42 protein-coding genes and 2 pseudogenes (2 of these 44 only partly in view) are annotated in these 57,671 nt (G+C 46.0%); 42 read left to right on the top strand and 2 right to left on the bottom strand.

Going from position 1 to position 57,671, the window contains the following annotated elements; genetic code table 11:
• The 36 genes and pseudogenes from ADU23_RS26690 to ADU23_RS26520 form a co-directional block, all read left to right on the top strand.
• A protein-coding gene (locus ADU23_RS26690; RefSeq protein ID WP_157265980.1) for a fibronectin type III domain-containing protein crosses the window boundary here: on the top strand, nt 1-844 show its 3' portion. 5,423 nt of this gene lie to the left of the window's left edge; only the last 844 of its 6,267 coding nucleotides appear in the window; its start codon lies beyond the left edge, outside the window; the stop codon is at nt 842-844.
• A 116-nt stretch (nt 845-960) separates the two neighbouring features.
• Nucleotides 961-2,766 carry a cache domain-containing sensor histidine kinase gene (locus ADU23_RS26685; protein ID WP_053376535.1) on the top strand — a complete coding sequence of 602 codons (1,806 nt, stop codon included), beginning with the start codon at nt 961-963 and terminating at the stop codon, nt 2,764-2,766.
• Complete coding sequence (locus ADU23_RS26680; RefSeq protein WP_053376534.1) at nt 2,763-3,851, top strand: response regulator transcription factor; 1,089 nt, start codon at nt 2,763-2,765, stop codon at nt 3,849-3,851. The genes ADU23_RS26685 and ADU23_RS26680 overlap by 4 nt, the downstream gene beginning before the upstream one ends.
• 300 nt (nt 3,852-4,151) lie before the next feature.
• A complete protein-coding gene (locus tag ADU23_RS26675) occupies nt 4,152-5,447 on the top strand; it encodes a glycoside hydrolase family 125 protein (RefSeq protein ID WP_053376533.1) in 1,296 nt (431 codons plus the stop codon).
• A gap of 82 nt (nt 5,448-5,529) precedes the next feature.
• Nucleotides 5,530-7,044, top strand: a complete 1,515-nt coding sequence (locus ADU23_RS26670) for an ABC transporter substrate-binding protein (protein WP_053376532.1) — start codon at nt 5,530-5,532, stop codon at nt 7,042-7,044.
• Nucleotides 7,045-7,213: 169 nt separating this feature from the next.
• Nucleotides 7,214-10,033: an extracellular solute-binding protein gene (locus ADU23_RS26665; protein WP_053376531.1), complete on the top strand. Its 2,820-nt coding sequence runs from the start codon at nt 7,214-7,216 to the stop codon at nt 10,031-10,033.
• 40 nt (nt 10,034-10,073) lie between these two features.
• On the top strand, nt 10,074-11,036 hold the full coding sequence (locus ADU23_RS26660; RefSeq protein ID WP_053376530.1) for a carbohydrate ABC transporter permease: 963 nt from the start codon (nt 10,074-10,076) through the stop codon (nt 11,034-11,036).
• Between the two features lies 1 nt (nt 11,037).
• A complete protein-coding gene (locus tag ADU23_RS26655; RefSeq protein ID WP_442950629.1) occupies nt 11,038-11,910 on the top strand; it encodes a carbohydrate ABC transporter permease in 873 nt (290 codons plus the stop codon).
• A gap of 21 nt (nt 11,911-11,931) precedes the next feature.
• Nucleotides 11,932-14,058, top strand: a complete 2,127-nt coding sequence (locus tag ADU23_RS26650; protein ID WP_053376528.1) for a YIP1 family protein — start codon at nt 11,932-11,934, stop codon at nt 14,056-14,058.
• Nucleotides 14,059-14,087: 29 nt separating this feature from the next.
• Nucleotides 14,088-16,673 carry a DUF5696 domain-containing protein gene (locus ADU23_RS26645; protein ID WP_053376527.1) on the top strand — a complete coding sequence of 862 codons (2,586 nt, stop codon included), beginning with the start codon at nt 14,088-14,090 and terminating at the stop codon, nt 16,671-16,673.
• Nucleotides 16,674-16,697: 24 nt separating this feature from the next.
• A complete protein-coding gene (locus tag ADU23_RS26640; RefSeq protein ID WP_053376526.1) occupies nt 16,698-17,663 on the top strand; it encodes a carbohydrate ABC transporter permease in 966 nt (321 codons plus the stop codon).
• A gap of 5 nt (nt 17,664-17,668) precedes the next feature.
• On the top strand, nt 17,669-18,610 hold the full coding sequence (locus tag ADU23_RS26635) for a carbohydrate ABC transporter permease (RefSeq protein WP_053376525.1): 942 nt from the start codon (nt 17,669-17,671) through the stop codon (nt 18,608-18,610).
• Between the two features lie 44 nt (nt 18,611-18,654).
• The gene (locus ADU23_RS26630) at nt 18,655-19,764 is read left to right on the top strand and encodes a glycoside hydrolase family 76 protein (protein WP_231637647.1); all 1,110 of its coding nucleotides are present in this window, start codon (nt 18,655-18,657) and stop codon (nt 19,762-19,764) included.
• Between the two features lie 125 nt (nt 19,765-19,889).
• Entirely contained in the window at nt 19,890-21,032 is a 1,143-nt protein-coding gene (locus tag ADU23_RS26625; protein ID WP_053376523.1) for a GntR family transcriptional regulator, read from the top strand.
• A 371-nt stretch (nt 21,033-21,403) separates the two neighbouring features.
• A complete protein-coding gene (locus ADU23_RS26620; RefSeq protein WP_082311215.1) occupies nt 21,404-22,288 on the top strand; it encodes a carbohydrate ABC transporter permease in 885 nt (294 codons plus the stop codon).
• Between the two features lie 2 nt (nt 22,289-22,290).
• Nucleotides 22,291-23,136, top strand: a complete 846-nt coding sequence (locus ADU23_RS26615; protein WP_231637539.1) for a carbohydrate ABC transporter permease — start codon at nt 22,291-22,293, stop codon at nt 23,134-23,136.
• Nucleotides 23,137-23,312: 176 nt separating this feature from the next.
• Nucleotides 23,313-25,076, top strand: coding sequence for a cache domain-containing sensor histidine kinase (locus ADU23_RS26610; protein WP_053376521.1), 1,764 nt, complete (start codon nt 23,313-23,315; stop codon nt 25,074-25,076).
• 27 nt (nt 25,077-25,103) lie between these two features.
• The gene (locus tag ADU23_RS26605; protein ID WP_053376520.1) at nt 25,104-26,807 is read left to right on the top strand and encodes a response regulator; all 1,704 of its coding nucleotides are present in this window, start codon (nt 25,104-25,106) and stop codon (nt 26,805-26,807) included.
• A 55-nt stretch (nt 26,808-26,862) separates the two neighbouring features.
• Entirely contained in the window at nt 26,863-28,152 is a 1,290-nt protein-coding gene (locus ADU23_RS26600; RefSeq protein ID WP_053376519.1) for an ABC transporter substrate-binding protein, read from the top strand.
• Between the two features lie 16 nt (nt 28,153-28,168).
• Nucleotides 28,169-28,465, top strand: a pseudogene (locus tag ADU23_RS32415) (glycoside hydrolase family 125 protein); the annotation flags it as partial.
• 15 nt (nt 28,466-28,480) lie between these two features.
• A pseudogene (locus ADU23_RS32410) lies at nt 28,481-28,666 on the top strand (glycoside hydrolase family 125 protein); the annotation flags it as partial.
• A gap of 15 nt (nt 28,667-28,681) precedes the next feature.
• Nucleotides 28,682-30,286 carry a hypothetical protein gene (locus ADU23_RS26590; protein WP_157265977.1) on the top strand — a complete coding sequence of 535 codons (1,605 nt, stop codon included), beginning with the start codon at nt 28,682-28,684 and terminating at the stop codon, nt 30,284-30,286.
• A 33-nt stretch (nt 30,287-30,319) separates the two neighbouring features.
• Nucleotides 30,320-31,174, top strand: a complete 855-nt coding sequence (locus ADU23_RS26585; RefSeq protein ID WP_053376517.1) for an AraC family transcriptional regulator — start codon at nt 30,320-30,322, stop codon at nt 31,172-31,174.
• A gap of 83 nt (nt 31,175-31,257) precedes the next feature.
• Nucleotides 31,258-33,447, top strand: coding sequence for a glycoside hydrolase family 88/105 protein (locus ADU23_RS26580; protein ID WP_053376516.1), 2,190 nt, complete (start codon nt 31,258-31,260; stop codon nt 33,445-33,447).
• A gap of 200 nt (nt 33,448-33,647) precedes the next feature.
• On the top strand, nt 33,648-34,217 hold the full coding sequence (locus ADU23_RS26575) for a TetR/AcrR family transcriptional regulator (RefSeq protein WP_053376515.1): 570 nt from the start codon (nt 33,648-33,650) through the stop codon (nt 34,215-34,217).
• 315 nt (nt 34,218-34,532) lie between these two features.
• Nucleotides 34,533-35,276, top strand: coding sequence for an SDR family NAD(P)-dependent oxidoreductase (locus ADU23_RS26570; RefSeq protein WP_053376514.1), 744 nt, complete (start codon nt 34,533-34,535; stop codon nt 35,274-35,276).
• Nucleotides 35,277-35,337: 61 nt separating this feature from the next.
• Nucleotides 35,338-35,661 carry an NIPSNAP family protein gene (locus ADU23_RS26565; protein WP_053376513.1) on the top strand — a complete coding sequence of 108 codons (324 nt, stop codon included), beginning with the start codon at nt 35,338-35,340 and terminating at the stop codon, nt 35,659-35,661.
• 33 nt (nt 35,662-35,694) lie between these two features.
• Nucleotides 35,695-36,018 (top strand): NIPSNAP family protein, encoded by a 324-nt coding sequence (locus tag ADU23_RS26560; protein ID WP_053376512.1) that lies wholly within the window; start codon nt 35,695-35,697, stop codon nt 36,016-36,018.
• Between the two features lie 53 nt (nt 36,019-36,071).
• Nucleotides 36,072-36,611 (top strand): NAD(P)H-dependent oxidoreductase, encoded by a 540-nt coding sequence (locus tag ADU23_RS26555; RefSeq protein ID WP_053376511.1) that lies wholly within the window; start codon nt 36,072-36,074, stop codon nt 36,609-36,611.
• Nucleotides 36,611-37,264, top strand: a complete 654-nt coding sequence (locus ADU23_RS26550; protein ID WP_082198027.1) for a DsbA family oxidoreductase — start codon at nt 36,611-36,613, stop codon at nt 37,262-37,264. The genes ADU23_RS26555 and ADU23_RS26550 overlap by 1 nt, the downstream gene beginning before the upstream one ends.
• Nucleotides 37,265-37,366: 102 nt before the next feature.
• Nucleotides 37,367-38,026 (top strand): NAD(P)H:quinone oxidoreductase, encoded by a 660-nt coding sequence (gene wrbA, locus ADU23_RS26545; RefSeq protein ID WP_053376509.1) that lies wholly within the window; start codon nt 37,367-37,369, stop codon nt 38,024-38,026.
• A gap of 22 nt (nt 38,027-38,048) precedes the next feature.
• Nucleotides 38,049-38,786 (top strand): SDR family NAD(P)-dependent oxidoreductase, encoded by a 738-nt coding sequence (locus ADU23_RS26540; RefSeq protein WP_053376508.1) that lies wholly within the window; start codon nt 38,049-38,051, stop codon nt 38,784-38,786.
• A gap of 61 nt (nt 38,787-38,847) precedes the next feature.
• Nucleotides 38,848-39,090: a tautomerase family protein gene (locus tag ADU23_RS26535; RefSeq protein WP_053376507.1), complete on the top strand. Its 243-nt coding sequence runs from the start codon at nt 38,848-38,850 to the stop codon at nt 39,088-39,090.
• 230 nt (nt 39,091-39,320) lie between these two features.
• Entirely contained in the window at nt 39,321-40,850 is a 1,530-nt protein-coding gene (locus ADU23_RS26530) for a spore germination protein (protein ID WP_053376506.1), read from the top strand.
• 53 nt (nt 40,851-40,903) lie between these two features.
• Entirely contained in the window at nt 40,904-42,064 is a 1,161-nt protein-coding gene (locus tag ADU23_RS26525) for a Ger(x)C family spore germination protein (RefSeq protein WP_053376505.1), read from the top strand.
• Complete coding sequence (locus ADU23_RS26520) at nt 42,061-42,291, top strand: hypothetical protein (protein WP_053376504.1); 231 nt, start codon at nt 42,061-42,063, stop codon at nt 42,289-42,291. Before ADU23_RS26525 ends, ADU23_RS26520 begins: the two co-directional genes overlap by 4 nt.
• Nucleotides 42,292-42,294: 3 nt before the next feature.
• Here the strand turns inward: ADU23_RS26520 and ADU23_RS26515 are convergent, their stop codons facing one another.
• Nucleotides 42,295-43,395 carry a GerAB/ArcD/ProY family transporter gene (locus ADU23_RS26515; protein ID WP_053376503.1) on the bottom strand — a complete coding sequence of 367 codons (1,101 nt, stop codon included), beginning with the start codon at nt 43,393-43,395 and terminating at the stop codon, nt 42,295-42,297.
• 516 nt (nt 43,396-43,911) lie between these two features.
• On the opposite strand from ADU23_RS26515, the gene ADU23_RS26510 reads away from it, so the two are divergent.
• The 4 genes from ADU23_RS26510 (at nt 43,912) to ADU23_RS26495 (ending at nt 55,049) form a co-directional block, all read left to right on the top strand.
• Nucleotides 43,912-44,397, top strand: a complete 486-nt coding sequence (locus ADU23_RS26510) for a MarR family winged helix-turn-helix transcriptional regulator (RefSeq protein ID WP_053376502.1) — start codon at nt 43,912-43,914, stop codon at nt 44,395-44,397.
• Between the two features lie 44 nt (nt 44,398-44,441).
• The gene (locus tag ADU23_RS26505; RefSeq protein ID WP_053376501.1) at nt 44,442-45,500 is read left to right on the top strand and encodes an LLM class flavin-dependent oxidoreductase; all 1,059 of its coding nucleotides are present in this window, start codon (nt 44,442-44,444) and stop codon (nt 45,498-45,500) included.
• 547 nt (nt 45,501-46,047) lie between these two features.
• Nucleotides 46,048-51,312 carry an S-layer homology domain-containing protein gene (locus tag ADU23_RS32405; RefSeq protein ID WP_082311214.1) on the top strand — a complete coding sequence of 1,755 codons (5,265 nt, stop codon included), beginning with the start codon at nt 46,048-46,050 and terminating at the stop codon, nt 51,310-51,312.
• Nucleotides 51,313-51,314: 2 nt separating this feature from the next.
• Nucleotides 51,315-55,049, top strand: coding sequence for an NPCBM/NEW2 domain-containing protein (locus tag ADU23_RS26495; protein ID WP_053376500.1), 3,735 nt, complete (start codon nt 51,315-51,317; stop codon nt 55,047-55,049).
• Between the two features lie 131 nt (nt 55,050-55,180).
• Here the strand turns inward: ADU23_RS26495 and ADU23_RS26490 are convergent, their stop codons facing one another.
• On the bottom strand, nt 55,181-56,050 hold the full coding sequence (locus ADU23_RS26490) for a LysR family transcriptional regulator (RefSeq protein WP_053376499.1): 870 nt from the start codon (nt 56,048-56,050) through the stop codon (nt 55,181-55,183).
• Between the two features lie 111 nt (nt 56,051-56,161).
• Here ADU23_RS26490 and ADU23_RS26485 point away from each other — a divergent pair, with 111 nt between their 5' ends.
• Together ADU23_RS26485 and ADU23_RS26480 are read left to right on the top strand one after the other, a co-directional pair.
• Nucleotides 56,162-57,376: a YbfB/YjiJ family MFS transporter gene (locus ADU23_RS26485; protein ID WP_053376498.1), complete on the top strand. Its 1,215-nt coding sequence runs from the start codon at nt 56,162-56,164 to the stop codon at nt 57,374-57,376.
• A gap of 86 nt (nt 57,377-57,462) precedes the next feature.
• Nucleotides 57,463-57,671, top strand: the beginning of a protein-coding gene (locus tag ADU23_RS26480) for an alpha/beta fold hydrolase (RefSeq protein WP_053376497.1). Its footprint extends 646 nt past the window's final position; 209 of the gene's 855 nt are visible here — the first part of the coding sequence; its start codon is at nt 57,463-57,465; the stop codon falls past the right edge of the window.

Raw genomic sequence — 57,671 nt, 5'->3', positions numbered from 1 at the left:
GCTGCCTGCAGGAACGGAGCTGGAAGGTAAAGCTCGCCTCGTATTGGATTTGTCGGTGTCAACGAAAGAAACCAAGCTGCATTACAACAATAAGGAAGCGCCGGTCGAGGTTAGCTTTCCTTACAGCGCCGCAGACGGAGAACGGCAGCAAGCACATCGTCTGAGTATCTGGCATGCCGGCGATGCTGGGGAGGCACAAGGGGTGCCATCCGGCCGTTATGTGGATACAACGGGAGAGATGCGCTTCACAACGGACCACTTTAGCACATACGCCATTGTGTATAACGACAAGGCTTTTGATGACCTTGCTACCGTGCCATGGGCGCGCGAAGCTATCGAAGCCCTTGCGGCAAGAGGCATTGTTAACGGCATGTCCGAGGTGGCGTTCAACCCTGGCGCTCCGGTGACGCGAGCTGACTTCCTGAAGCTTCTACTTCAGACGCTAGGCTTGACTGCCGGTGTGTCGACCTCTTCCTTCGGAGACGTTGAAGAGACCGATTACTTCTACGAGGCGGTGGAAACGGCACATGTGCTTGGCATTGCCAGCGGCAAGGCAGACGGCCTTTTCCACCCGAGAGCTGCGATAACCCGCCAAGAGATGTTCGCGCTGATTGCTAGGGCGCAGCCGCTTGCGGGCAAGCCGCTGCCAAAAGCATCTTCAGAGAAGCTCATATCGTTCAAGGATCGCAGTACGATCGCTCCTTACGCGGAAGCAGCTATTGCTTCAATGGTGCAGGAAGGACTCGTACAGGGCAGCGCCTCGAAGCTGAACCCAACGAGCCATTCCACTCGTGCCGAAGCTGCTGTAATGATGTACAAATTGTTAGGCTACAAATTTGATTAAATGCTCATTTGGCCGTGGCGAACGCTGTCGTTCTCCGCGGTCTACTCTTGTGAAATGGTGATAGAATCATTAGAGTAGGGTAGAATCCCATTTGTTATGGCCTGGAGGATACGACATTGTTGAAATCAATCATCAAGCATATGAAAAGATCGCTGAAGTGGAAGCTGGTCGCGTTAATTGTCACAATCCTTGTCTTTACCGTTTCTGCTATCGGCTATTTCAGTTATGCCCAGACGCTGCATTCCGTCAGCAAAGATATCGATAAACTGACGAATCAAGTGCTTATACAAGCGAATATGAACTTGAACCGTTTCTATACGGAATACGAAATGATCTTTCTGCTGCTTGGAAGCAGCTTGGAATATCGGGAATGGCTTCATGCTTCGAATAATACGGAGCTTTCCTCCGATCTTGTTCGTTATTATGAGCGGATTAAGGTCAATTATTTGAATCGCGTTTTTTTGCAGTATCCAGAGCTGATGTCGGTCACGATGTACAATCCGAACGGGCAGGAGCAAACCTTCGCCAACGGCTACGTGCTTTCGCTCGATTACACCGTTCGGGACGAGCCGTTCCTTGCCGATTCGGGCAACTACGACAAGGTGAAATTTATTCCGCGGATCGCGGACTATTATTTGGATTACGGCAACCGCAAGACGGATAAGCCGGTGCTTACACTTTTCAAAAAATTCAATAACGGCTATGTCAAAATGGACATCTCACTTACGCCCTCACAAAATGTAATGGACGAAATCAGCATCGCTGATTCGAGCGAAGCCGCCGTCATAACTGAGGACGGGACGGTCATTCACCATTCCAATCCCGGGAATGTGATGAAAAGAACGGATGAACGAATCGTTGGTCTGCTGGCAGGCAAAAGCGAAGGCTCGATCAATGACCGCGCAAGAGAGGAGCTTATCGTATTCCAGTCGATCGAACGGACCCATTGGAAAATTTTTGCCGTTATCCCTTACGAAAAAATTGCCGGAAGCATTGATTATGTTCGAAATATGACGATATTTATATCAGTCACGGCGTTAATTATAGCGGTTGTGCTTACGTATTGGGCTGCCTCCTCCATCGTGAAGCGAATTGCCAAGCTCAGGCAGGCGATGGTTATGACGCAAATCAAAAACGATTTCAAGTTCCGCGCGCAAATCGACGGGCATGATGAGGTGACGGATCTAAGCTTATCGTTCAATAACCTGCTCGGCCATTTGGAGCAATCGGTGAGCGATCTTGCCGAGACGCGCGTCCAGCAGCATAAGGCGGTCGTATCTGCGCTGCAATCCCAAATTAACTCGCACTTTCTATACAATACGCTGGAATCGATCAATTCGATGGCGGTAATCTACAGGCAGCCTGATATCGGCAACGTGGCGGTCGCGCTGTCCCATATGCTCAGGTATACATCGGACTACAAGGAATGGGAGGTCAGCTTGGCGGACGAGGTTCGTTATACGGAGCAATATTTGGCGATTATGAAAATCCGTTACGGTGACGATCTGTCGTATACGATCGATATTCCGAAGGAGATTAGGCATGTTTGCTGCTCCAAGGCACTCCTCCAGCCGATCGTGGAGAACAGTATTAAGCATACGCGGGAGACAACAGCCGAGTCAGTCGATATTCATATTTCAGCGGCAATCGTTAACGCATCAACGCTTATTCTTTCCGTGCGCGACAACGGCAAAGGGTTCTCAGCAGACGTCTTGTCGAGGCTAAGAGGTGAACTAGCAAGCGATCACCGACATCCTCGTTATGACTATACGGGCATCGGCATTTCGAATTTAATCTACCGTTTGCATACGTTTTATGCAGGCGATGCACAAATCATGTTTGACAACGATAAAGGCACGGGCGGAGCCGTCGTGGAAGTCAGGTTGCCCATGCGAACGAAAAGAAGGGAGTGGGAGATATGAATCGAATCGTAATCGTCGATGACGAGGAGCTCATCCGAAGGAGCTTGTCGATCAGGCTTTCCGAGATGGAAGGCGTTGCCGTGTCTGCAGCGATGGCGAATGGACAGAGGGCGCTCGACTGGATGGCAGGACATTTTGCCGATATATGCATTACCGATGTTCGAATGCCTCTCGTTGACGGCCTTCAACTCATAGAAGAGGTCAACCACAAATATCCCTGGATGACTTGCATCGTTATTTCCAGCTATGACGACTTCGAATATGCCAAGCGAAGCCTTCAATTAGGAGCTGTCGATTATATGTTGAAGCCGATAGATTCGGACGTATTAACCAAGGTTGTAGGCAAGGCGTGTGCGAGAATTCGGACACAGCGGCGTTATGAAGCAAATCAGCTCCTGCTGCGCAAGCTTCCAAGCTACAAGGCGCTGCTCGAACAATGGGTCGAGATGATCACGTCGGTTTACTTACACGGTCAGCCGCTTCTGATCGTCGATACGCTGGCTGCGCTGGAGCTGTGGCTCGAAGGAAGGCTTGAAATATGGAACGAGCTGACAATGGCGTGGGTGCAGCTTGTCATCGAGGAGCTGAAGAAGCGGGATATCGAGGTTCAATACGAGGAGGGTGAAGACACCGGACTTGGTGAAGTAACTTTGGCTTTGTCACGGGTGCGACCATACTTCCGGTTATGCGCGGTCAGACGGCTCGAGGAGGCGGCGAATGTTCTAATGGAAGGTGCAAGGAGAAGCAAAAACCTGCAGAAGCAAAGCGCGGTCGATCAAGTCAAACGCTATATCGAGGAGTATTATGCCCAGAAGTGGGGGCTGCAGGACGTGGCTGACCATGTCGCAATGAGCCGATCGCATCTAGCCATACTTTTCAAAGAAGAAACGGGCATGACGATCTGGACGTATTGCATCAGCGTTCGAATGCGCAAGGCGAGAGACCTTCTGCTCACGACGTCGCTGCGCAGCTATGAGATTGCCAACCGGGTTGGCTACGAGAACAGCGTGCACTTCTCTAGAATATTCAAGGAGTATCACGGCATTAATCCGATGGAATACAAGAACAGGCTAAATAACGATTGATCGTAGCATAGCTTTTCAAGATTTATTTCGTACATTCAATCAAATGGACTGTCCGATTCTTCGGATGGTCTTTTTTGTCCATTAGAAATGGGTATACGAGGCGATTGTGCTTTTGCAGCCGGTAAATTTGTATATCAATGCGATTCCAGCCTATAGTGTTTATTTAGAAAAATACAAAGGAAAATATTAGTTGGTATATTGACATGTTGACATATTGATTATAATATACTATTTGTAAGCGCTTAACACGAGGGTTTACCCAATGTGCTGAAGATCATCATTAGGAGGGATTGTTTTCGAATGAATCTATCTATTACCGATATGAAAAAGAGTGACGCCTTGGTTTTAGCTCTAGCAGAGTGGCCTGAAATCGTTAAGTTTTATAAGAACTGCTTTTACAATACGCTAGAGACCACAACGGAATGGCTTGAGGATGGAACTACTTTTGTTTTTACGGGTGATATACCAGCCATGTGGCTGCGTGATTCCTCTGCTCAGGTTCGACATTACATTCCGCTGGCTGCATCAGACAACCACTATCAGAAAATGATAGAGGGACTTATAAAAAGGCAAATGCAATACATCCAAATTGATCCTTATGCAAACGCATTCAATAAAGGGCCGGATAACAGCGGACATACTGGAGATGTAACCGAAGGGAATCCCTGGGTATGGGAAAGGAAATATGAAATCGACTCCCTATGTTATCCGATACAGCTCGCTTATCTGTACTGGAAGGCAACAAAAAGAACGGAAATGTTTGATGGCGCCTTTAAAGAAGCGGTTAACAAAATTATCGCGCTCTGGTCTGCAGAACAGAAACATGCTGAACAATCGAGCTACAGCTTCCAAAGGTTTAATTGTCCAGAGTCGGATACGTTAAGCAACGATGGAAAAGGAAGTCCAGTTGGATACACAGGCATGACATGGTCGGGATTCAGGCCGAGTGACGATTCCTGCAAGTACCATTACCTCATTCCCGCGAATATGTTCGCAGTTGTTGTTCTGAGATACGTGGAAGAAATCGCCCAAGACATATACGGAGACGAAGCGTTGAAACTCGCTTCAAAAAAGCTAGGCGGCGAAATCGATGCTGGCATAAAAGCTTTTGGCATCTATAAACACGAAACGTTTGGCGAAATGTACGCCTATGAAACAGATGGTCTAGGGAATTACAACCTAATGGATGATGCTAATGTGCCTAGCTTGTTGTCGATTCCTTATCTTGGATATTCAAGCAAAGAGGATATTGTCTATCAGAACACAAGAAGATTTATTTTGAGTGAAGAGAATCCGTATTATTTTGCAGGAAAAGCAGCTAAAGGAATTGGAAGCCCTCATACCCCCACGAATTACATATGGCATATAAGCCTTGTCATGCAAGCACTAACTTCAGACAACGACACGGAAATACAAGAACTCCTAAAAACGATAATCAGATCAGACGGCGGAACCGGTTTTATGCATGAGGGTTTTCACGCAGACAATCCTAATGAATTCACGAGACCGTGGTTTGCATGGGCTAACAGCTTACTCGGTGAACTTATTTATAAGCTCGTAGAAGAAAAGAAACAGCATCTCTTTGAATCGGTTTGACCTTCATTTGTGTTCGTGCGGGACTGACATTGTTGCTGGCAGGACCCGTATAACAAATAAAAGCTTTGAAAGGGGCAGAAAAATGAAACAAAAGAGAATGTTTTTGTTAGTCGTATGCGTCCTGATTATTTCCATCTTTGCGAGCGCTTGCACAAGTAATAATGGCGGAGGTAAAAACAAGGAGAATGCTGAAGCTACAAACAAGGTAGAAGAGGCAGGAAACACAACTTCACCAAGCCCGGAAGCAACAGCAGTTGACGGTGCTCCTCCTGTGAAAGATCTAGGCGGCTATAAATTCATCGTTGCGGATAACAATGCCAACAGATGGTTTCCGCAAGAAGGAAGCTCTGATCTTGCCAATGCCGTTATTGACAGAATCAAGTGGGTAGAAGAAACATACAACGTGAAAATTGAAGTGAGAAAACATTCCGAGGAAGAGTTTGGCGCGGCGGTCTTGGCAGGCGACAAATACGCTGATATCATCGTTGCTCCTACCTGGGAGCTGGGAAGACATATTAACGGCAAGCGTATTGTGGACATGAATACGATTCCTAACCTTCGATTAGATCAGGACTATTGGAAAGAATACAACACTTCATTCTTACTTACTTATGACAATAGAACGTATGGAACAGCAGCGCCATTCGCTAACCAAGGCGATGAAGTATGGGTTCTGGCATTCAATAAAAGCATTATTGATGAGCTTGGGCTCGAAGATCCTTATGAGCTTGTGAAAAACAAACAATGGACGTTCCAGAAAATGCTCGAAATGGAGCAAGCGGCAAAACGAGATTTAAATGGTGATGGCGTGATGGACAATAATGACCGTTATGGACTTGCAACAGGACATGACTGGGATATTTCTGTCGCGTTATATCTAGCATCAGGCAACAAAATCATTGATATTGCTAGTGATGGCAGCATGAAGTATGCGGTGAATACGCCAAAAGCATACGAGACGATTGAAATGATTAAGAAGTTGGCAAAAAAAGGAGATACGTTCTTCCCTAAAAAAGATGGCGAGGATATGGACGCCTATGTGAAGGCTTTTGCAGAAGGGAAATCGCTGTTTTTAGCTTATTCCAGAGGCCGTGGCGTTATTGATCCGATTTATGAAATGGAAAGTGATTTTGGCTTCATCCCCTTGCCGATGGGCAACAATACGGACGATTACCGCACTTGGGTAAGTCATGACGCACCTTCGATTGCTGTTCCGGTTACGAACAAAGAGCTTGATAAAACGGGATTGATTTTGGAAGCGCTAGCATGGAAAGCGCAAAGCGAAGAGAAAATTTGGATGGATGAAGTGGCTTTAACGCAACTTCGTGATGAGCAATCGCTTGAGACGCTATTGCAATTGAAAAATTACGGTGTTTCGGATATGGCGTTTATCGGTCAGCAAATGCAAGGTAACGTCCACAGCGGCTTGTCTCTAATTCCTGATGTCGGCTTCTACGATCAGAACCTTGAACCTGCGTCCAAGGTAGCGGAAATCGAGGATGCTGTAAATATTGGTCTTGAGGAGCTTGCTCTAAGGCTGAAGGGTGAATTCGTCGAGCCTGAACCTAAGCCTGAGGAAAAGAAAAAGGCAGAATAGCAGCATCTAAATAGATAAAGGGGCTATATGACAGATGTCGATTGACGCCAGCGCAGCGGCCCCTTTTCTTTTTTTTGAAAAAAGATGCTGTTTTCCCTTTTGTTCGCTGAAGACAATGAATCTCTGTCCATTTGGAGGAAACAAATATGACGGTGCGAGTTGAACGTGTATGAACAATAAAATAGCGAAACGATTAGTGGCAGCAATTGCATTATGTTTGTTGGTGATTATATGGCCGCACGCGGCCTTCGCAAGCAAGGATGATAACTTAATTAAGCTGCAAAGCTACCGCGCCTATCTCGAGCAACATGCCGATAAAAAAGCTGGAAAAGCAGATATTGCGATTATGGCGAATACGTATTCGAATGCTGAGGGAGACTTGAAAACCCTCGATAATTTTGAAGGAATGGTAGGTAAATCTGTTCTGACGGGTGAAAGCGGGAAGATCGAATGGGAAATAAACGTTCCAGAGAGCGGGATGTACAATATCGAATTGCTTTATTACCCGATAGATGGAAAAGGCAATTCAATTGAAAGAATGATATCGATTGATGGTAAAGTTCCATATAACGAAGCGAAATACATAAATTTATCTCGGGTTTGGAAGGACAAGAGTGCGATCACTCAGGACAAAAAGGGAAATGACATTAGGCCGAAACAGACGGAAGCGCCTAGATGGAGAACGGTGCTATTACAGGATTTACTTGGCTATTATAACGATCCATTAATGTTTTATTTGGAAAAAGGCAAGCATACCATTGGATTCGAATCGGTGAGGGAATCAGTGGTTTTAAATACCGTCCGTATTTATAAAGCGGAGGAGCTTCAAACCTATGATGAGGTAAAAGCGGGTTATGAAGCGAAAGGCTACAAGGAAGCGGACGCTAAAACGATTAAGGTTCAAGCGGAAAATAGCTATGAGAAATCGGATAATACGCTGTACCCCGTTTCAGATCGGTCATCGGCTATTACGGAACCGCAGGATCCATCCAAGCTCCGCTTGAACAGCATAGGCGGCGATAAATGGAAAATGCCAGGACAGTGGATCAGCTACCGGTTCACGGTAGAGGAAGCTGGCTTATACAAGATTGCGACTAGATTCAAGCAAAACAAATTAGCCGGCATGTATGTCAACCGTAAAATTTTGCTGGATGGGGCCGTACCGTTTCAAGAAGCGAAAGCTGTGAAATTTAAGTACGGAAACAATTGGCAAGTAAAAGCTTTTGGGGATGACGATCAGCCATTTTCTTTTTACCTTGAACCGGGTGAGCATGAGCTTGCGATGGAAGTCACGCTAGGCGACTTGGCAGATGTGCTGAACAGGGTCGATGACAGCTTGTTTGAACTGAATGCCGTATATCGGCAAATTCTTATGATAACCGGTGCTGAGCCGGATTTGTATCGTGATTACGGTTTTGAAAAATTAATACCGGAAGCGATAGCTGCAATGAAGAAGCATGCTGCGATACTTAGAGAGGTATCGGCTGATATGGAGGCGCTGGTCGGTCAAAAAGGCGAAAACATGGTTCTGCTTGATAAAGTCGCCTTCCAGCTGGAGCAAATGGTTAAAAATCCGGAAGCTAATATTGCGAAGACGTTCACACCGTTTAAGGAAAATGTGGGCGCGCTTGGAACTTGGATTTTGACTGTAGGCGAGCAGCCTTTAACGGTAGATTATTTTAGCGTAATGCCTGTATCCAAGAAGCTGCCAAAGGCAGATGCATCCTTTTTCAAAAAAATGATTTTTGAAACGAAGTCTTTTTCGATCTCCTTCTTTGTGGATTACAATGCCTTGAATACGGAAGGCGAGACAAAAGGAGAGCCGCTGGAAGTATGGCTGACGTCCGGACGGGATCAATCGCAAATCATCAGAGAAATGATTAATGATACGTTTACGCCGGAATCTAACATTAACGTAAAGCTAAAGCTGGTAACGGAAGGAACGCTTTTGCCATCGGTTTTGGCAGGTACGGGTCCGGATGTTGCGATGGGAAATCTGGCAGCCGATCCGATCCAATATGCACTAAGAAACGCAGTGGAGAACATCAAAGACATGCCGAACTATGGAGACACTGCCTCCAGATTCCATCCCAGTGCACTAGTTCCCTTTGAATTAGATGGGAAAGCGTACGCTTTGCCGGAAACGCAATCGTTCCCTATGATGTTTTACCGAAAAGATATTTTGCATGATATGGGGCTTAAGGCTCCCGAGACGTGGGATGAATTTTATCGATTGATACCTGAGATACAGAAACAAAATATGCAAATCGGTTTTCCGGCGGATATTACGGGATTGCAAATCTTTTTGTATCAAAAAAATGGCGAGCTGTACAACAAGGAACGAAGCCGCTCGACGCTGGAAGAGGATTTGACCATCGAGGCTTTCCAGAAGCAGACGGAGCTGTTTACGACCTATAAGTTTCCGAGGGACTATGATTTCAGCAACCGCTTTCGGACGGGTGAAATGCCGATCGGCATCGCAGATTTTACGACATATAACCAATTAATCGCGTTTGCTCCTGAAATAAAAGGGCTGTGGGAGTTTGCTCCGCTTCCGGGAACTGTTATGGAGGACGGACAGTTGAATCGGGCGACGCCTGCTACGGGAACAGCGATCATGATGCTTAAGGGCGCTAAGAAGAAAGACGACGCGTGGCGCTTTATGGAGTGGTGGACGAGTGTGGAGACGCAGTCCAGATTCGGAATGGAAATGGAGGCTATTCTCGGCAAGGCAGCCAAACAAGCGACCGCAAATATGGAGGCGCTTGCAAATATGCCTTGGACAAAAACCGAGTATGACCATTTGATGACGCAGTGGTCATTTGCTACAGGTACGCCGGAGGTTCCGGGAGGCTACTATGTGACTCGCAACATCGGATTCGCCGCCGCTGCAGCTTATAACAATGGAGATCCTGAATCTCTTCTGGACTATGTGAAAGAAGTTAATAATGAAATAACGCGAAAAAGGCGGGAGTTCAAATTGGAATGATCATGCCTTGCGACTTTACTGATTCAGGAGGACCCCATTCATGAGTAGAGATTTGGTGATATCAGGAACTGTTGACCCTAAGAGGCAGGGCAAGCATATCGGGCGAAGATTGGAGCGCGGATGGAAATCGATTAAAAAGAATAAAGTTTCCTACCTCTTTGCTGCTCCATATATGATCTTGTTTTTTGCTTTTACGGCTTTGCCCGTCATTATTTCATTAATTTTAGGTTTTTTCTCTTTTAACCTGTTGGAAGCGCCTATCTTCGTTGGCATGGACAATTATATTAGGCTGTTTCTAGGCGATGATATTTTCATTAAGGCTATCGGAAATACGTTCCTGCTCGCTGTGATGGTGGGGCCGATCGGCTACATCATGTGTCTCGTGTTCGCATGGCTTATTAATGAGCTGCCAAAGTCGCTGAGAACGATCTTAACCTTGATTTTTTACGCGCCATCCATATCAGGAAACATTTATTTGGTTTGGGGCATCTTCTTCAACAAGGACGCTTATGGTTATGCCAATGCCATTCTGCTGCGCTACAATGTGATTTCTTCACCAATTCTATGGTTCGAGAATCCGAAATATATGATGACACTCGTCGTTATCGTTGCTTTATGGACCAGTGTTGGAACGAGCTTCCTCTCTTTTATCGCTGGATTGCAGGGGATCGATCGTACGCTTTATGAAGCGGCGGCTATGGACGGGGTTAGAAATCGGTGGCAGGAGCTATGGTACGTAACCTTGCCTTCAATGAAGCCGCAGCTCATGTTCGGAGCAGTAATGAGCATTACCGGGGCATTCGGAACTGGTGCAATTGTTACCGCATTGTGCGGCATGCCGAGCAACAGCTATGCAACACATACCATCGTTAACCATTTGGAGGACTATGGCGCCATTCGTTATGAAATGGGTTATGCCTCTGCTATAGCTACCATTCTGTTTATCATCATGATCGGAGCGAATAAGATTGTGCAAATGCTTCTGGCAAAGGTAGGTGAATGAAGTGATTCAGATCAAGCTTCATCGAAGCAAGAGCGGCATTAAACGTTCCTTTTTCGCAGACTTTGGCATCTATTTGTTTTTGCTGCTGTTTGGCATTTTTATGATGCTGCCACTCGTTTATGCGATCTCTAATTCCATTAAACCGCTGGAGGAAATTTGGTTTTTCCCTCCTAGGTTTCTCGTTAATAACCCCACATTAGATAACTTCAGAGATTTGCTCGCCGTAATGAGCGACTCGTGGGTGCCATTCAGTCGGTATATATTTAACACGGTATTTATAACAGCAGTGGGTACGGCAGGTCATGTGGTAATCGCTTCCTTATGTGCCTATGTCCTATCCAAACATAAGTTTCCGGGCAAAGGCATTATGTTCAGCACTGTTGTACTCTCGCTTATGTTTAGCGGTGTCGTGACCCAAATACCGAACTTTATTATTATTTCTTCCTTAGGCTGGATTGATTCCTATCAGTCTATTATTGTTCCGGCCTTCGCATCCTCACTAGGATTGTATTTAATGAAACAATTTATGGATCAGATGATCCCCGATGCCATATTGGAGTCGGCTCGCATTGACGGGGCCAGCGAATGGAAAATTTTCTGGACCATCGTTATGCCTATGGTAAAGCCTGCTTGGCTGACTCTAATCATCTTTTCAATGCAAGGTTTATGGGGAATCGGTGCGAATCACTTCATCCAAAGCGAGGAACTAAAAACCTTGAACTATGCTTTGTCCCAAATCTTAGCCGGCGGAATTGCTCGTACAGGGACAGGATCGGCTGCAGCGGTGCTGATGATGATTGTGCCTATCATCGTGTTTATCATCTCTCAGTCGAAGATTATAGAGACCATGTCTGCATCAGGCATGAAAGAATAGGCATGGAAGGGGAAGAATGCGGTGGTTAGAAAAGAGTGGATCTTGTTTTTTGCCGCACTATTATTGTTGTGCGGCTATGGTATTGAATCAGCTTCCGCCATGGTTCCATATAAAACCTATTTTTATGATTATGATGGGGAGTATCTCGTTTCTCCTGACGCTTATGTGCCTGACAAGGTGTTAAGCGCCAAGGATATGGGGATCACGGATAAAGGGCTGAATCAACCTCTGGATTTGTTTGTAGACGATAATAACTCAGTTTATATAGCGGATACCGGATCGAACAGAATTATCATTCTGGACGAACAGTTTCGAATAAAACGAGAAATCACGGAGTTCGTCCATGAGGATGGCGTTACTAAGGACCAATTCAACACGCCGATGGGCATTTTTGTGTCAGAGGAGGGGCTGATTTACGTTGCCGACTCCAAAAACGCTAGAATTGTTGTGCTTCATCAGGATGGAAGCCTGGAGAACATTTTGAAGGCTCCGGATTCGGATGTCTTTCCAGCCGGTTTTATCTATGAGCCTTCGGCTATTGGTGTAGATCCGTCCGGTCTCATCTACGTCATTTCGAAGAGCACGAACATGGGTGTCATAGCCTTGAATGCTGACGGCGGATTCGAAGGTTTCGTAGGCGCTGAGAAGGTAGTGCCCAAGGTGTCTGATTTGTTCTGGAAGCTGTTGACGACGAAGGAGCAAAAGAGCCGCACAGCCAAAAGCGTACCGACCGAGTATAACAATATTACGATCGATGAACTCGGTTTCGCCTATGTTACGAGTAGTGCGATTCATGCCAGAAACCAATACGGCGCGCTCATTAACCGAGATAAATCAAGTAAGCATGCACCAATTAAGCGGCTGAACCATACAGGCATCGATGTTTTGAAACGAAATGGAGCCTTCCCGCCTGCTGGTGATATTCAAACTTCAGATAAGGTTTCTCGTTTTATTGATGTAGCTTTGGCAGAGGACGGGGCATACAGTACGCTCGATTCCTCGCAAAATAAGATTTTTACTTATGATGATAATGGCAATCTTCTTTATGTATTTGGAGGGTACGGAACCCAGAACGGCGTTTTCCAAAGTGCTTCCGCGCTGGCTTACCAAAGCGATAATCTTCTCGTTCTGGATAAGGATTCAAGCAAGCTGACCGTCTACAGACGAACGGAATATGGCGATAACATTGCAGCGGCGATTCATCATAGAAAGAATCGGAATTACGATGAATCAATCGCAGCTTGGCAGCGGGTTTTGAAGATGAATCCGACGCTGGAGATGGCTTATTCCGGCGTTGCGCAGTCTAATATGCGCAAAGAAGAGTACAAGGAAGCGATGCACAATTACAAGCTCGCAAATGATTGGGATCATTATTTCAAAGCTTTTGCGGAGTATCGGAAGGAAATAGTAAGCAAATTTATTATTCTCATTCCGATAGCGGCAGCAGCCATTCTGTGGCTATTGTACAGATTTTTCAAATATGCAAAGAAGGTCAACGCTGCTGGCTGGAGAAAGCCGGGCAAGCGAACGCTATGGGAAGAGCTGCTGTATTCCTTCCATGTGATGTTCCATCCTTTTGACGGGTTTTGGGATTTGAAGCATGAGAAGCGAGGCAGTATTCGTGCCGCTGTTATTATCGTTGCAGCCGTTATGGCTGTAGACATCTTTAAGCAGCTGGCAGGCGGATACATATTGTACCCTTCCGACTGGCGTGTAATTGAGCTTTACGATACGTTCCTTAGCGTCCTTATTCCATTTGGATTATGGTGCTGTGCAAACTGGGGTCTCACGACATTGATGGATGGTGAAGGCAGTCTAAAAGATATTTTTATCGCGTCTTCCTATTCGTTAATGCCCGTGGTGTTGATCACGGTTCCCATCACACTATTTAGCAACATCGTTGTTTTGGAAGAGCAGCAGTTTATTACCTTTCTTACAACTTTAGCGTTAGGCTGGTCTCTCGGGCTCATATTTATAGGCGTATTGGTGACCAATGATTACAGTCCCTTCAAAAATCTCTATACCTCTGCTATCTCGATAGTGGGGATGGGGTTCATTGCTTTCCTTACGGTGCTGTTCATTAACATCTTGCAAAATATGAATTCCTTTATTACAACGATCATCAATGAAATTACGTTTCGGTTGTAGAACAAGATGGTGGATAGGAGGTCAGCTATATGAATGCCAAGGGGATCATCTCTAGGCTATTACTTTTAATGGTTGCCCTTACGCTGGGGGTACCGACAAACGGGATAACGGCGGAAGCGGTTGAATCAACAAAAACAGAAAAAGTCAGCTCGCCTAACATGAAAAAAGCAGTAAAGGATGGCGGCTTGGTTCCTGCTGCTGAGAATGATCGCCTCCTGCTGTACTTCGATAATGAATCAGGCGGCGTGGCGGTCGAAGATAAAGCTACAGGAAGTAAATTTTATTCCAACCCGCCAAGTGCACTTGAAGACTCGAAAGCGAGCGATGCGATGAAGCAGGAGCTGATGTCGCAGGTTAAGCTTGTCTACAACGTTCAAGGCAAAGAAGGCGACTTGGAAATGAATAGCTACACCCATGCCATGAAGCTGGATCAAGTGAGCTGGGGGAAGATCGATAACGGCATAAGGGTAGACATGGTAATAGGCCGCGAGGAGCAGCGAATGCTGCTGCCGCGTCAAATTACAAAGTCCAGCTTTGAGCAAAATGTTCTTGATCATATGGAAGCCGAACGGGATAAGAAGAAGCTATTAGCCTACTATATCCTCTACGGTCGTGCCGATGTGGAAGGAAGTAAGGGTCAGGAGCTGCTTGCGAAATATCCTATTTTGGAGAAGGAAGATATTTATGTATTGAAAACCTCCGTAAAGGAGCGGGACAAAAAGGTATTGGAAAACTACGTTAAAGAGGCGGGCTATACGTACGAGAAGCAGGAGGAGGACTACGCGGAGGTCGGATACAACGGAGATGATTCCGTATTTCCTTATTTTAAAATGAGCCTTGATTACATGCTTGCGGACAGCGGCTTAACGGTCACTCTTTATAATGGGGACATTGAATACGATAAATCTCGCTTCAATCTTGTAAAGCTTTCTGTGCTGAATTATTTCGGCGCCGGGCAAACCGGCGAGGAGGGTTATATCCTTCTTCCTGACGGCTCGGGGACGCTCCTGAATTTCAATAACGATGCGAGCAAAAACACGTTATTGACGACGGGTAAAATGTACGGACCGGATTATGCCTTAACGCAGTCGCCAAGAGGCAGCTACAAACAAGAGTTTCGAGTGCCCGTGTTTGGCATCAAAAAGGATGGAGCAGCATTGTTCTCCGTTATTGAAGAGGGAGATGCGATAGCGGATATTAACGGAGTTATGGGCGGTATCAATCATTCCTATAACACGGCTTACGCTAACTTCACGATTCGAAATAAAGACTCTTTTATAGCAAAAGATGCTTTTGAGCAGGCGCCTTGGATTATTTACGAGAAAAATGCATACGGCGGAAACATCGTCATGAAGTACTTCTTCCTTACTGGAGATGACGCGAATTACGTAGGGATGGCAAAGGCATATCGACAGTATCTCGTTGATAAAGGAAGCTTGAGCAAAGTAAGTGTAGATGAGAATATACCATTTTACTTGGACACAATGGGATCTGTCGATAAGATGGTGCGGAAGCTGGGGATTCCTGTTCGCAGCCAAGTGGCTGTCACTTCCTTTGATCAAGCAGGGCTGATGCTGGATAAACTTTCTCAAAGCGGTATCGAAAACATTAAGTTTCGTTATACCGGTTGGTATAACGGGGGCATGAGCCATACAGCGCCTACAAAAATGAAGGTAGAGTCCGTGCTCGGCGGTGCGAAGGGACTGCGGAAACTGGCAGAGAAAGCAGAGAAGCTGGGGGCGCAGTTGTTCCCGGATGTGGATCTTCTTTATGTTTCTTCTAATAAAGCCTTTGATGGCTTTAAGCCGCAAAAGGATAGCATTCGCTCCTTGTTTCAGAAAACAAGCTACAAAGGTCTGTTTAACGTAGCTACGTTGGAGTATGAAAGCAGCGTATGGGGAATTAATCCGGAGAAGATTCCTGGATACTTCAACAAATTTGCCAAAGACTATAACTCGCTTGGATTAAAATCGCTATCCCTATCAACGGTGGGAGAGAGCCTGAATTCCAATTTTAAAAACCGCGATCAAATCAATCGGCAGGACTCGAGAAAAATAATGACAGACGTTTTAACCAAAGCGAAAAAGGATTATGAGGACATGATTACAGACGATGGAAATGCGTACACCTTTCCTTATGTCAATCATATTTTGAATTTGCCTGATCAAGACAGCTCCTTCTCGATAGCAGATGAGCAGGTGCCTTTTATTCAAATCGCGCTGCATGGCTACATTGGGTATGCCAGCGAAGCTTTGAACTTGGCGAGCGAGCTGCGTCCGGCCGTTTTAAAAGCACTGGAATATGGCAGCGGCGTTTATTTTAAATTGAATTACGGAGAAAACAGCCTTCTGAAAGATGCATCCTTATTCGATGATCTATACGCTTCCCAATTCGATGATTGGGAGGAGAACGCTGCAGCCATCTATGCAGAAATGAACAACGTATTGAAAAATGTTCAGGATCAGGCGATCGTTAACCATCAACAGCTTGGCGAAGATGTCTACAAAACAACTTATGAAAATGGTACGGCGATTATTGTTAATTACAGCGATAAAGCAATTGAGGTTGAGGGAACCGCAGTAGATGGAATGGGTTACGCGGTCGTTAATCCGTAAACCAAGCGAGGAGGATCACCGGCAATGAACAAATTGTCTGCAGCCATAAACAAAAAAGAAAGGTTTAGGCTAACCGTGACGCAGAAGAGGGATCTGATGGGGTGGGTCTTTGTCAGCCCTTTCGTACTCGGATTTCTCCTACTGTTTCTGGGTATATTCATTGATTCGTTGCGATTTAGCTTTATGGATGTGAATCTTTTAACTCAAGGTGGATTTTCGGCAAAATTCATCGGATTGGATAACTATCATCAGGTTTTAAGAGTGGACCCTAACTTTAACAAACAGCTTTACGGCGCTGTTCAGAACATGTTATTCGATATTCCGATTATCGTCATGTACAGCCTGTTTATTGCCGTTTTGTTGAATATGAAAATGAAGGGTCGAGGGATCTTTAGAGCGATTTTTTTCGTACCCGTCATTTTGGCTACTGGAATCATCGATAAAGCGGATTTAAGCAATTCGATAATGAACGCCTATCAGAGCATTCCGGGGCTTGATACCGGCGCTTCGATCGTCAACGAATCGTCAGGCGGAATGTTCAGCAATCTTGAGCTAAAAAAATATATGTTCCAAATGCTCGATTTCAGTCCGGCGCTCGTGAATATTACCGTTGGAGCTGCTGAAAACATATTTGCCGTAATTAATAGTTCAGGCGTGCAAATTCTCATTTTTTTGGCGGGGCTTCAGGCGATCTCATCGTCTATCTATGAATCTGCCAAAATCGAAGGCTGTTCGGCTTGGGAGTGCTTTTGGAAGATCACATTTCCGCTCATCAGTCCGTTAATTTTGGTTAATATTATTTACTCGATTATCGACTCCTTTACAGGAAGCAAAAACCAAATCATGCATAGCATTTCAAATGCGATGAAGCTTGGCCAGTATGGCACTGCTTCAGCAATGGCTTGGATTTATTTTTTGGTGGCAGCGATATTCCTTGTCGTCATTGGATTTTTCGTCAGCAGATTCGTTTTTTATCAGAATAGGGAGTGATGGATATGCGGGCTAAATATTTAAATCTGCATGCAGTAAATGGCTTGTTCTGGTCGATTATTCGCTATTTGCTTCTCATTGGGCTGGCGTTTCTTATCTTGTATCCGCTGCTCGTAAAGCTGTCTAATAGTTTTATGAGCCCGCAGGATTTAATAGATGGTACGGTACGTTTTATCCCAAGGCAGTTTACATGGTTTAATTACAAAACGGTAATCGAATATACGTCCTTTTTTAAAGGGCTGTCGAATACGTTCGGTATTTCTTTTCTAAGCGGAATGATTCAAATGCTGGTTTGTACGATGGTCGGATATGGGCTTGCGCGTTTTAATTTCAAAGGAAAAGGCATCGTATTTTCTCTGGTGGTGCTTACCATTCTGATTCCGCCGCAAACGTACATGATATCGCTATATATGAAGTTCAGCTTTTTTGATTTATTCGGTCTGCTGTCTACCTTTACGGGGGGGACTGTCAGGCTTATGGATTCCATGTGGCCGATGGCGATTCTATCGATGATTGGTTTTGGATTTAAAAACGGACTGTATATTTTGATTATGCGGCAATATTTTAAAGGAATACCGAAGGAATTAGAGGAAGCGGCGTACGTGGACGGCTCTGGCTTGTTTCGGACGTTCAGCATGATTATTCTTCCGCTTTCGTTTTCCATGATGATTACAATCTTTGTATTCTCCTTCTCATGGCAGTGGACGGATAGCTTCTATTCTTCCATGTTCTTTAGTCAAATCAAGCTCTTATCCAATTCGCTGCTTGTCGGTTTTGAAGGCTTGATGATGGAGGGCGCCACCATAGGGCTAAAACAAGGTCAACCTTTGACTGCTACTTTAACGAACACGATGTCGTTATTAGTTGTCATTCCATTAATTATTGTGTATCTGTTTGCCCAAAAATATCTCGTAGAGGGCATTGAACATAGTGGAATTGTAGGCTAACAATCGGAACGTTGCAAGAAGAAGGGACGGATGAAGTGAACTTTATGAAAAGTATGTGCTTGCTGCTTGTCGGTAGCTTTTTCTTGACAGGCTGCAGCGGAAAAGAGGAGCTTGTGGAAAATTATAATCATAAAGCGGAATGGGCAGAGGAAATGCTCATCAAGCATTATTGGGATAAGAATGGAAAGTTGATGAACAATGCTTATCCATACAGCAAAGAACGTGAAGAAAACCTGAACTACTGGTGGAAGGCTCACGCTGTAGATGCCATGATGGATGGGTATGAAAGAACGGGTGATGCTGCCTATACGGACATGGCAGAAGGGATCGTCAAAAGTATCATCAAGAAAAACGGGTCGCTGTTCAATGAGTTTTATGATGATATGGAGTGGCTAGCTCTTGCAGCGCTCAGACTTTATGATGCAACCAAAAGCGAGACGGTCAAAAGCTTTGTATTAAAACTCTGGAAAGATATTAAGACAGCTTGGTGGGAAGATGAGCTCGGTGGCATGGCATGGAAAAAGGATCAACGAGAGAGTCGAAATGCATGCTCCAACGGGCCTGCAGCCATTTTGGCAGCAAGGATGTATGCGTATTTTGGCGATGAGGAAGATCTTGAATGGGCCCAAAAAATATATCATTGGGAAAAGCGACATTTGGTTGATCCCGAAAGCGGCCTTGTGTATGATGGCCTTAAGCTGGAGAGCAATGGTGATCTGAACGTCAATAAGAAATGGATATTTACATATAACCAAGGCACTTATCTAGGAGCGGCTGTAGAGCTATATAAGATTACAAATGACAAAGGTTATTTGGCAGATGCAGAGAAAACCGCCGTCTCTGCTATGAAATATCATACGGATGCCGAGTCCGGAATGATGAAGGAAGAAGGAACGGGAGACGGCGGGTTATTCAAAGGCATTTTTATCCGTTATTTAATCAATCTGTATGAAATCAACGAAAGCATCCTAATCAAAGAAATGATCCTTCATAATGCGGATACGCTGCTGTCGAGAGGCAGTACAAATGAAGTTGGCTTGTTTGGCACTGCTTGGGATAAACCCCATCAAGAGCCTCTGGACATATCCGTGCAATTGAGCGGTGTATTCCTAATAGAGGCAGCTGCAAAAATAGAAAGGTTAGATTCGAAATAATGGTTACTGACGTAGAGGGGCAATAGCAAAGCTGTTGCCCCATTTCGCCTTTTCATATATTGATGTCGTGATAATAAAGATGTATAGTTGATATATCAAGATACTATGACAAGGTAGGTAGCCTTATGGAAAATCCTTTATACGAGCAAATTTTTAACTATATTTTCCAAAAGATCAATGATGGCGAACTGAAGAAAGGTGAGCGTGTTCCATCGGAAAAAGAATTGGCCGCCCACTTTAACGTAAGCCGAATTACTTCGAAGAAGGCATTGGAGATGCTCTCGCAATATAAATTAATTGAGAGAATACAAGGAAAGGGCTCCTTCGTAGCGGAGGTATTGCCTGACCTGAACGAAACGAAGCTGCAGAAGCAGATGGAAAGCGGTGAAGCGGAGCCGGTAAATGAGGATGGGCGCATTTTCGGTGTGATCCTTCCCGATTTTGGCGATGCATTCGGTGCTGATCTAATAAGGGGCATAGAGGAACAATGCGCAATAAACGGCTGCGTGATGATGATGAAGCTGACTTATGACAACCGTGAGGAAGAGGAAGCTGCAATCCGTACCTTCGTTAAGCTTGGTGTTGATGGTATTATCGTATTTCCAGGCCACGGCGAGCACTACAATTCCGAATTGCTTAGATTAGTATTAAACGGCTTCCCGATCGTATTAGTAGATAGATATTTGAAGGGAATCGCCGCAAGCGCAGTGTATACAGACAACAGGAAGGCAGCGTATGACCTGACAAACATATTGCTGCGGCAAGAGGGGCGGCATGTCGGTTTCTTATCCACGCCAGCCGACAATACGACGACAATTGAAGATCGGATATTGGGTTTCAGCGACGCCTGCATGCAGCAAGGAATTACGCCTAAACCTGAGCATATCATGACGAATCTCTACAGCACTTTGCCGCAATCGTTTGAAACGATCAGAGTACAGTATGATATAGAGACGGTACGTCATTTCGTGGACATCAATAAGGACCTTAACGCGTATGTAGTTTCTGAATACAACCTCGCTCTCATTTTACGTGAAGTGCTGCTGTCTTTAGGAAAAAGGATTCCGGAAGATTATCAAATTGTTTGCTTCGACTCTCCTAGTCAGCCTTTTGGCGATTATTTGTTTACCCATGTTCGCCAGAACGAGCGTGATACAGGCAGGAAAGCGGTAGAATTATTATTGCGTCGATTGAATAATGAGGTTACGGAATTAAACAACATTGTGGTGCATGAGATTGTTCAAGGGAATTCAACCATATCGATTTAACGTCAAAATGTTTCAAGGGACGATTCCACGAGCCGTAATGACGGCTCTAGATTCGTCCCTTTTTTGCATGTAATTATACACTTAAAAGATATAGATAACATATTGACATGTTGATATAATAAACATGATATATTGATTAAAAGTTCTTTGTATCGTAGAATTTCAATATGAAGCAATTTCTGGAAGCTGAAGACCAGCAAGTCAATCACCATGACAAGACTGTCGAGATGACAGTCTTGTTTTATTTTCATTATTAATTCGTCCGAAATTGAAAGAAATCGCACGTCTCTCTCATTTAAGCGTTGTTGGCCAGCCTCTATAATGACAGTAACCGAGGTTGGTCAGACAATATGAGAAAAAGAGGTGCAGCCATGAAGTCTTATGCGAATTTAACGGGCTATTTATTTATATCCCCGTTTCTATTCGGATTTTTTTTGTTAACGCTATATCCGGCTCTTCAATCGTTATACTTTTCGTTTACTGATTATTCGCTGCTGGAGCCGGGAAGCTGGGTCGGAACGGACAATTATAAGAGGATGTTTACGGCAGATCCCAATTTCTCGAAATCGCTTGGCATTACGTTTACTTATGTCATTTTTGCGGTTCCGCTTAAGCTTATGTTCGCACTGCTCGTCGCAATCGTACTGAATAAGCAAATAAAAGGGATGTCCTTTTATCGGACGATTATGTATTTGCCCTCGCTCATAGGCGGCAGCATCGCGGTTGCTGTTCTATGGAAAAACATATTCGGAGCGGAAGGCTTCATCAGCAAGATACTCGCTTTGTTTGGCATTGAAAACATGAGTATGGTGACGAATCCGGAAACGGCGCTCAGCACGCTCGTTCTGCTGCAGGCTTGGCAATTCGGCTCAGCGATGATTGTCTTTCTGGCAGGCTTAAAGCAAATACCTAAAGAGCTGTATGAAGCCTCCGCGGTGGACGGAGCGAGCAAGGTCAGGCAGTTTTTCAGCGTGACGCTAACGATGCTCTCGCCTGTTATATTGTTTAATCTGATCCTTGGCCTCATTGGCTCGTTCCAAATGTTCACGCAAGCCTTCATCATCACAAAAGGTGGCCCTTTAAAATCGACGTATATGTACGCTCTTTATTTATACGAGAAGGCCTTTGGCGCTTTCCAGATGGGCTATGCTTCCGCTCTTGCTTGGGTGCTGCTGTTAATCATTGCTGCGGCTACCGCGATTAATTTTGCCATTTCAAAGTACTGGGTGTTCTATGAAAGCGAAGGAGGGAAATGACGATGAGTACTTTAAAGCGGATGAAGGCTCGGCATCTTCCAACGCATTTGATTCTAATTCTTGTTTGCGCGGTAATGATCTATCCAATTGTATGGTGGCTTGGCGCTTCTCTGAAAACGAATGCGGAAATGAGCCTCCCGGGCATCTTTCCTAGCGATCCGCAGTGGAGCAATTACGTGAAGGGGTGGACGGCCATTCCGGACTATACGTTCAGCCGTTTCTTCACGAATTCATTTATTATCGAGCTGTTCAGCGTGGCGGGCTCCGTCGTATCGGCCAGCTTGGTCGCCTTTGGCTTCGCCCGCGTAAACTTCAAGTACAGCAAGCTATGGTTTGCGCTTCTTATGCTGACGATGATGATTCCTTCACAGGTTATTGTGATCCCGCAGTATGTCATGTTTTTTGATTTGAATTGGATCAATACCTATTTGCCGATTATTGTGCCCCATTTCTTCGGAGGAGGCGGATTCTTCGTCTTCCTGCTCGTGCAATTCATTCGCAGCATTCCTCGGGAGCTCGACGAATCGGCCAAAATTGACGGCTGCACGACGTTCGGCATTTATTTCCGCATCATCATGCCGCTCGTTAAGCCGGCGCTTGTCACCGTTGCCATCTATTCCTTTCTATGGACATGGGACGATTTTTTCCAGCAGCTGCTTTATATAAACAGCGTTGAGAAATTTACGGTAGGGCTTGCCCTTCGCTTGTTTATGGATTCGCAGTCGAGCGTCGAATGGGGACAAATGCTCTCGATGTCGCTGCTGTCGATCATTCCTTCGGTAATCGTGTTCTTTTTGGCACAGAAGCAATTTATTGAAGGAATTGCAACGACGGGCCTAAAAGGGTAATACTTAATAGATTCTTAGAAAAGGCGCAATGGACAGGGAGTCGCGCTTTCCGTAAGCTGAATGATGCTTTTGCCGTCATGAAGCTTGCGGAGAGAGCGATTCGTTTTGTCCATTTTGTCGTCTTTCCAAACTAGAGGCTAAAAGCCGTATAAGCCGGCGCGGGAGGTCGTTATTGCGTGTTGCGAAATCCGTTCAAAACCTATCGTATGGGCAGCTTGTACATGCTCACGTTCGGGGGCTTTTTGGTGCTGTTTCTCGTTCTCCTCATGGCTGTGAGCTATCAAGTAACAGCCGCCTACATGTCCAAGCAGGTGTCTGTCTATCAGCAGGAACTGCTTGATGAGGTTGGCAAGCGAATCGATGCGAAAATGACCTCGGTAGAGCAGGTCGCTTTGTCGATTACGAGAAACGAAGCGCTGCTTAACTATTTGAGAAACAAGCAAGCGGATGTTTACAGCAGAAAATTGGCGCAGCAAGAGTTAGGCTATTATTTATCCAATATTGTGTACAGCTGGAATGATGTACTCAGTTCCGTGCATGTGTATATGCACGATCCGCTGCCGATGATCGGCCTGCCGGCTGGATTCGAGGAAATGGACGATTTGCCGAAGGAGCCGTGGTATTCGCTCGTGAGCCAAAGCGATTATGCATGGATCGGCGAACGGGAGGTCGCAGCCGGGGGACAGAATAAGCAGGCGATCAGCTTTGCGCAAAAAATATATTCGGATACGAATCAGTTTCTCGGCGTGCTTGTGCTGGACGTGAAGCCGGAGGCGGTGCGCGATACGCTGCTTAATGAAAGCAATAAGAACCGCGGAATTAAGCGAGTGCTGCTTGGTAACGGCCATCAGATGATGACGGATGCAGGTTTCGATCAGGAGGAGAACGTCTGGCTGCGGGACATGCTCCAAGCTGAATTTGCACATCCAAGCTATTTAAACGGCAGGAAGGTCGAACTCGGAGAGCCATATTTCGTGACTGAATCGGGAGACCGAAACGCACAGTGGCAGGTTATCCAATTCACCCCCATGAAGGACATAACCGAGGACAGCTCCAGAATCGCGTTAACGCTGGGAGCAATCGGCGTTGCGGCCATACTGATCGCTTTCTTCTTCACGCTAATTTTTTCCCGCCAGTTTATGAAGCCAATCATGACGCTGAAGCAGGGGATGGACCGATTCTCGGTCGACAGGCTTAAATCTGAAATGCCGCGCGATTATACGAATGAGTTCGGCATTTTATTCCGAGGCTACGACGCTCTGACCGAACGGGTTACAGAGCTGTATGCCCATCAGGAGAAGCAATATATCAAGCAGAAGGAATTGGATGTCAAGGCGCTTCAGGCGATGATTAATCCTCATTTCCTGTACAATACGCTGGATCAAATCAATTGGATGGCCATTGAAGCCAATCAACCCAAAATCAGCGAAGTGCTGGAGCTGGTGGGCAAAATGTTCCGCATCGGATTGTCCAATGGAGATACGATCGTTACGGTAAGGGAGGAGCTTGCTTATATAGGAAGCTACCTGCAGATTCAGCAAATTCGGATGGAGCCGTTCAAACTCGACGTTTCAATTGAATTGCCTGAAGCGCTCGAGTCCTATTATATGCCTAAGGTGCTGCTTCAGCCGATAGTCGAAAATGCCGTTATGCATGGCTTTCACGGTCGGCAAAGCGGAGCTGTTCATATACAGGTAACGGAGCATCAAGAAGGCATAGCCTTTGTCGTTCATGATAACGGAAACGGCTTCCGGCCAAATCAAGACGAAATGCCGCAGCATCAGAAGAAGATGGGCGGCTATGGCATCCGCAATGTAGAGGAGCGCATTGAAGCGTTGTTCGGGGCGCCTTACGGCATTCAAGTCGTCAGCTTGCCCGGGGAAGGCGCTACAGTAACCGTCCTCATACCCAAACGGGATAGAGCGAACTATTATCGCTGATAGTCAATATTCAAAGGAGGACCGGATATGTGGAGAGCGGTCATTATAGAAGACGAACGGAAAATCATACAAATCATGCGGGGCATCGCCATATGGGAAGAGCTTGGCATAGAGGTGGTCGGAGACGCCCAGGACGGCCAAGCAGGCCTTGCGCTCATTATGGCTGAGCAGCCGGATATTGTAATCACCGATATTTACATGCCGGTTATGAACGGGCTTGCCATGATCGAGCAGCTGCGCGAGCGACAATTCGCAGGGAAAATTATCGTGCTATCGGGCTATTCGGATTTTGAATATGCCAGGCAGGCGCTGCGCTTACAGGTTGATGATTATTTAAATAAGCCGATTTCATTAACGACGATGAAGGAAGTATTGTCAAAATCGATCGCTGAGCTCGAGACGGTCATGAATGAACAGCAACAGAACGAGCGGTTGAAGGAAAAGCTGATGGTATATGAGCCCTACGTGCAAAGAAAGTGGATGAATTACGTCGTTACTGGTACACGTGACGCCGGCATTGGCGATATTGAAGAGGTGAATCGGAAATTCAGCGCTTGGGATTACAAGGGGCATCTTGTTATCGTCATTGAAATGGTGCGAACGGAGAGAATCAGCAAGCTTTCGATGGTCGACCATAATTTATTTTACTTTGCGCTGAGCAACATCATCGAGGAGATTGCAGCAGAAGGATGGCCAAAATCGGAGCTTGTCGAGCTTTACAGCCACCATTGCGCGCTGCTTCTTCATGTAAGCGGGGAAGGCGATGGAGCAGAAGCGGAAGCCAAGGCGATTAAGCTTGCGGAACGAATCGCTCATGCAGTCTATTCCTTCTTGAAAATCGAAATCGTGGCAGGCATCGGCGGGATGAAGTGCCAATGGCGCGAGATCGCCGCTTCGACGGAGGAAGCTTTCAATGCGATCTATTTTAAAAACCGCCGATTAAGCAAGGAACATAAAGTATTTGCTCTGCCAGAATCGTTCGACAAGGAGCAATATCAGCTTTATCAGGAGCTAAAGCAGGGCATCTATCCATTCAAAATGTACCAGGAGCTGTCAGAGGCGGTCGCGCACGCGCAAATCGATCAAGCTATCGCCATTATACAGCGTTTCATCATCCAGCAGGACGGTATCAACAAAATACCTATCGCGTATATCCGCCACTTTTGCTCGGAGCTCTGGGGGCTTATCACCCATGCTTTATCACAGGCGGGCATCGACCAAGAGCAACGTCAAACCAACGATGAGAATTATGCCGCCATCGAAGCTTTGACCACGGCCAAGGAGATGGAGATGTGGCTTATTGGCAAGCTGCAGCAGATTGGCGAGCAATTCCATGCCAACGCAAATGTGAAGCATCTTCAGGCCGTCGAATTTATCATTCAATACGTGCATGAAAATTATGAAAAGGAGCTGACGTTAACCGAAATTGCAGACGAGATTGGCATGTCGCGCAGCTATTTGAGCCATATTTTCAAAAAAACGACGGACGACACCTTTAATTCTTATTTGACCAAGGTGCGGATGGAGAAAGCGAAGGCGCTCATCATGGAAGGCAAACATCTAATCTATGAAGTCGCAGATAAGGTTGGCTACAAAAACGTGCCTTATTTCAGCACATTATTTAAAAAATATACGGGAATGAATCCGACGCAGCTGTTCGAAACGTACAATTCCGCTTTTTCGTCAAATATTGAAAATAATCGGACATCCCCCTCATATCCAGCGAATTAGCGCTATGTTACCATTCGAGTGTATCAACCTAAACATCCAAGGAGGGGCTTAAAAGATGAAAACCAAAAGGTGGTTGACTGTCATGCTGGCAGCAGCATTGACGGTTTCGCTGGCGGCTTGCGGCGGCAAAAAGGAAGATGCTGCCGGGGAAGCAGGAAACACGGGGGACAAGCAGGTTACGTTAAGAGTCATGTGGTGGGGCTCGCAAACACGGCACGATGCAACGCTGAAAGCGATTGACCTGTATGAGGAGCAAAACCCGAACGTGAAGATCGTATCGGAGTACTCCGGCTGGGATGGCTATTGGGACAAGCTCGCAACGCTGTCTGCAGCACGGAATATGCCGGACATTTTCCAAATGGATGCTTCCTACCTAGGAGACTACGCCACACGCAGCCAATTGCTCGATTGGAGCGGTGCGGATTTGTCGAAGCTCGACGCCAATCTATTGGAGACGGGAACCGTAGAGGGCAAGCAAGTAGCGCTTCCTGCAGGAAGAAACAGTTATGGCATCGTTTACAATAAGGCGCTCTTTGCGCAATATGGCATCGAGGAACCGAAGGAAGGCTGGACCTGGGACGATTTCTTTGAAATGGCACGCGATGCGCGCGCTAAATTACCGGACGGGATTTATCTCTCGAGAGACTTTTCGGCAGGCGAGTTAGAATACCGGGCTTATCAGCATGCAAAAGGCAAAGGTCCTTTCTATGTTGACAACAAATTGAATATGGATAAGGATACATGGCTGGAATGGTCCGGCATTTGGAGCCAGATCCGCAAAGACGGCGTTGTAGCTCCCGCAGAGCAAACGATCTCGGACGTTGAGCTTGACACGCAGTTCGATTCCCTTGTGAAAGGCACGGTACTAATGAAAGGCACGCATTCCTCGCAGATCGCCGCCTATGACAGCTTATTGCCAGGCAAGCTCGGCGTGGCTGCATTCCCTTCAGGCGCGGAGGCCGGAGGCTGGTTGAAGCCAACGTTCTACTGGTCGATAAGTGCGGGCACGAAGCAGGCCGAGGAATCGAAAAAGTTTGTCCTTTGGCTGCTGAATGACCCGGAAGCCGGCAAAATTTTAAAAACAGAGCGGGGCACGCCGGTATCCGATGAAGTGATGGCTGCGATCGAGGCGGACTTGACCGATGCCGATAAGCTGGGGCAGCAGATGCTGGAGAAGATCGCGAAGAACGCTCAACCATTTACGGCGCAGCCGCCGGGCTACAATGATTTTGGCCGTGACATGAACAATACGATTCAAAGCGTAATATTCAACAAAACGACGCCGGAAAAGGCGTACGAGACGATTCAGAAGCTTGCGGCCGATACGGAAGCCAGCTTGAAGTAGAAAGGAGCCCTTTGAAGTGAAGCTACCTCAATCGGTACAGAACTGGCTAACCGAGGCCGAAGATCGGCTGGGGCATCGCCCCAAGCTTCTCGCTATGTATAAGCAGTGTTACCCGAATACACTCAGCACGACGACCAAGCTGCAATGCGATGGCACAACCTTCGTTATTACGGGAGACATACCAGACATGTGGCTTAGGGATTCCAGCGCATAGGTGAAGCATTACCTTCATCTGTCGAAGGAAGACGCCGAGCTTGGGCGCATCATCGAGGGGCTGATATCTCGGCAAATGCAAAGCATCCTCATGGACCCCTAGCAGGCGCTCACGAGCACGGATGAGGCGGAAGTGGAGCGCTTATTGGAGACGCTGCTGTCGATCGATGCAGGGACGGCCTTTATGCACGAAGGTGTTGACGTCAACGATCCGGAGCAGTATACGCGCCCTTGGTTCGCATGGGCGAACAGTTTGTTCGGCGATCTTGTCAGCCGGCTGCTCCGCGAAGGCAAGCTATAAGGGAGGAGATTCGATATGAATTTTACGATATACGACCGGCCGGCAGCCGTGTTTGTGGAAACGGAAGGCTGGGAGAGGCTAGAGCCCTCCGGCCAAGGCGCATGGAGCGGCAATTCTGCTTCTGTGTCAACCGAACAGGCTGGAGGTCGAAATGAAATCAAGCTGTCGCTTGAAGCGAGCGGCGTTGAAGTCAAGACGGTTCGAATCCGCTGGAATAGCCCGTTTAGCGGTCCGATTACGCTGCTAGCCGACCATTGGGAGCGGGGGTACGGCGACCTCGGATGGATGGGGCTTCAGCCGGAGCGGGTGTTTCCCTGGTACGTGCTCATGCATGATGGAAAATCGACGAATGGCTTCGGGGTAAAGACTGGCCCTAGTGCGATGTGTTATTGGCAAGTCGATTCGGCAGGCGTCACATTGACGCTTGATGTCAGCTGCGGCAGCCTCGGCGTTCAGTTAGGCGCGCGACGGCTGGAGATGGCCATTTTAACAGAGCGGAAGGGTACGGAGTCGGAGTCATCGTTCGAAGCAGCGCGCCGGTTTTGTGAAATGCTGTGCGATCGTTCGTTAATGCCGGAGTTTCCCGTATACGGCGGCAACAATTGGTATTATGCCTACGGCAAAAGCACTGCTGATCGCATTTTGGAGGATTCGCGCTTCATTTCGAATCTTGCCGGGGAGAATGCAAACCGGCCCTTCATGGTCATTGACGACTGCTGGCAGCTGGGCGCCGGCGTGACGGGTAACGGTGGTCCGTGGATTGGCAACCGCGATTTCCCGGATATGGGGGATTTGGCGGGGCAAATGAAGCAAGCAGGGGTAAGGCCCGGCATATGGCTCCGGCCGCTCTTGACGCATGAGAACGTGCCGGACGCTTGGATTCGTTATACGAAGGAAGGACATTACCTCGATCCGAGCGTGCCCGGAGTGTTGGAATACGTAGCAGAGTTTACCGGCCGGATGAATGAATGGGGCTTTGAACTGATTAAGCATGACTTTACGACGTATGACCTATTCGGCGGATGGGGCATGGACATGAAAAGCCGTACGAACAAGCTTCCTTACACCTTCGCCGACCGTTCGAAAACGAGCGCCGAAATTATTGCGGATCTGTATGGCACGATTGCGGCCGCCTCGAAGGACAGCATGATCATCGGCTGTAATACGATAGGCCATTTGGCGGCGGGTTTGTTCGAGATACAGAGAACAGGCGATGATACGAGCGGGCGATCATGGGAGCGTACAAGAAGAATGGGCGTCAACACACTTGCCTTCCGTATGCCGCAGCACGGAACCTTTTTTAGCCATGATGCCGATTGCGTGGGAATTACGCCGCAAATTCCGTGGGAGCTTAATAAGCAGTGGCTGGATTTGCTGGCCAAGAGCGGAACGCCGTTGTTCGTCTCGGCAGATCCTGGCGATCTGAATGACGAGCAAATCGATGCGCTCAAAGCAGCATTTGCAGCTGCCGCTGCTGAACGGGATGCGGCGGAGCCTTTGGACTGGATGTATAATCATTGTCCGGCGAGCTGGCGCACGGCTGGCGGCAACGAAACATACGAGTGGACGGGACGCGACCGTTTGCCGCTTACAGACGAAGAAAACCATTGGTGGCTGTAGCCTGAATTAGCTTTGAGTTGGAGGGGGAAGGGCATGGATGCATGCAAGGGTCAGGATCTGATTGATTGGCAGTACCGGAAATCGGCTCCGGATGCGGACCTGGCTTCCCACTCCCACACCAAATGCGAGCTGTTTTATTTTCACAGCGGACAGGCGGATTATTGGGTGGGGGATAACAGGTACGAGCTGCGACCTGGCGATATGCTGATTATGCAGGGTACGACCCTTCATCGTCCGGACATCATTCGGCAGGCGCCTTACGTCCGGACGGTGCTCCATTTCGAACCGCGGATCATCCGGTCCTTGGAGTCGAAACCAGAGACCGAAGATCCTTGGCCTGAGGTGCTTCGTCCTTTCTACGAGCTTCAGCATTGCAGGCTGCGCCTCAATGCCAGGCAGCAAACCGAAGCAGAGCTAATGCTAGCTAATATGCAGCGGTGCTACGCCCGCGGCGATTTTGTCGGCAGCAGCCGATTTCAGCTGGGCATGGAGGATATGTTGTATTGGATTTATGATTTATGCGGTCCATACATGCTCTCGGTGAAGGACTGCTCCGAGCCCGAGCGGCATGTGCAAAGCATCATCTCCTATATAGAGAGATTTTATATGGAGGAAATAACGCTTAATCTGTTGCAGGACAAGCTGCACTTAAATAAGTTTTATATGAGCAAGCTGTTCAAGGAGCTAACGGGGAAAACGATTATGAAATATTTGTATACCCGCCGTGTGAATCAAGCCAAAGTGCTGTTTCAGGAGCATCGGCACCTGTCCGTGACGGATACCTGCTACAGTGTGGGCTTCAAGCATGCCTCTCATTTCACGAAGGTATTCAAGCAGGTTGCTGGAACGACGCCGGAGCATTATAGGAAGCATGCGCACGGGCGTTGATCATGAGTCGGAGCACAGGCGTTCAATCCTTACGGGGAGGGAACGCTTTTTTTTTCAGGAAGCAGGGGAGGGAGTAGCGCACAATGACAAATTTACAGATACAAGACAGTATTTATGGGAAAACGGGAGCGGATATCGATGCTGCGCTGTATGGGCTATCCAATCGTTACGTTGCGGAGCATCCGGCACAGCCTTACGTATACCGCGCTTTTAACCGAGAGGGCATTCAGCGTGCGGAGGATTTTAGATACAGGTTCAACCTGGATGAACGGTTCCCCGAAGCGCAGCCCGGACAGCATAGCTACGCATGGGGAAAGGTATGGAGCGATGTTTCGGATGCGGAGCTGCAATGGTCGGTGACCGCATACTGCCCGCTAGAGATTTTCGTAAACGGCAGAAGCATTTATCGCTCCTTGCCGCATGAAGAGAACGAGAGGCAAACAAAGGGTTGCGGCTCCGTCCTTGGCCAAGGCTGGAACGACGTAGTGTTAAAATTCACGAAAACGCGAGCGGGCTTTGGAGGCGCGTTCGGCACGTCGAATACGAAGTGGGTTATTTACCATTCCGTCATTGCATCCGAAGAGCGTGAAGGCCAGGAAGGCTGGTTGTTCAGCGAGCCGACTCAGCAGCCCTTGCCTGTGGAGCAGTTGCCAAAGGCAGGCCAATCCGAGATTGGAAATTCGCTGAATTGGCATCCTCGGCTTGGTTGGCAGGCAGAGGAGCAGGCTGTTTCGCCATTTTCGCGATTGTTCGGCGCAGGAGCGGGGCGGACGGGCTTCGCCTGGACGCGGCTGCATCACCCGGCAGTTGGCGGCGGTTGCCGCATAAAGGGCGTCGCCGCTAGCGCTATTACGGTGTTTATCGACGGTCAGCAGGTTTACCACGCCGACCAGCCTGGCGAATTTGATGTGCCTATCGATTTGTCTTTCGGAGAACACAGCCTCATCATCAAGCAAACGGCTGCGAGCGAGTGGGGAGTCGATGCAGCGATTTGGAGCGGTGATCGAATAGTGCCTTTTTCAAGCCCGATAGAGGTAAAAGGAGGTTTTGGTAATTGGCTGTATTTGGGACCGTTTGCGGAAAACCACATTCCCGAAATCGGGCAGCTTAATGAGCTTTATCGTGTTTTTGAGGATGGGGAGCAGGGGACCTACTGGAGAATTGACGCTCCCGGCACATGGATTAGGCCTTATATGGAAGCAGCGCTGTTCGGAAAATGGAATTATCCTTTGGGTGTTACGCTGTATGGGCTGTTGGAGGCCGGAAGAAAGCTTAAGCGGAATGAACTAGTTCGCTACGTTTCTGATCACGTCGGTCAAAGTACATCTTGGTATGCGTATATGAAATGGGACCAAAGGCAATATGGCGCTCCGGGCATATTACATCCCATTGCCCACATCGACAGCCTTGACGATTGCGGCTCGTTTGGTTCGATCATGCTTGAGGCGCTTAAGGATCATGGTGAGCTGCCGGGAGCAGAGCGGCTTGCCCATGAAATCGGGCGCTATATGGCGCAAGTACAAGAGAAATTGCCTGACGGCGCCTTCTACCGCGAGCATCCTCATGGCGCGAATACGTTATGGGCAGATGACTTGTATATGGCCGTGCCTTTCCTATGCCGATATTATCAGCTCACGGGGGACGAGTCTTATGTAACCGAAGCGGCAAAACAGTTCTTATTGTACAAAAAGTATTTGTTTATGCCAAAGAGCGGCATGATGTCCCATGTCTTTGACTTTAAGCAGCGTTTGGCAACCGAGGTGCCTTGGGGGCGCGGAAACGGCTGGGTGCTTTTCTCGCTGTCGGAGCTGCTTGCCGTTCTGCCGGAGGAACATAATTTACGGGGCGAGTTGCTGGGCATGTTTCAAGCGTTAAGCGCCAGCTACCTTGCTTACCAGAGCGAAGAAGGGCTGTGGCGCCAGGTCATTGACGAGATGGATGCCTATTTGGAGACATCTTGCACGGCTATGTTTATCTATGCCTATTCCAGGGGCGTGCGCAGCGGCTGGCTGCCGGATGTTTCCGCCTTTGCGGAAAGCGCGTACCGCGCTTGGGAAGGATTGACGCGTCATAGCATTGACGCAAAAGGGAATTTATACGGCGTATGCCGAGGCTCAGGCTATTCTTTCTCCAGCCATTATTATAAGTACGACCTGCACACGCAGCTTAATGACACGCACGGCATTGGCATCGTGCTGCTCGCAGGAGTTGAGATGCATCGTCTTCTGGTTTGGCTGAAAGAAAATGGTGATGACGAGCTTATTCAAGAATGATCAGATCGATGAAGCACTCGGCTATTGAAGATATAATAAATAGATAAAGATCAGTTTAGTATTGATCATTGAAGCAAAAGCAAAGGTCTTCAATCATTAGATTGATGACCTTGCTTTAATTTTATTCAGATAACGGTCAGCATTCCTGGATGTGAGTGCCCATTGTTGACAGGTTATCTATTGAAAGGTAGAATTGCAACATGAACAAAAACAAAAATACAGCAGATACTATTTTGGACACTGCCCAGTCGATCGTACAGGAGTTTGGGTTTAACGGATTCAGCTATGCGCACATTGCAGAAAAAGTAGGGATACGCACTGCAAGCATTCATTACTATTTCCCTAATAAGGAGGATCTAGGAGATGCGTTGATTGCGAGGTATTACAGAAATTTCATTTCTGCAATAGCTGAAATTGATGCGGCAACACAAAATCATTTAGAAAAACTGCGCAAGTTCGTATTGCTTTACGGAGATCCTGTTCAAAATTATTGTACTTGTATGGGGGTTATGCTCTCTACCGACTTGGCTACTTTATCAGACAAAACCCGAGAAGGGATAGCTCAGCTATTCACAGCCAATCTAACCTGGTTGGAGCGTGTATTGGATCAGGGACGGCGTGAAGGGGAGCTGCATTTTAAAGGTGACGCGAATTTGCTTGCCCATCAATTTCTTGCTTCGCTTCAAGGTGCGCAATTAATTGCAAGAAGTTTTCGGGATATCAACAGGTTTGATCGGATTGCCGAAGGATTATTATCCGCTTTAACGTAAAAAAGGCGGATTTTTTCAGCCCATATTCTATCTTTTGATAGGTAGTCAAAATTAATTAGAAATTTAAAATTCAGGGTTGACAGTCTATCTACTAAAAGGTAGAATACGTTCATGAACAAAAACACAAGAACAGCAAATATGAGTTGGGATAGTTCTTAGTCGTCGTATATGCAAGTATTCGTTCTTTATGGAATATACATTGCATGGGTTGCAGAAAAAGAAATACAGCCAGTTTCCTTACATCTTAAAGAAGAAGACAGCTATTCCATTAAATTAAATCTATCTTTTAATAGATAGATACAGGAGGAAGTATAAATGAGTTTTCAAGGAAAAGTAGCAGTGATTACAGGTGGAAGCAGCGGCATTGGAAAAGCAGTGGCAATTGAGCTAGTGAAGCGAGGAGCTAACGTAGTCATCAATGGGCGCCGTGAACAAGCGCTTGTAGAGGCTGCAAGAGAGGTAGATCCGACAGGCGCACAAGTTTCGTACATTGCTGGCGACATTTCAGATCCCCAAGTAGCTGAACGTTTAATCGAGGAAGCACTTTTGCGCTTTGGACGTATCGACACACTGGTGAACAATGCCGGCATTTTTATAGCGAAACCATTCACGGACTTCACGGAAGCAGATTTTGAATCGATCCTGTCCATCAATGTAGCAGGATTCTTCCGAGTTACTCAGCGCGCAGTCAACGAGATGATGAAGGCGGGTTCCGGCCACATCGTCAACATCACGGCAAGCGGAGTCGTAGAGCAGCCCCTTAAAGCCGTGCCATCTGTACTTGCCGCACTGACCAAAGGAGGCTTGAATGCAGCTACAAAGTCACTGGCGATCGAGTATGCGGACAAAGGCATTCGCGTGAATGCAGTAGCGCCAGGAATCACGAAGACGCCGATGCATGCGGTTGAGACACATGAATACCTATCCCAATTGCATCCCGTAGGCCGAATGGGCGAGGTTCAGGATATTGTTGATGCCGTTGTTTATCTGGAATCCGCACAATTCGTAACGGGAGAGATTCTTCATGTCGATGGCGGTCAAAACGCCGGACAGTGGTAAGCCGCAAATAATCTTTTGAGTGGGAACAAATATTAAATGTACTTCAAGGAGGATCGAATTTATGTTGTACGAACTGAGGATCTACCAAGTGGTTCCCGGCCGCATGCAAGCGATATTGGATCGGTTTCGGGACGATACGATAAACATTTTTGCGAAGCATGACATGAAGGTATCGTTTTTTTGGGTGGACGCAGACGAAACGAAGGATCGCTTGTATTACGTGCTTGAACATTCGGATGCGGAATCGCGTGAACGAAACTTTCAGGCCTTCTTGGAGGATCAAGAATGGCTGGATGTTAAGGAAAGAACCGAAAAAAACGGTCCGCTGCATGAGAATGTCGAAATCATCTATATGAATGAAGCGTCTTTTTTCCAAAAGGGATAAAAGAACCATTTTCCTAAACGGAGGAGGGAAAAGATGTTATATGAGCTTCGAATTTATGATGTGAATCCAGGCAAAATGAAGGTTATCCAAGATAGGTTTAAAGATCATGTTATTCAATTATTTATGAATCACGGCATGAAAATTACGCATTTTTGGGAAGATGCGGATGATGCAAATAACCGTCTTTATTATGTTGTTGAGCATGCCAATATGGAGACGCGTAATCTTAACTACAATCGTTTCCGCAACGATCCTGAATGGATGGAAGTAAAACGAATCTCAGAACTTGATGGACCTTTAGTTAACAAGCAAGAGAGTATATTTATGAAAAATACAGCGTTTTTCGAGAATAAATAAAAATATAACTTGTCCTTAATATCTAAAAAAAAATATGAGACGGAGCGACTAAAATGAAAACATTAGTAATCGTTACTCACCCAAATATCGAAACATCCAACTGGAATAAATCATGGGTGGAAGAATTGAAAAAGCATGATGATATCACGATTCATGAATTATATAAAGAATATCCAGATGAAAAGATCGATGTTTCTAGAGAGCAGCAGTTAATTGAGGCGCATGACCGGATTATTTTTCAATATCCGCTTTATTGGTACAGCACACCGCCATTACTGAAAAAGTGGTTTGATTCCGTATTGCTGTACGGCTGGGCTTATGGACCGGATGCCACGAAAACGACGGGTAAAGAAATCGGAGTGGCAATCACAACTTATGGCACGAAGGAGTCCTATCAACCAACTGGCTCCAATCGTCTCACCCTGGAAGAAATATTGAATCCAATTCAAGCGCTTGCTCGTTTCATTAGCGCCACTTACTTGCCTCACTTCTCACTAAACGACACTTCTGATGTAACGGAGGAACGTCTGGCACAGAGCAGCATCGAATACGTTCAACACATAAAAACGGTAAAGCCGGTTGTGGTTGAATAATGATGAAAAACTTGACTATAGACGTTTACATGGATACGACTTGCCCTTGGTGTCGTATGGGGACGACCAGTCTGCGATCCGCATTAAAAAAATTGCCAGAAGGCACGAACGCAACCGTCCGTTGGCATGCTTATCAGCTTAATCCTGGCATTCGACCTGAAGGAGAAGATTATCGGCAGGTTATGATTGGGAGATTGGGAGGAAATGCACAATTCGAAGCAAGAATGAAGCAGTATAACGAATATGGAGCTCAATTCGGCCTTACGTTTAATATGGATATGGTGAAATTTACACCGAATACGACGTTAACCCATCAGTTAATTGCGGTTACGCCAGAGGAATTGAAAGAGCAATTGATTGCGAATATTTACACGGCATATTTTGAAAAAGGTATTAATATCGGTGATGTGAATGAACTTGTGGAAATAGCGAGTGCCAGCGGGGTTACAGACGATGCTGCTGAACTCAAAATACGGCTCCTTAAAGGCGATGGACTTGAAAAAGTTGAATTAGGACAACGCAGCGCGCAAAAGCTGGGCATCAGAGGGGTTCCTTACTTTGTAATCAATGAGGAGATCAGCTTATCTGGTCTGCAATCTCCAAGCGAGTTTATGCATTTGTTTGAAAACAGTTCATCTGCTGCGAGGGGTTAAAGAACGATATCAAAGCCAAGCCTTCTGGTCTTTTATCCGCATCCGCGGGTGGATCGGGTCTCGGCACACGGCAGATAATAAAAAAAGTTTGGGGCGATACCAATGGGGCTCATTCAAAAGTTATTCAAAAAGGAGACTAATCAAATGTCAACAAACGTTAACCTAGCCATCATCTACTACAGCTCGGGTGGAACGAACTACCAATTGGCTCAATGGGCAGCGGAAGGCGGCCGTCAAGCAGGGGCAGAAGTGAAAGTTTTAAAAGTCGCAGAAACTGCGCCGCAATCCGTTATTGATGGTAATCCATCATGGAAAGCGCATCTTGAAGAAACTAAAAATATCCCGACTGTATCAGTTGCGGATTTGGAGTGGGCGGACGCGATTATTTTCAGCATGCCAACTCGATTCGGCAATCTGCCGGCTCAATTGAAACAGTTCATCGATACGACAGGCGGTCTTTGGGCTCAAGGCAAAACAGTGAATAAAGTCGTTAGCGCGATGACCTCCGCCCAAAATGCAAATGCGGGACAGGAACAAACGATCCTTCAGCTGTATACGTCAATGTACCACTGGGGAGCGATTGTGGTAGCTCCTGGATTTACTGATCCATCTGTTTTTGTTGCCGGAGGGAATCCATACGGAACAAGCGTAACAGTGGATCAGAACGGAAAGATGAAGGAAGACGTGCGCGCTTCTGCTGAACATCAAGCAAAACGCACCGTATCGGTTGCTAAAGCATTGAAAAACGGTTTAGGACAGTAATTGGGAGAAGGAGAATGAATAAATGAGCATTCGGGGAAAAGTATTCGTAATAACAGGCGGAAGCAGCGGACTTGGGAAAGCTATGGCAGTTGAGATGGTGAATCAAGGAGCGAATGTCGTTATCAATGGACGTCGAGAACAAGAGTTAGCTGATGCTGCAAAAGAAATCGATCCAACTGGAAAACAAGTGCGATTTGTTGCCGGTAATGTTGCAGATCCTGAGGTCGCGCAGCGCTTAATCGATGAAAGTTTGGCTCACTTTGGACGCGTCGATACGCTGGTTAATAATGCCGGAATCTTCATTTCCAAGCCATTTACCGAGTATTCAGAAGAGGACTTTACAACGTATTTATCGACTAATGTCGTCGGCTTCTTCCATGTTACCCAACGTGCGGTAGCAGTGATGCTGAAACAAGGTACGGGACACATCGTTACGATCACGACGAGTCTGGTTGACCAACCATCGGCTTCCGTTCCTTCTGTACTCGCTTCGTTGACGAAGGGCGGATTGAAATCTGCGACGAAATCACTAGCCATTGAGTATGCTAACCGAGGTATTCGTGTGAATGCAGTCTCACCGGGAGTCATTAAAACGCCCATGCATCCCGTCGAATCACACGAAGCGCTAGCTCAACTACATCCAATGGGACGCATGGGCGAATCGTATGAAATCGTTGAAGCTGTGTTGTATTTGGATTCAGCCAACTTCGTAACGGGTGAAACCCTGTATGTTGATGGTGGACAAAATGCTGGACACTAAGCCATATAGCAGCAGAACAAAACATCTAAACATTTACGATTGAGATGGGGGGAGAATATCGATGCCGATCGTCACGATTCAAGTTACCCGCGAGGGCACAGCACCAGATCGTCAGTCTGTCACGGCGGAAGAAAAGGCGGAGCTCATTAAAGGGGTCAGCGAGCTTCTGCTCAACGTTTTGAACAAGCCGCTAGAATCTACCTTCGTCGTTATCGAAGAGGTTGACACCGATAATTGGGGCTGGGGCGGACTGCCTGCGTTGGAATATCGCCGAAAGCTTGCCGCTATGAAGAAGGATATGTAATCACTCTAACTGACATCGATACTTAGTCGGCGTCATATCAATAACAAGCCCTGCAGGTCCTAAAGGATCTGCAGGGCTTTCCTGTGAAGCGACAAAATAAAGCACTCCGTCAGCTAACGCTTAGCTCCTTACAGGGTGGAAATTTTGACAAGATGAATATCGTTTTCGAATAGGTATTCCTCCATTTGGCATAATAACAGTAATGAATTTGACAAACTGGAGATGCTTTCATGAGAGGATTTAAAAGTGGTAGATTCAAGAAATTCGAAAAAAAACTAAAAATGAAAAGCACAAATCTGGAGGAAGACAATAAAAAAGAGTTTACTTCGGATATTGAGCAAAACGAAAAGATTTTAAAAGAAACGTTTCAGGATTGTTCCGACTTGGAATACCGACGGATAGAGGTTAATCACAACATTAAATGGCTCATTGTTTACATAGATAACCTGATTGATGAAAAAATGCTTGATGAGCATGTCATTAAACCAATGCTAACAAGCTTAACTAGAGATGTTCCTAAAGAAGCAGAAGATCTTAAAAGTGAAATGATCTCCATTGGTTCCACGTACAGTTCTACAATTGTATCAGATACCGTTCGCCATGTATTAGAGGGTTATGCCGCCATTTTAATGGCGGGAAGCAATAATGTGATGACGGTTTCAATTCCCGGTTTATCCAAAAGAAGTATTGACGAACCGTCATCCGAGCCGGTAATACGCGGCCCAAGGGACGGCTTCATCGAACATATTTCAACAAACATAAGTCTGATACGTGCCAGACTCAAAACCTCAAAACTAAAGGTAGAGTATATGACCTTGGGAGAGCTTTCCCAAACTCGAATAGCCATTTTATACTTAAAGGGTATTGCGGATGATACATTAATTGACGAAGTTAGAACCAGATTGAAGCCGATTCAATTGGATGGTGTACTCGAATCCGGATATATCGAAGAATTTATTGAAGATCAGCCTTATTCACCATTTCCTCAACTTCATAGCACGGAACGTCCGGATGTGACAGCTGCTGAATTGCTTGAAGGAAAAGTTGCCATTCTTGTAGACACTACCCCATTCGTCATAATTGCTCCGATGACGTTCTGGGCAGGACTTCAAGCAAGTGAAGATTATTATATTCGTTGGCCAGTCGCTACTTTTGTTCGATGGGTTCGATTCCTTTTTATCAACTTTGCGATATTTGCCCCTCCACTATATGTAGCTATTACGACCTTCCATCAGGAGATGATTCCTACTAGTCTTGTTTTGAGTATTGCGGCATCAAGGGAATCTGTGCCGTTTCCTGCGATGATTGAAGCTTTACTAATTGAAATCATATTTGAAGCACTGCGGGAAGCCGGAATTCGTCTGCCTAAGCAGATCGGCCAAGCCATTAGTATTGTTGGAGGATTGGTCATTGGTCAAGCAGCTGTCCAAGCAGGATTAATATCTGCTCCGGTAGTCATTATCGTGTCCATCACTGGCATATCCATGTTTACGATTCCCCGATATAGTTTTGCAAATGGGATCCGATTACTGCGTTTTCCAATATTATTCTTAGCGGGAACTATGGGTCTTTATGGCATTGTTTTAGGATTTCTAGGCATCATGTTACACGTGACCTCTCTACGTTCATTCGGGGTTCTTTATTTTTCACCAGTCGCTCCGCTTAAGTTTGCCAAATTGAAAGATGTTTTCATAAGGATACCGATTTGGGTGAAGTTTCGCCATTCTATAGATCCCAAATCACGAGAAGGACCGAATTAGCAGCTCTTGGAAATTAGGGTAGAGGCGTATTGAAGGATTGGGGGGTATAAGAGATGAGAGCATTAAAATGTATGATACTTCTCGTATTCATCATCCTTTGCGGATGCTGGGATCGTACGGAAATTAATGATCTTGCATTTGTTACAGCTACTGCCTTAGATCTGTCGGACAATGGCAACGTGCTGTGTTCCCTTCAAATCGCCATACCCTCATCTACTGAAGGAGGGAATCATGTTGGAGGGAAAGAAGATCAATTTTTCATTATATCCGCAGAAGGAAAGGATGGAAATGAGATTCACCGGAAACTTCAGAAGAAGAGCTCACGCCTATTGTTCCTCTCCCATCGAAGCATTATTTTTGTTAGTGAACGTTTAGCTAAGCATGGAATTAATGATGTGCTGGATATTTTTACTCATGACCCTAAGAATCGATTAAAAACGTATATCATGGTTGTAAAAGGAGGAGAAGGGCGGGATATTTTGAAATTGAATTATCCTTTAAAGCAAGTATCTATCGAAGCGGTGAAGGAAATGCAAATTACAGGAGATAATTTGGCAGTAACGATACGCGATTTTTTTATTGCGTATGCAAGTGAGGGCATTCATCCCGTTGTAGGGACAATTGAACGTGATTTCCACTCTAAAGATACAGATAAGGAAATATTTAATTTTGCAGGCGCCGCTGTTTTTAAAGACTTCAAACTAAATGGTTTATTAGATGAAAAAGAATCATTGGGGCTACTGTGGTTGACGGACAAGTTAAACACCGGTCGAATCACGACAAATTTACCCAAAGGTGGGGAAGTTGGTATGGTTTTGAACCAAGCAGATCGCAAAATTATAACGCAGACTCCAAATGATTCTGTCCAATTTAAGATCCAGCTTGAAGGTCAAGGAAGTTTGGTCGAGAATACTTCCGATTTGGATATTAACGATCCAAAAAATTTAAAGGTAATAAAACAAGCTTTAGAAGATGCGGTTAAGAAACAAATTCAAGATTTTCTATTTAAAATTCAAAAGAAGTATAAAGTGGATAGTGTAGGTTTTGGCCAGGAAATATATAAGAATAATCCGGGTAAATGGGCTGTTTTGAAGAACCAATGGGATAAGCGGTTTCCAGAGGTACATATGACGATTGATGTTGATCTGAAGATTAAAGGATCCGGAATGGTACATTCTTCTTTCGAGATGCAAGATAAGGAGATTGGAAAATGATCCTGCAAATCGTAACTTTCGTAATCCTAACGTTGGGCTTTTCAATCTATAACGTTCAGATTTTTCTAAATAAAAAAGAACCTAAAGCGGCTCTTTTGTATGGTGGTTTGATGGGGATCTGTATGATCGTTGGTTCTTTAATATTTGCCAAGGTTGATATTCCAAGCACAACAATTCCTGTGAGAAGCATATTTGAACCCATCGGAAAAATGATTTTACAACAATGAAAGCTAAAGCGCCGATTTCTTCCAAAGGCTTTTTATGGAATCAATTATTAGAAGGAAAATAGGTATAATTAATTGTGTAAATATGGCATAGCTTGGATATGTATATTTGAGATAATAACTCAAATCGGTGGAATAGTTTGCAAAAACCGAAACCGAACCTAACACTGACAAAATCGTTATAGGCATTACAAGGTCTCTGTAATTTTTAATGTTAAAAAGTTGGCATATACTTAGACAGATAATAAAGAAGGTAAGAGCTACTTTTACAAAACAACCCATAACCCATATCGCTACTGCCAAAGCTTCCAAGCGTTCAAAGCTTCCTTGAAAGCCTATATACTGAATGACGCTTAATAAGGGAAAAGTCAATTTTTCCGTTAATGGCCCAAATATCATAATCAAAAGCAAGACTGTAATGGCGAGTAGTCCGGCGTTAGCAAACAATCCGATAAACGAAGCTTTGAATGCTTTTTTCGGTTGATTTAAATAAGGAAGAAGCCACCCCAAAATAATGAATTGACTTAAATAAGCGACAGGATATATCGTCCCCTGAAGGATTGGCAGCATACCTTCGCTCAACACGGGACGGAGCCGCTCCGGATCAAATTCCGCGAGCATGAGCATCAGGAGTGGAATCAACAAAACAAACATGACTAAGGCAAGGAATTCGTTACATCTTGCTATAGATTCGATCCCCATATAGACTGCGATGCCGCATAAGAGTGCCAATGATAGACTGACAACGATTGATGGGCTTTTATGGAGCAGAACCGTATTTATGAACTGTATATGTTGATTAAGAATAATGAAATCAAAATTAATCCAGTAATAAACAATATACAATCCCAAACATTTTCCTAGCCATTTACCTAAGATTTGTGAACTGTACTGAATAATCGTTTGACCCGGGTAGCGTTTGGACAATATGATCATCACCCAAATATTGATTGCCCCGATCAAGACCGCAGGGAAAATCGTTATCCACGCGTCTTGCTTGGAAATATTGACCATCAAACTCGGTAAGATAAGAATGACAGTGGGAGCTATAAAGGAAAAAAGTAAAAAACTCAATTGAGTTGCCGATATTTTTTCAGCGGATTTCATTCGCGTTCTCCTTCTGAACAGATATACAGCAATTATTACCTTTCTTCACATATGGTAAACAGGTTTGACAGGTGAAACGACAGACTCTGCCAAAACATATTGATTCAGTAAGAAGACAAGATGTCTTTAGCATCCACATGAAATAACCTATTTTATCTTAAAAAACACTACCCAAATTTATAAAAACGGTAGTGTTTTTTTGTGTCGGGTGACAGGATCAACCCGCCCTCCATTTACCCAGGCTTATTTCACCTGTTGACAAATTAATGGACTAGTTATATTTTATATATTATTAGAATAAATAATCTTAGGATAAATATTCATAGAATAAATATTCTTAGGATATTGAATCTAGATAGATTAAGAAAGGAGTTATTCACGGGAACACTCAAATTTCCGGCTTCGAATATGAAGCGAAAGAGGAATGCTTTAACGGAAAAATAACGTATCAGAACTTGTCCTTACAGAACTGGAATATCCGTTGTACGCAAAACCAAGATAAGGGGGTGGGGAAGAGTGACTGAACGCGATGTTGAGGGCAAGGCGCTTGATTTAAGACTCATACGTGTAATAAGCAACTCGATGAAAGTGCTATACGCGAGTTTAGAATGTGACATTGACAGCTATGGGTTAAGTATGGAAACCTTCCGAATTCTCGAGTTTCTTTACAATAAAGGTCCGCATTCCATTCAGATCATTAGCGATACTTTCTCGATTCCTAGCGGGAGTATCACCTCTGTGGTCGATAAGCTGGAGAAGAAGGGGTTCGTGGAACGGCTCCCCATCCCGGGTGATCGACGTAAAACAAATGTGGCATTGACCGGGGAAGGAAGAAGTTACTTTGACAATATCTTCCCAAAGCATGTTCAAACGATCTCCGACAATTTGTCCTTCGCGACGGATGAGGAGAAGCTAGAACTTATTCACGTGCTGAAGAAAATCGGATATGGAATTAAAAATCGTGAAGGCCATGTTAAAAATGATGGTGTGGATTCTTTCTGATAAGAAGGATTTTATTATAATTTTGTATTTAGGGGGATTTGAAAATGGAAATTGGTGTAGATACGTTTGTCGAAACAACTCCCGATGTTCAAACGGGCGAGACAATAAGTCATGCGCAGCGACTGCGTGAGGTTGTGGAAGAAATTGTCCTTGCCGATCAGGTTGGATTGGATGTATTTGGAGTCGGAGAGCATCATCGTAAGGAATTTGGGGATTCTGCTACTGCCGTTATATTGGCCGCAGCGGCGCCCATGACCAAAAGGATACGCTTAACCAGTTCGGTTACCGTGCTATCTGCTGCTGATCCCGTACGTTTATTTCAGCAATTTGCTACGCTCGATGGTATTTCAAATGGACGCGCTGAGATTATTGCGGGTCGAGGCTCTATGGTCGATGCATTCCCATTGTTTGGATATGATTTAAAAGACTATGAAGAGCTGTTCGAGGAAAAATTGGAGCTATTATTAAAATTAAGGGAGTCGGAGAAGGTATCCTGGAAGGGAGGGCATCGACCTGCCTTTACGAATCTTGGTGTGTATCCGCGTCCGGTTCAAAATCCTTTGCCCGTATGGATTGGCAGTGGGGGCAATTCGGAATCGGTCATACGAGCAGGCGTACTTGGACTGCCTCTTGTTTTGGCGATCATTGGCGGGAGTCCCATGCAATTTGCTCCGCTCGTGCCACTCTATAAGAAAGCTGCGACTCGTGCAGGACATGATGCATCGAAATTAAAGATAGCCGTGCACTCACTCGGGTTCGTTGCGGAGAGTACTTCTCTAGCGGTTGACAAGTATTTCCCTCCCACTCAGGCATCGTTTAATTATTTTGGTAAAGAACGCGGTTGGGGACATTATAGCCGTTCACAATTCGATGCCGCACGCAGCTTAGAAGGCGCACTCTATGTAGGCGATCCCGAAACGGTTGCCAACAAAATTATTCACATGCGCAAACATTTAGGTTTCACTCGATTTTTCCTGCATTTGCCCGTTGGCACCATGCCACATGAGGATGTTATGAAAGCCATTGAACTATTGGGAACGGAAGTCGCACCGCGAGTTCGGGAAGAGGTCGCAAGATGGGAAGCTGAGGAAAGAGCATTCTGAGGATCATATTCGATTTGTTAATCAAAAGAGGCCAACCAGTAAAAACTGGTTGGCCTCATCATACAACTCAGACTGCTACTAATATAGAGGCAGCCTAATTAGGTTAAAGCTCTAACCTCTATACCGACTATTAATCATAATACTTACGTCGATTTCATTAAAGCGCATCATCACTTACTCGAATTTAAAATGAATATTTTTCTCTTCTCCTTCTAAATGCCTCATCCGAACCTTCCATGAAATGGCGTACAGTGTCTCGTACAATTGTTTTTCAATCCTACCCTCGGCTTTTCATATTCCACTCCCATCTTTGCAATGATAGTGTAGGCAGTCGCGACAAGAGTGATTACATAACTCGCAGCGTCTGCTTTTTTGTTTCATTCGCAAACAAGCACTTAAATATATAAATATCTGCCCTAGAAGTGGGATTTTCCTCATTATGGAAGCGGGAGTAGTCTGCTAAACTGAACACGCACGAAGAAAATGTAAGGGCTTTCAATCGAAGGTGGAGGCTAATGAATACAATCATGAAGGAGGACATTTGCAAATGTTAAAGGTTAAAAGATGGCTTAGTGTGGTTTTGTCGTTGGCGCTAATGGCGTCGGTTCTTATTTTTCCGACAGAAACCGCTCAAGCTGCACCGGAGTTAACAATGGACGCAGGTGCAGCGCCCGCAGAGATTTTTCCTTACGATCAATCCTCAAGGTATTCGGCCTCAGCGAACTTCACGCTCAAAGCGAATGGGGTGCCAATCCCGGTAATTAAAGCATACAACGATTATGATTACGCTCATTTCTCGATGTCCGGCGGCCCTGTGACGTATGAGGTGACGATTCTGAATACGGACAAGGTGCATGAGTACGCAATCAGTCCTAAGAAACTTGGAATCAAGGCTGATAGTGTTGTAGGCAGAACGTTAACGATTACAACTCAGAAGGATGAGTATTTGATCATTTCAATGAACAACCGAACAACGAGGCTCGTCATTGCGGCTGATCCGGCGGAAACCGATATTCCAGCCTCATCAGGAGAAGGGATCTACAATATTACCGAAGCTCCTTACCAAGTAACGACAACTGGCGTTCAGACGGGGGTAACCGAAAGAACGGCAGCGATTCAGAAGGCAATTGATGATGCCAGCAGCTACGGTACGGGACGGGGAAATAACGCCCAAGGCGTTGTCTATGTACCGGCTGGAACGTACTATATTGGTAACTTAATACTAAAGAGCAATACAGCCATCTACATGCAGCCCGGAGCAACCTTTGTCGGTACAGGGAAGACGGCTGATTATACGGAGCATTGGTTTAAAAATTCCATGGGCAGACCTGCAACATGGTGGATCTCCACAGCGTTTGACTCCCAGAATATTAAGATCTACGGACGTGGAACGATCGACGGTAACGGAAAACTTCTTCACGACGATAAGAGTACCAACAATAAAGGGATGATCAACAACCTAGTAGTCCCAATTGCCACGTCCAACTTTACGATGGACGGCGTCATCATTCGAGAGTCTGCGGGGTGGGCTGTCATGCCTGTTCGTTCCAATGATTTGGTATTTACAAATTTAAAAATGTTTAACAGCCTTGGCATGGGCGAGAATGACGGGATTGATATCGTCGAGTCGCAAAATGCTGTCGTACGCAATTCGATCGGCATTGCTTTAGATGATCCTTATTCGACGAAAGCATGGCAAGAGGATACGGATATCGCATCAGGAAAAGTTCCTTGGCCTGGGAATCCAGAACCAGTAAGCGATGTTGTGATCGAGGACAGTATCACATGGACCTTATGTTACGGCTACAAAATAGGTCAGGGTGTCATGCAAAATCAGGACAACATCACATTTAAAGATGGCGTTGTGTATAAGGCAGCTGTAGGCTTCGCAATCCATCATAAATATGGGGATGGCTCGGTAAGCAACGTGACGTTTGAAAATATCGACGTGGAGGACATTAGCGGTAAAAATGAGGACAATAGCGCATGGATGACCCTGTTTACGGTGAATCACAATAACAATGGCGTAGGGCCGATCACTGGGGTTACCGTGAAGGATATTACCGTGCGCGATGCCGGTGAAAGCTTTGCCAAAATCAAAGGGCAGGCAGGGGCATTGATAACGGGCATTACCTTTGAAAATGTTTATATGCCGGGGAGCTCTACGCCTGCGACGACTTTACATGAAATGAATTTTACGGATCGGGAATTTTATAGCGGAGTTACGATTAAACCGGTGCAGGAACTAGAACCGAGACCGCGGACCAACTTGGCACTAAAACAACCGGCAGTCGGATCTTCAAGCGACGGTTCGACCGATACGGCTTCTTTGGCCTTCGACGGTAATCTTACAACGCGTTTCGGGTCCAAGCGAGGCGTTGATCCAGGATGGTTGTATGTTGATCTTGGCGAAACCAAACGGATCAACGAAGTACGACTTTATTGGGAAGCGGCGTACGGCAAAAGCTATCAAATTCAAGTGTCCGATGATGCAAAGAACTGGACCAATGTGTTCAGCACCACAAGCGGAAAAGGTTCTTTGGAAACGGTTTCATTTAACGAAGTAAGCGCCCGTTACGTTCGCATGTACGGAACGGTCAGAGCTACGCAATTCGGATACTCCATTTGGGAATTTGAGGTGTATGGACCAGAGATATTAGCAGACAGTATTAAGCTTGATAAGACGAAGCTAGACTTGTTGACAGGCATGACGGAGCAGCTTTCGGCATCGCTGCTTCCGGAGAATACAACGAACAAAAAAGCAATATGGGCATCGAGTAATCCCAATGTCGCCAGTGTAAACGACAGCGGTCTCGTTACCGCAACAGGACCTGGTACCGCCACCATTACAGCTGCAACGTCAAATGGAGAATTTTTGGCGACGGCAGCGGTGACCGTTACAGGAATAGGTACGCCTACATTGCATGCCGCTATTGCAGGGGATGGGCAAGTGAGCTTGAACTGGGACGCAGTTGAAGGGGCGACAAGCTATCAAATATTTAGCCGAGCTGCTGAAGGTTCATATGGAGAGGCACTAGCTTCTGTGAACAGCTCTGTTACCAGCTACAAGGCAGAAGGACTGGGCAATGGAACGACCTATTTTTTTGTGATTAAGGCGGTCTATCCGGGAGGAGTGAGCGCTGCGTCCAATGAAGTCAATGCCACACCGCAGGTAGCGCCTGTGCTGGATTTTGTCGCTCCAGGGGATGCCAACATTCTCTATATGGGCAGATGGGACCGGAGCTCATCAACAACATATAAAAGCTACTGGCCAGGCGCATCCCTGCGGGTAAGCTTCACGGGGACGAACGTCCAAATTAAAATGGGTGCTTCAGCGAATCTGTATGCCAAGATCGATGATGGCCCTTACGTTTTGTATAAAAATGCGAACGGAACCGTCCCTATAACATCGACGCCGCTTCCTGCTGGAACACATCGATTAACCGTAGTTTCCAAAGATGTTCTGGATGTCCTGTCCTTTCAAGGACTGCTTCTTGACAGCGGAGCGACCACTGTGCCAGCGGCTCCGAGGGAGCATTTGATTGAGTTCATTGGCGATTCCATTACCGTTGGCTACACAACGCCTGAAGTATCGATCGGTTCTTACGCATGGCTAGCAGGAGAGCAGTTAAATGCCGATCACACTCAGATTGCCTACACCGGGATCTGCCTGGAGACAGGTATAGCTTGCTATGCGCCTAATTCACTCGGGATGAGCGAGCAATATTTTAAACTGCAGCCAGGCGATTATCCGGACTCACCGGATTGGAATTTCAGCACATACCAGCCAGATGGGATTGTTATTAATTTAGGGACTAATGATGCTAAGTTCAATGTATCCGATAGCGATTTTCAGACCACATATACGGCATTTCTCCAGCAGATAAGGACGAAGTACCCAGCTGCGCAGTTGTTTGTTCTTCGCACCTTTGGCGGCTTCAAAGCTGCGCCTACGCTAGCCGCAGTCAATAGCCGAATCGCTGCAGGCGATGACAAGCTGCATTATGTAGATACATCCGGTTGGATAGATGCGTATCCGTCATCCGATTTCAACGACAGTCTGCATCCTTCCAGCGCCGGACATGTTAAGATTGCTAATCGGCTTGCGCAGGTAATGCAGCCTTATCTAGCACCGGTTGAGGCGCCGGAGCTGCAAGATATTACGGAAAAGAAAGCAGGAGATACGGTTGCGATAACCGGGCTTACAAAGCTGGGCACGCTTACAATTAAAGTGTTAAGGCCGGACCAAAGCATCCTCTATGTCAATGTGTTAAAGGGCGGAAATTTCAGTGACTCATTTACGCTGCCGAAAGACGCTATGATCGGGACGTATACGATTGTTGCCGGAAGCGGGGATGTACGAACGGTGAAGCATTTCGAGGTCATCGAAGAAACAGGCAGCGGCTCGGAAGTTTTAGCAGATGAGATCAGTCTGAATCCTTCCGTTTACACCATGGCTGTTGGCAGCCAAGCGCAGTTTGCAGCAACTGTATTGCCTGTTAATGCAACGAATAAAACGGTGACTTGGTCTGTATACAATGAAACAGGTCAAGCTCAGATTGATCAGCAAGGGGTATTAACAGCGATTAAAGCAGGAATTGTAACTGTAAAAGCTACGGCAAAAGATGGATCAGGCATCGCGGGTAGTTCTCTCGTAACCATCACTCAGAAAAATGGCGGGGGCGATAACGAATCTCCGAATAATGGCGGCAATGCAAACCATGTCTTGCCTTCGGTCCTTCCGGTTATGAAAGAGGGTATGGCATTCGTACAGCTCGATAAGAACCAAACATCAGCCCTCGTATCCATGAAAGATATTCAAGATCGAGCACTGCAAGTGAAGGTTGAAGGTGCTTCTGTCACCATTGATCAGAAGGAGTTGAAGTATCTCCTTTCCAAGGCAGGTACGATGGAAGAAGCTATCGTACAAGTCAAGTTGGAGCCGGTGTCAGGCAATGTCAGCCAGGCTCAGCAAGGGGCAGCGCAATTAAAAATTTCGGGCCAAATCTATGAAATTAAAGTGTCCTTGCTAACTAAGGATAATCGCGAGATTAAAGCCGAACAATTGCATGGAAGCGTCGAAATTTCCTTGCCTTATGACAAGGCTAATACGGATCCCTTGCTGCTTGGTGTTTATTACTACAATGAGCAGATGGATCAATGGGAGTTTAATGGCGGGAATACGAATCCGGATACAGCAACGATCACCGTGCAGCTGAAGCATTTGAGCAAATATGCAGTTATGGCATATAGAAAGTCGTTTGATGATGTTAACAAAAGCCACTGGGTGGCGCGTACGCTGGAAGTGCTATCGGCTAGACATATCATAACAGGCAAAACGGAAAACCTGTTCGTTCCCGATGACAAGACCACCCGCGCAGAGTTCACAGCTATGCTGATAAGAGCTTTAGGATTAACGGCAAATACAACCGCAAACGCATCTCCATTTACAGACGTTGATAACAACGCATGGTTTGCTGGTGCTGTCCAAGCCGCTTATGGGGCTGGACTCGTTAAAGGAGTCACGGATACTGAATTTGCTCCTCATGCAGCGATCACTCGTGAACAGATGGCGATTATGCTTGTGAATGCTTATGAATTTAAGCATGGGAAGATTGGCTTGGCAGCAAAACCTTTGCAATCCTTTGAAGATAGGGCTGACGTATCTGAATGGGCAGTGGAAGCCGTTAATAAAGCATTGGCGGTTAAGGTGATGCAAGGGGTAAAGGATGGCGAGTTTGATCCAAAGTCTCAAGCAACCCGCGCGCAAAATGCGCAGGCTATCTATAATCTCTTGTTCGAGGAGGAGTGAATATGAAAAGAAGACGTCATAGGCTCCACGCCGTCGTAAGTTTGTTATTGATAACTTGTTTGATGACCATCAATTTTAGCTTTGTAACAGGATTCTCCAAAGAAGTCACTGCTGCTGAGCTTGTACAAACTTCGAACGCAATTACATCTAATTCATCGGTAACCGAAGCGACCTACAACGTGAAGCTGCCGGATGCCAACCCTGCTGCTCAATCAAGCGTGCAGCAGTCGGTTTATGTATCCGATCTGGACTGGGTAAGCTCCGAGTCTTACTGGAGTCCTAGTAAGCGAGATCAATCATTGGACGGCAATCCGCTTACCTCCGCTGGCATCGTGTACAGCAAAGGGATCGGCACACATGCAAGCTCCAAAATCGAATACAATCTCGGTCCGGGGTATAAGCGTTTTACAGCTTTAGCAGGTATCGATGACGAGGTGAAGTCCAACCCGGAGTTTGTGAAGGCCAAAGCGAAATTTTACGTCAAGGCTGACGATGTCGTCATTGCGAGCTCGCCCGAGTTGAAAATTAACGAAACGTATATGTTCAATGTCAGCATTCCTGCCGGGGCAAAGACGCTGACATTGATTACGGACAATCTGGGCGATCCTACCTGCGATCACACAAACTGGCTGGACGCCAAATTCCTGCTGAGTGACGGTTCCGACGAATGGGAGCCTTCAGAACCAGTGAATATCGCAAGTCCCCAAGGAAAAGTGACAAGCACGATAGAGCATATGAACGGCAGACTAGCGTATTCTATGAAATTTAATGGAAAAACAGTGATTGAAAATTCGTTTCTCGGCGTCATTATCGAGGGTATCGACATCGGCGAACGTGCGGTTTGGGATCAAGCCGAAGTGGTGACAAGCTCACCTGATCCCGTTTCATATCCATGGATCGGACAGCATTCCACGGCTCGCGATCATCATACGCTGACGACAATTCCAATGATCAATACGATTACTGGAATGAAGTATTCGCTGGAAGTGAAGCTGTTCGATGACGGTATCGCTTTCCGTTATGTACTCCCACCAAGATCTGGGGATTATGCCATTTCCGGCGAAAGCAGCAGTTTTAAAATTCCTGTTGACAGCACAGTCTGGTACCAACAAAATACGATCTCCTATGAAGGGAAATATACGAAACAAAGTGCCCAATCGGTTCCTGTCGGCACCAAAATCGGACCGCCGATGACGATAAAGCTTCCTGATAATGGCGGCTATGCGGCGATAACGGAAGGAGCTTTGGTCAATTATGCCGGCATGACCCTTGTCGCCGAAGGGAACAGCACCTTCAAGGCCAACTTTATGAATGGGGGGAGCTGGACTTTATCCGGTTCCGTGGCAACGCCTTGGAGAATCGTATCCGTTGCAAACGATTTGAATGGCTTAGTGAACAGCGATATTGTTCCGAACGTTAACCCCCCGAGAGCAGCCATCTTTGATAACAACACGGACTGGATTAAGCCGGGGCCATCGACCTGGTCTTGGGTCGTCGATGGCGATGTTTCGCTGAAGAATATGAAACTTTATATCGACTATGCTTCTGAACTCGGCATTCCATACAACTTGATCGATGAGGGATGGACGGACTGGGCTGCTACGCCCGATGCTTACTGGGCCGCTGTCAAAGAAGTTGTCGATTACGGCAAATCCAAACATGTGGAGAGCTGGTTGTGGAAATCGGCTTCAGACCGTTCGGGTGTGAAAGGCATATTCAATCGTGCTGACCGTTTGGCCTTCTTCGAGAAGGCGCAAGCCGCTGGTGTAGTTGGCGTGAAGCTTGATTTTATCGATGGGGAAGAACGGTTTAAGATCAACTTCTACCGCGATACGCTGGAGGATGCGGCCAAATATCAATTGATGGTCAACTTTCATGGCGCCAATAAGCCGACCGGGTTATCTCGTACATATCCGAACGAGATAACCCGAGAAGGCATTCACGGCTTGGAGCAAGGCGCGCCTCCGGCAGACCATAACACAACCTTGCCCTTTACTCGTTACTTGGCCGGTCATGGCGATTATACGCCGATGTCATTCAGCAATCGTATGGGGCAAAGCTCCTGGAGCCATCAGATTGCCACGGCTCTCAGCTTCACGTCGCCAAGTCTTTCATTTGGCGAGCATCCGGAGAATATGTTAATGAATCCGGCTGTGGAGCTCATTAAGAGCATTCCAACCGCATGGGACGAGACGATTGTGCTCCCAGGCAGCGAGATCGGCGAGGTATCGGCCATGGCTAGACGTTCGGGTACGACTTGGTATGTAGCCGTAATGAATGGTTTGCAGGAGCGCTCGTTGGATGTGGCGCTATCGTTTTTGGGCAGCGGGAATTATACGGGGCACATTTATATGGATGATAGGACTAAACAAGACGGATATATCATTGAGAATAAAACGGTAACCTCAAGCAGTGTGCTCAATCTGTCGATGCGCGGTAGCGGAGGTTATGTGGCTAAGTTTACGAAGCTCGATATGGAGCCATTTGGCGGCGGATTTCTGGATAAACGAAAAGTGTACCTCAAGCCCGTGGACGCTTCGAGTGAAATACGCTACACGCTTGACGGATCCGAACCGACGGCAAGCTCGCCTAAATATGAGAATTTTATTGAAATCACTTCTTCTTCCGTCGTTCGCGCAAAAATTATGAATGGAGAAGGAGCAGGAAGCGCTGTTTCCGCCCGCTTTAACAAGACGTCGCCGTATTTGCAGATCGTCTATGATGGTGAGCGAAGCTGGATGGATATCGGCGGTAAAGTAGCCATACAAACGAATGCAGAGGGAAGCAGCTACGAAATCCGTTATTCTATCGATGGCAGCGAACCGACCAGAGATTCGCTGTTGTATACGGAACCTTTTACGTTGCCGGTGAGCAGCGCAACCATAAAAGCAAAGCTGTTCGTGCAAGGATATGGGGATTCGAATACGGTATCCAAAACGCTGCATACTTTTGAGCATAATGGTCCTGTGCCGCCGCTGCCGGACGTTTTTTTGGATCAAATGGATTGGGTGAGCGCGACATCAGGATGGGCAAACATACCCAAAAAGAATAAGTCCATCGATGGAAATAAGCTGACTGTCGCAGGCCAACGATACGACCATGGATTGGGTACACATGCCAACTCTGATATTGTCTACAATATCCCGACAGGCGCGAAAAGGTTTGTCGCTGTGGCGGGAACGGATGATGAAGTTAATGAAAACGGTGGCTATGCAAGCATGTACTTTAAGGTTTATGTGGATGAAAAGCTGCTTTCATCCTCGCCGCTTGTCGGCAAAGGCATGGCATGGAACTTTGACGTACCGCTGCCTGACGGCGCAAAGCAGATCAGATTATCTCTGAATGACGCCGGCGACAAGAACTTTGACCACGGGGATTGGATTCATGCGGGATTTATGAATACAGGACCTAAAGTTGAGCCCTATACCTTTATTTCGGACGGCGTGCTTGATCGTAGTTCGGGTATTGGAGCCAAGGTGGTAGTAGCGCTCACTCCGGGAGCAGAACCGCGACAAGGCAAGCAAGTAATCGTGTTCCAGTTAATGAACGACATAACGCCAGTAAGCATCTTTGCTATAGAATCAGATCCTATTTCTACTGCTAAAGAGTTCGCTGCTTTCTTTGATATCGAGGATGCTGCGCAATTATCCTATACCGTGAAAGTATTTGTTCTGGATCAGCTTGACCAACAATTAACCGCTTCTGTTAGCTTAGCGGTTCCAACCTTATTGAAATAAAAGAACACAGTCGCCTCAAGCGGTTTCATAGCCTGGGGCGACTGCTTTTTGTAAATAGCCGTACATTTCAAATCCTGTTGTATAAAACTAACGGACAGCTCTGCTTAGTTGCAGTCATTAGACAAGCCGATTTAATTAAATCTTTCTTTTGATATTCTTATTAACTCAGATACGGCCGGAGTATAATAAGAGTCTTTGCGGCGAACAAACAAAGTCGCAGTTTTGAATAACTTCTCTGATATGTTTTGAATTTGAAGACTATAGCGCTCACTTGCCCTCTCCACAACTGAACGGGGTAACAGCGAAATGCCAAGCCCCGCATGGATACATCCAAGGATTCCTTCAACGGTACCGAACTCCATAATCTTGGATGGCCTAATTCCTTTAAGGCTTAACCACTCTTCATATTTTTGACGGTAGGAGCAACCAATTCTAAAAACGAGTAGAGTTTGATTTTGTAACTCTTCAATTCGCTCAATAGTTAGGTTTTGTCCTCCCGTTACGAGCACAAGCTCTTCATAGCCGATCTCCGTTGTTTCTAACTCTTCATACTCAATTGGTGCGGATACGAATGCACCGTCCAATTCAAACTTCAGGACTAACTTAGCGAGGTCGTCCGTCGTGCCAGTTTTCAATGTTAAATCGACCTCTGGATAGGATTGATGATAATCGGCGAGAATATTCGGTAAACGAACTGCCGCTGTCGTTTCAAGGCATCCTATTCGAAGTGGTCCTTGTGGTGTTGATTTATCCGATACAACTTGCCGGGCCTCTTGCGTAAGAGATAAAATTTTCTCTACATAAGACTTAAGGATCTGTCCAGATGTAGTAAGCTGAACGCCTTGTCGTTGCCTATAAAATAAAACGGTATTAAGTTCATTTTCAAGTTGTTGAATACGTATGCTTATACTCGACTGAACGTATTCCAATTTCTCAGCCGCACGTGTAATACTGCCTTCGTTTGCCACAGTCAAAAAAATGTGCATGTCGCGGATCTCCATAAATAGCCTCCGTTTACGTATTGTTTTTTTTAATGCTAGGCATCGTTTAACTTCATTTTACACAATGTCACGGTGAAGTTACAATTGAAACAGGAGGGGGGGGAAGAACAATTGACACGACCAAATATAAAAGCAACTGATAAAGCTGCTTCGACAAAAATCTTAATTGGTGGATTTGTTATGCTCGCTATTGCAATGGGTATCGCTCGTTTTTCATACACCTCGATACTCCCATTCATGCAGTCACAAACGAATTTATCCATAACAGAGGCTGGTTATTTGGCGGCAAGTAATAACTTGGGTTACTTAGTTGCAGCTTTTTGCGCGGGTATCATTACATTTGGAGAGCGGAGATCTACTCATTTGCGAATTCAAGTGGGTTTATGCATTTTAACAACGGGATTAATGGGGGTTGTATCTTCGTTTTCTTGGTGGATGATCCTGCGTTTCATAGCTGGCATGAGTAGTGGTTTTATTTTTGTCCTCGCATCGAGTTTAGTTTTAGATGCACTTCTTGCTGACAACCGTGGAAAAAGGATCGGTATTTTTTACGGCGGGGTTGGATTTGGTATTGCACTATCAGGGTTACTCATTCCATTGTTCAGTCTTCACTCATGGAGAGGAGGATGGTTAGGTCTCTTGGTAATTAGCATCATTCTTGTCGCCTTTATTTGGAGTTATATCCAGGAGCCTAAAAAGCAACATATTTCCCTGAAAAGCAGCGATAAAGAGTCTTCTATAAAAGAATCAAAGTTATTTCCTTATTTGCTTGTTGTATATGGTCTTGAAGGTTTGGGTTATATCGTTAGCGCGACATTTTTGGTTTCTTATGTCAAACAAGTTCCGAATATGGATTTTTTTTCTGATTATAGCTGGATTATCGTTGGGGTAGCGGCGGTGCCATCGACTATATTCTGGTCTTGGTGCATGGGTAAAATGGGTTATGTAAAGCCATTGATAATTGCGCTTATTCTACAAGCTATAGGGGTTATCTTGCCTGTATTAGTACCTAATATCGTCGGTGTTGGTCTGGGTTCAATTCTGTTTGGCGGGACCTTTATGGGGATTTCTATGCTTGCGATTACCGCGGCTCGTGCATTAAAACCTACAGGTGGTAGTCAAGCCATTGCATGGATGACTGGTTTTTTTGGGATTGGACAAATCCTTGGTCCCATAGGGGCAGGTTTTGTAATGGATGCAACAAATAGTTTCAGCATATCCTTGGCTCTTGCAGCCTCGGTACTTGTTATTGCTGTAATTGTGATGATAGTGGGTAGCGTAATGTCCAAGGGGAAGAATCCAGAAAAAAATGCAGTACAATTTTAACCGGGGATGCGCGATTCCTAAATCGTAAGCTGCGATAATTAGCAACGATTCTACACCGTTTCAACTGATAAATTGGAGGAAATAACATGACGACCTATCATTATGTAGAAATAGAAGAATTACAAGTGTTTTATCGTAAGGCCGGCAATCCGGATAAACCGGTTATCTTATTGCTTCATGGTTTTCCGTCCGCAAGCCATATGTTCAGAGATCTGATGCCTGAATTAGAAAATGACTACTATTTGATTGCCCCTGACTTTCCTGGTTTTGGTCATTCCTCATCACCTGACAGAGA

Source organism: Paenibacillus sp. FJAT-27812, from assembly GCF_001273905.1.
Taxonomy (GTDB): domain Bacteria; phylum Bacillota; class Bacilli; order Paenibacillales; family Paenibacillaceae; genus Pristimantibacillus.
The sequence above is the reverse complement of the archived record's forward strand: the minus strand, read 5'-3'. Positions and strand labels throughout refer to the sequence as shown.

Bases quoted from the DNA above. Each gene is read 5' to 3' on its own strand.
- ADU23_RS26680 (WP_053376534.1), top strand. From the start codon at position 2,763: ATGAATCGAATCGTAATCGTCGATGACGAGGAGCTCATCCGAAGGAGC.
- ADU23_RS26675 (WP_053376533.1), top strand. From the start codon at position 4,152: ATGAATCTATCTATTACCGATATGAAAAAGAGTGACGCCTTGGTTTTA.
- ADU23_RS26670 (WP_053376532.1), top strand. From the start codon at position 5,530: ATGAAACAAAAGAGAATGTTTTTGTTAGTCGTATGCGTCCTGATTATT.
- ADU23_RS26665 (WP_053376531.1), top strand. From the start codon at position 7,214: ATGAACAATAAAATAGCGAAACGATTAGTGGCAGCAATTGCATTATGT.
- ADU23_RS26660 (WP_053376530.1), top strand. From the start codon at position 10,074: ATGAGTAGAGATTTGGTGATATCAGGAACTGTTGACCCTAAGAGGCAG.
- ADU23_RS26645 (WP_053376527.1), top strand. From the start codon at position 14,088: ATGAATGCCAAGGGGATCATCTCTAGGCTATTACTTTTAATGGTTGCC.
- ADU23_RS26640 (WP_053376526.1), top strand. From the start codon at position 16,698: ATGAACAAATTGTCTGCAGCCATAAACAAAAAAGAAAGGTTTAGGCTA.
- ADU23_RS26635 (WP_053376525.1), top strand. From the start codon at position 17,669: ATGCGGGCTAAATATTTAAATCTGCATGCAGTAAATGGCTTGTTCTGG.
- ADU23_RS26630 (WP_231637647.1), top strand. From the start codon at position 18,655: ATGAAAAGTATGTGCTTGCTGCTTGTCGGTAGCTTTTTCTTGACAGGC.
- ADU23_RS26625 (WP_053376523.1), top strand. From the start codon at position 19,890: ATGGAAAATCCTTTATACGAGCAAATTTTTAACTATATTTTCCAAAAG.
- ADU23_RS26620 (WP_082311215.1), top strand. From the start codon at position 21,404: ATGAAGTCTTATGCGAATTTAACGGGCTATTTATTTATATCCCCGTTT.
- ADU23_RS26615 (WP_231637539.1), top strand. From the start codon at position 22,291: ATGAGTACTTTAAAGCGGATGAAGGCTCGGCATCTTCCAACGCATTTG.
- ADU23_RS26605 (WP_053376520.1), top strand. From the start codon at position 25,104: ATGTGGAGAGCGGTCATTATAGAAGACGAACGGAAAATCATACAAATC.
- ADU23_RS26600 (WP_053376519.1), top strand. From the start codon at position 26,863: ATGAAAACCAAAAGGTGGTTGACTGTCATGCTGGCAGCAGCATTGACG.
- ADU23_RS26590 (WP_157265977.1), top strand. From the start codon at position 28,682: ATGAATTTTACGATATACGACCGGCCGGCAGCCGTGTTTGTGGAAACG.
- ADU23_RS26585 (WP_053376517.1), top strand. From the start codon at position 30,320: ATGGATGCATGCAAGGGTCAGGATCTGATTGATTGGCAGTACCGGAAA.
- ADU23_RS26580 (WP_053376516.1), top strand. From the start codon at position 31,258: ATGACAAATTTACAGATACAAGACAGTATTTATGGGAAAACGGGAGCG.
- ADU23_RS26575 (WP_053376515.1), top strand. From the start codon at position 33,648: ATGAACAAAAACAAAAATACAGCAGATACTATTTTGGACACTGCCCAG.
- ADU23_RS26570 (WP_053376514.1), top strand. From the start codon at position 34,533: ATGAGTTTTCAAGGAAAAGTAGCAGTGATTACAGGTGGAAGCAGCGGC.
- ADU23_RS26565 (WP_053376513.1), top strand. From the start codon at position 35,338: ATGTTGTACGAACTGAGGATCTACCAAGTGGTTCCCGGCCGCATGCAA.
- ADU23_RS26560 (WP_053376512.1), top strand. From the start codon at position 35,695: ATGTTATATGAGCTTCGAATTTATGATGTGAATCCAGGCAAAATGAAG.
- ADU23_RS26555 (WP_053376511.1), top strand. From the start codon at position 36,072: ATGAAAACATTAGTAATCGTTACTCACCCAAATATCGAAACATCCAAC.
- ADU23_RS26550 (WP_082198027.1), top strand. From the start codon at position 36,611: ATGATGAAAAACTTGACTATAGACGTTTACATGGATACGACTTGCCCT.
- wrbA (WP_053376509.1), top strand. From the start codon at position 37,367: ATGGGGCTCATTCAAAAGTTATTCAAAAAGGAGACTAATCAAATGTCA.
- ADU23_RS26540 (WP_053376508.1), top strand. From the start codon at position 38,049: ATGAGCATTCGGGGAAAAGTATTCGTAATAACAGGCGGAAGCAGCGGA.
- ADU23_RS26535 (WP_053376507.1), top strand. From the start codon at position 38,848: ATGCCGATCGTCACGATTCAAGTTACCCGCGAGGGCACAGCACCAGAT.
- ADU23_RS26530 (WP_053376506.1), top strand. From the start codon at position 39,321: ATGAGAGGATTTAAAAGTGGTAGATTCAAGAAATTCGAAAAAAAACTA.
- ADU23_RS26525 (WP_053376505.1), top strand. From the start codon at position 40,904: ATGAGAGCATTAAAATGTATGATACTTCTCGTATTCATCATCCTTTGC.
- ADU23_RS26520 (WP_053376504.1), top strand. From the start codon at position 42,061: ATGATCCTGCAAATCGTAACTTTCGTAATCCTAACGTTGGGCTTTTCA.
- ADU23_RS26515 (WP_053376503.1), bottom strand. From the start codon at position 43,395: ATGAAATCCGCTGAAAAAATATCGGCAACTCAATTGAGTTTTTTACTT.
- ADU23_RS26505 (WP_053376501.1), top strand. From the start codon at position 44,442: ATGGAAATTGGTGTAGATACGTTTGTCGAAACAACTCCCGATGTTCAA.
- ADU23_RS32405 (WP_082311214.1), top strand. From the start codon at position 46,048: ATGTTAAAGGTTAAAAGATGGCTTAGTGTGGTTTTGTCGTTGGCGCTA.
- ADU23_RS26495 (WP_053376500.1), top strand. From the start codon at position 51,315: ATGAAAAGAAGACGTCATAGGCTCCACGCCGTCGTAAGTTTGTTATTG.
- ADU23_RS26490 (WP_053376499.1), bottom strand. From the start codon at position 56,050: ATGGAGATCCGCGACATGCACATTTTTTTGACTGTGGCAAACGAAGGC.